We start from the raw sequence: 57,671 nt of genomic DNA, 5'->3' as shown, positions 1-57,671 counted from the left end.
ACAATCCATTTTATTCAGGACGCATAGCAATTGAAAACAGTGGTGTCTGGGAGCATAGACTTACTGGGATTTTTGCGCCGAAGATGGAAGTGGTTGTTACGCCGTTTCCGACCTTCGTAGAAGGTCGTCGCGTCGTAGCAGAGCGAAGACGGACCGGAGCAACTCTAGTAAACATCGACGCCCTTGCCATCCCTCTTAAAGCCAAACACCCCAAAGAAGCGCAAGAGTTTATCAAATGGCTACATAAACAAGAGAACCTAGAATATCTAGCTCTTGCTCAAGGCAAATTCACGCCGCTTAAAAATCATTCAGCTGAATTTTTTAGCCGACATGAAAATCCTTATATCAATATTTTTATTGAATTATCAAATAGTCCAAATGCAAGTTATTTTCCGCAAGTCGCTTTTGCAAATCGTTACAAAAGAGAAATCAATGCTGCTTACTTGAAGATGCTCAGGATGGAAGCTAGTGCTCAAGAGGTTTTGGATGAGTTGCAAGAGAAGTTCGTGCCCAATAATTAGCCAAAAGCGAACCAGCGATACAGTTCCAAGTAGCAGCAAAAATAGCTGGTACGACTGCCAGTGGACCAAAATGCACTAGGGCAAGTACCGAAGCGAGACCCGAGTTTTGCATAGAAACTTCAATTGCTATTGCTCTAAGTTGTTTGTTGTTTAAATTTGTGTCAACTAGTTTTGGTAAATAGTAACCAGCGAGCATACCAACAGCAGTCAGTAAAAATACCGCAAGCATAACCTGAAGCAAATGCGCTTGTATATTTTCAAGCATCATCACCCGCGGGCTGCCAACGGCAACCATGATCATAATAATGATGCAAACAAGTAAGACTGAACTAAGTGAGACGATGGGCTCTAGTCGCGCTTCTTGGTTTTTAATTAAAACTTTTGTACTCAAGCCTAAAACTAACGGAATCAAAACTATTTTGATTGCTGCCCAAAACAAAGCCCAAGTATCCACTTCTATCCATTGCGATGCATAAAGCCACATCATTAATGGCAACATCAATGGTGCAAGCAAGGTCGACGTGAAAGTCATTGAAACAGAAAGTGGTAAATCAGCCTTGGCGATATACACAAGTACATTAGAAACCGTACCGCCTGGGCAAGAACCTACCAAAACCAATCCTACAGCAAGTTCCGCTGATAGTCCGACTAGTCTTGCGATCAAAAAAGCTGCAAGAGGCATGATTAAATACTGAGCTGCAACTCCAAGTGCTAAACGATGAGGCTGCTTAAAAACTTTGGCAAAATCGCCAAAGCTCAAAGTCAAAGCCATTGCAAAAATCACCAAACCAAGCATATGCTCGATATATTGTTGAAGATCCTGTTGCCACTGGGCTTGAAATAAACCAAGAGTGGCAAAAATAATTATGAGGATGAAGAAATTGCGAGAAGCCAATTGACTAATTTGTTTCATTTGTCAACAAACTCCTAGTAATGTCTTTAACAATATACAACTGCAAAAATAAAACCAAAACAGCAAAAGCTGCCAGTAAATAATTGGCGTCGTGCCAGAAATCCATCACTCCCATCGTGTTTGCAATGACCGTAAGTATCGTAAGAATAATCCCTGGAATAAGTACATAGAGATTATTTGAGCCAAGCTCCATTAAAAACAGCGCCAGTATCATCAAAGCAAGTGAAGCAAGTAATTGATTAGTAGTTCCAAAGAGCGGCCACAAAGTAAAAGCGCCCTCGACTTTGGTAATGCCATCAGAGTAGACCATCATCGAGACTGTCAGCACTGCAACTAAAGAAGCAATATAACGATTGCCCAATGGTTTGAAATTAATCAGCACTGAAATCTCTTCAAGCATATATCTTTGGATACGAAATAAAGTATCAAGACTTGTAGCAGCAAATGAAATTATAATCACCGCAATAAAAGCTGCTGCAATTTCTGGACCCAAATTAAAATGAGACATAAAACTCACAGAGCCTTGCACAAAAGCGTCAAGCCCGTGACGAGAAGCATGTGCCCAAGAACCGTAATGCTCGCACCAACCCTCATTGTTTGCAAAACCAGCACTAGCTGCAATCACCGCAAGCAAAGCAAGGAAGCCCTCTAAGAGCATGCCGCCATAAGCAATTGGACGGATGTCAGATTCTTTGTTGATTTGCTTAGCGGTAGTACCACTTGCAACCAAACCATGTGCGCCGCTTATCGCGCCGCAAGCAACAGTAATAAACAAAAACGGAAACCAAGAACGCTCGGCTTCAAAATTAATCATCGGCGCAACCATCTCTGGCTTAGTTACAAAAATTCCAACAACAAGAATTCCGAGTCCCACAATAATCTGGTGAGAGTTGATATAATCGCGCGGCTGCAATAAAACCCAAACTGGCAAAACTGAAGCAATAAATGCATAGACAAGCAAAACCAAAACCCAAAGGGCAGTGGCAATACCCGGTTCAAACCAAAGAGTCAAATCTATTGGATACTTCACTCCAAGCGGGATACTTGCATACAATAAAGCAAGCGCAATCAAACTTGGCACTAGTGCGTGCAGCTTGGACCGGTACAAGATCTGTCCCATAATAAGTGCAAGAATCGAAGCGATGATAGTAGGCAAAACCGAACTTGGATAAGTCACAAAAAGTCTGGCTATCACCACCGAGAAAGCTGCCGTCACAATCCATAACAGAAAAACAATAATAAACAATAAAGCGATTTTGGATTTCTTTGGTAAAAACTGCCCGGCAACTTCAGCAAGTGACTGAGCCTTATTGCGCACCGAGAGAAACAAAATCCCCATGTCATGAACTGCACCCATAAATATATTACCTAGCACCACCCAGGTGAGCGCTGGTAGCCAGCCCCAATAGACAGCAATACAGGGACCAATGATTGGTGCGACACCAGCTATAGAGGCATAGTGATGCCCGAACAAAACCCATTTGCGAGTTGGCACGAAATCATCACCGTCTTCAAACTCATGAGCTGGGCTTTTACGACTGTCGTCTAGTTTGAATATTTTTTTAGCAAGAAAAGATGAGTAGAGGAAATAACCTAGTAGGTAGATCACCATTATTAAAGCTACAAGGAAGTCAGCACGCATAGGGGGTGAGCTTAGTATATTAGATTCTAAGTAATAACACAAGCATGGCTAAATCCCTCTACTTAAACGAAACAAGTCTAATGAATTCTGTGTCTACAACGGTCCTACTGTCTGGACAGGGCTTATTGGCGCTGTTGCCTTTGGAGATAATTCCGACTTTCAAAACAAGTCTATTAGACCTCTTTGGAAACCGAAGGTTTCGTGTAATGAGGTCTTACAAAAGACCCAAAATCGAAGATTTTGGTAGAGTTCTTTCGGACCCATTTATGGGTTTCGAAAGAACTCTATTAGTTCTTAAAAAACAAGTTGATACTTAGTATCAGAACCAGCTCCTAGTTTCTGTATAAATTCTTTGTCCGTTAAGGTCTTTAGGGATCTTTGTATCGTTCTGCGAGGCAAGTCTATGTCTAGTTCAAGATCTGAGATTTTTAATTTTGGCTTTGGATTGTTTTTAAAGCTAATGAGCACAGTCGTTGCTGACTCACTTAGTTTTTGGAGCTTTTGGTATTTAGCATGGTAGAAATGTACATCGGCAATAGCTGATTTAATAATTTTGATAAAAAACCAATGCAAAGAATCCAAGTTATAACGCTGAGGATCGGCATAAAACTTACCCAAGGAGCTTTGTTGCAATACTTTGTAGTATTGGGTCTTGTTTTTTTCAATTTGACGATCAATTGAGATATAGCTAACGACTGTTGCTAAATATTTATTGGGAGATTGCAAGAGACTAAGCAAAAACAAAGCACGCCCGAGCCTGCCATTACCATCTTGAAACGGATGAATCGCAAGAAAACGAAAAACAAACTCAGTACTAAAAAGAATTGTCCATGGATACTCTTTAATATGCAGGTTATACCATCTTACAAGTTCCACCATCGCTGTTTCAGTGATAATACCTGGGCTAGCAGGTTCCAGCACCGTCCTGTTCTCACCAGTATCATGATTGTGAGAAATAACTTTATTCTCTGAGCTTTTATACTGACCAGCGAAGTGCTGAGCTTTGGGATAATGTTGTAATAATTTATAGTGTAAGCCCCAGACAATAGTTTCAGTCAATGGATACAATTCGCGGAATTGTTGAAATACGACTTCTAATATTTCTTTACAACCAATTACCTCTTCAAGACTTCTCTCCCTGTCTTTGGAGAGCTTGTCTAAGATAAAGGATTTCTTTTCTTCAAAAGCAGTAGTCTTAGCATCTTCTTGTAATTGGGTGTCTATCCATTCAATTTGATTATCGGTGAGTACCGCATTTTCTATTCTTGTTGAGCTACCGATATTGCTAATCAGGGCTTGATGATTTAAGTAAAACTTTTCCGCTTCACTAGACTCCTCAATTAGATTGCAGGCCTTAATTAAATCAGCTTGCAAATTGTGCAATTCTACTAATAATTCTTGACTTGGTTCAGTGCTGAGTACCATCTATAGCTATTATGCCACATTGCGCCACTTGCGCAGCTAAATTGTGGCGCAATGTGGCGCGATTGTAGTTAATCAGGGTCCAATACGACCCTATACACGCTATACTTATCTGGTTCAAATGGGCAAAGACAAGCGATATCTTATAGTCGGCGCAGGCTTTTCTGGAGCAATTATTGCTCGTGAGTTAGCCGAACAGGGCTCTTTTGTCGAGGTGATTGATCAGCGTGATCATATTGCTGGCAATTGTCATAGTCAAAGAGACCAAGAGACTGGCGTGATGGTTCATAAATACGGACCGCATATTTTTCATACTGATAATCAAGAGGTTTGGGACTATGTTAATCGCTTTGATACCTTCATGCCTTATGTCAATAGAGTTAAAGCCGTAAGTCAAGGCAGGGTTTTTAGTTTGCCCATTAATTTGATGACGATTAATCAGTACTACAACAAAACCATGAGCCCAGATGAGGCGCGTGCTTGGATCGAAGAGATTGCGGATACTAGCATTGAAGACCCTGAGACTTTTGAAGAGCAAGCCATGCGTTTTATTGGTAAGGATCTTTATTATGCGTTTTTCTATGGTTATACCAAAAAACAATGGGGACTTGAGCCGCGTGAATTACCAGCAAGTATATTAAAGCGATTGCCGGTGAGATTTAATTATGATGATAATTATTTCAATCACAAAAATCAAGGCATGCCGCTTAATGGCTATAGTCACATCATCAAAGGAATTCTTGATCACCCAAATATCAGCGTCAAACTCAATACAGAGTTTGATCATGCCATGGAGAAAAACTATCAGCATGTTTTTTATAGTGGTCCGATCGATCAATACTTTGACTATAAGCTTGGTGAGCTTGATTATCGTACGCTTCGTTTTGAAGAATTGCGCGCTGATGGTGACTTCCAGGGTACTGCCGTGATCAACTATTGCGATGAAGAGGTTCCTTATACAAGAATCTCTGAACATAAGCATTTTGCTCCATGGGAAAACCATGAGAAGACAATTTACTTCAAGGAATACAGCAGTAAACACATACCAGGAGAGACTATTCCTTACTACCCAATCAGGCAAGCCAAAGAAAAAGCATTGCTTGATCAATACCTGGAACTTGCTGAAAAACAAGATGAGGTTAGTTTCATTGGCAGACTTGGTACTTACCAGTATATGGACATGGATGTCACTATTGCAGCAGCCTTAGAAGTCGCAAAAGAGTTTTTGAAAAGACCGGAGAAAGTCAATGGCTGATCAAAAAGTAGCAGCGGTCATTGTTACGTATAATAGGCTTGAGAAACTTAAACTAGCAATCTCGTCAGTCTTAGCTCAAAGCATTGACTATGTAGTTGTCGTCAATAACAAATCAACAGACAATACCAAGGACTGGCTCTCTAAGCAAACTGACTCACGCCTGATGATTCTCAATATGGAAGAGAATAGCGGCGGCGCGGGTGGTTTTTATCACGGGACTAAACATGCAACCGAAAACACTGACGCTGACTGGGTTTTGATCTATGATGATGATGCTTATCCAAGTGAAGGACTTATTGATAAATTCAGAAAGATCAAACCTGACCCGAAAGTGGGTGCAATTAGTTGTAAGGTTGTCACACCTGATGGCAAAGTGGCGGACTTTAACAGGCCAGGACTTAATCCATTTAAATCATTCAAGAGATTCATAAAGTATTTCTTTGTAAAAGACAGTCATTACTTGAGTTACCAAGAGCTTGAGAACTCAAATGACGTGACTGTAGATTACTCTAGCTTTGTTGGGTTTTTTGTTAAAACCAAAATAGTTAAAGAAGAGCTTGGCTTACCGCGCAAAGAATTATTTATCTATTGTGATGATTGGCTTTATACTCTAGAGCTTTCCAACCTTGGTTATAAAAATGCTTATCATTCTGACTTGGTTTTCTATCATGACTCAGCGACTTTTGTTGATAGTTACGATGATCAAATCTGGAAGAAGTACTATGCCTACCGCAATTCGCTGCATTTCTACAAAACCGCTGCTGGATTGTTGTTCCCGCTTGTTTTCCTTGCTAAATTAACCAGCTGGATTTTGCACTCAAGACACTACAAAAAGAAAAAAGAATATTTTGGAACTATAATCCGCGCTTGCAAAGATGGCTTCATGCTCAAGACCTTTAGTCCCGTCGTAGCAGAGCGAAGACCGGAAAAGGAGCTAGTCAGTTGAGCAACTCTGATCTCGCACTACTCTACAAAGAAAAAGACCAAGTAGCAATTCCTACTCACAATGATCCCGTGACCGTCGTCATGGTGACTTATAACAAACACAAATATATTAGAGAATTGATTCTCTCTTTTGAGCACTTGAATTACGACAGAAAACTCTTAAACATCATTGTCATAGACAACGCATCAGCAGACGGTTCTGAAGAAAAACTAAGAGCTGAGTTTGGAGATGCAATCACAGTAATTCAAACTGGCGCCAATCTTGGTGGGGCTGGTGGTTTTAATACCGGCATGCGTTACGCTATCGAGAAACTAGGTAATGATTATATTTGGCTACTGGACAATGATGTAGTAGTACACCCCAACTCTCTTAATTGGTTAATGGATACTATCAAAAAGAATCCAGATGCAGCGGCAGCTGGTTCAATGATACTCCAGCTTGATAAACCAGAACTTATTAGCGAGATTGGTGCGTTTATGGATTGGGGCAAGGCTCGAGTTGATATGCAAAATGCTGGCGAGAATTTCACAAAAATCACCGATGACTTACTGCAAGAGCGTAAGGTAGAATACTGCGCGGCAGCTTCCCTACTCAAAACCCGTAAGTCAATCACCAAGCTAGGTTACTGGGATGATTTGTTTATTCATTTTGATGATGTTGATTGGTGCTTGCGTGCTCCAAAACAGGGCATGGCAATTTACTGTAATCCAAGATCGATTGTTTTTCATGAGTCACTTCAATGCAAGCAAGCTACTTGGATTAAGTATTATAATATTCGCAATTTGCTTTATCTATACTTGAGACACAAACCTCTTGCTCTGCCTTTGGTTTTAGCTAAATTTGGTGCTTGGTCTGTATATTTATTTTTGCATGGCTACTACTCCAATGCTGGATTAGGTTTTAAAGCAATATGTGATTTCTTTCGTGGCAAAAAAGCCCAGCAGGAGTTTCCACTAGAGAAATATCAAAGCATGGATAAATTTGAAGCCAAGGACAGAATCTATATCTTCCTGAACCAAGAGAACTTAGATCAGTTTCTTGATTTAACAGGCTTAGAGATCAATGAAAATAGCAAGACTATTCTTTATAGTGATGGCTTAGTCAAAGCAATTACTCAACAATTGGATATTTTCTTTGATAAGCGAGAGCTGATTATGGATGGGGCTTTTGAGAGTAGCTTTTTCTTCCCTTGTTTTAAAAAGAAGCTCGTTGTTTATCCGGGTTACAATACTATGGTGGATAAATCATGAGACCTATTTTACTTACGACCATCCCTAAAGCCGGCACTTATTTCTTAGCTGAAATCCTCAGCGAAATTGGCGCAAAGAATAGACACCTTCACGTTGCCAAGAATCACGCAGAAAATCTTTTGCTTTTTGGAGAGGAGGTAAATAAATACACTCCCTCCAAAGCCAAAGTACCACTTAATATAGATCAAGCTCTTTATACAGTGCAAGCTGGCGAGTTTGTTTTTGGACATATCGCAAAACCGCTCTTGAATGACTTTGCTATGAAGCATTTCAAAATCATTTATTCTTTTCGCGATCACAAAGAAGCAATGCAGGCAGAGTTTTATTGGTTCCGCGAGGTGCGCCGTGATATGCAAGATGAGTTTACTCAATACAGTGACCTCAGTGCTCAAGATCATTTCATCAAGTATCTTGAAATTTTTGGACCAACAAGAGTGAAGTTGTTTAAGTTCTTAGATATGTGGAAAACGGAGCCTGGTGTAACCCAAATCGATTTTAATAAATTCAGATCTGATAGCAAATATGCTCAAGCCAAGATCATAGAGATAGCTAATGATATTGGTATCCCAGTGACTGAAGCAAGAGCAGCCGAGATACTAGATACTTGCCTAAACAAAGACACCAAGACCAAAGTCAAAAGAGATAAGTCAATAAATCTCTGGAACGCTGAAGCCAATAAGATCTACGACAAATTGCAGGGTAAACAGAAGTTTTATGATGTGGTTTATCCAATTTATTGGGCTGGCAAAAAGTTGTTACAACCGAATTAGCACCATCGTTCCAAAGAGACTTGTCGCATAATAAGGAATTATCCAGTGAGGCAACACGCAAATCGTTGCGGTTGCTATCTTTTTAAGCGACCTATTCCCTCTACTGCCGTAGAAACCTCTTGATGATTAGCATCCGGCAAATGCAACAAACTCACTGCCCTGTCATCTCGCTCTATGCCCTTAGATCTATTCACTAAAGCTCGAGCACGCTGGTAATTAGCTTCAGTATGCCATCTTGGAATAAGTTCATCGCTGGTGCCTTGCTCGCCTTCAATATTTGCTAAGAAGTCCATAGACTCAACATAGGGATAAACAAAATCCAAATTATCATGGTGACTGATTGGTTTGTCCCTGACAGCTGCCCAAACAGGATATTGCAATAAGCCACCGATCAAAGGTATAGTCTTCTTGACTCGCTCTCTAGCGATTGCACCAAGATCCTTGAAAGGACAGCGCAAATCTAATTTACCCCAATGCTCCTTGGCATCAACTACAGCAAGCCGCTTGACCCGCAAAGCAAGAGCGTTGATCAGAGCGTCAACTCCCAAAGAACAAGCAGTGAAATTAATATCTTCGGGTTTATATTTTTTCTCAAGAATCAAGACATTAATCGCCGCATCAATATCATCAGCCATAGAATCCTGACTAGGCTGATATCCCATCATATTGGTGTCATAACCACGATAGCTCAATAGCAAAATGTCATCTCCTTCAAGGTATGCTTGGTGCAAAGCAACCTCGCTCATATAACCAATGCCACCACTACGGCCAGGACAATAAACAAACACTTTCTTCTTTCCTGTCTCAATTGGTGATTGAATATAAATTGCTTTTATATGATTTTGCGGCTTCGCTGTGCTTAATTGAGTTCTATCTTTAAATTTGATCTTTACAGGCTTGATATTTTCTATCCCCTGCTCATAGAGATATTGCAAAACTGACTGCGGATCTTTGTCTTTCAGATCCAAATCTTCTCGCGCTCTGAGCTTGGCCATCTTTTCGGGCTGGAAAGTACCATTCTGCAAAAGCTTATCGACTGGTCTTGTGAGCCATTGCATGGTAGAAGCTGGTAACAAACCCAAGATTTTTTTGCGGGGTATTTTTTCTACCGGGCAGTAAGAATCCAGCCACCAATAGCGCTCGGTTGGTTTTAAAATATATTCTTCAGAATCAACAGAAAAAGACTGCGGTCTGTTTGCAATTTGCAGTGCCTGATCTCTTGGTAAACGGTTTATACGATCAGGACTCAAGTCTTGGATTCTCCGAGCGCTATTCTTTTGAGTTTGCGGACTTGATCCTAGTTGATCGCCTACTCTTTTAATCATTTCGTTATTATTGTAACATGATTAACTGAGTGCAACTTGTTGATTTGCCAACATTGGGGCAATACGCTCAAGCGCCTCTTGGTTCTTCTTCCACTTATCCTGCTTTGGTTTTTCAAACATTGAAGTGCTGACTACAGGCGGCTTCTCAGCGTATTGCTGGAGCTTGCCTTCATAAGGAACTTCAATAAAATCAGTAATTGATTTAACAGTAGTTGCTGGATCAGAGACCAAATCTTCATACTTCACTTTAATTACTCTAGAAGAGTCCAACTGATCAAGATCACGAAGAGCATATTGATTTGATTGAATCCATTGATGCGCGCATGTTTCTTCAAGAGATTTACCGTTAAATTCTCTCCAGCCAGGTGGCAAAACATACTCCCACTTAACATAGTCAAAATTGCTCATCTTAAAATCACTGTCATCAAGCTGAGGGAAACGTTGATGATTAATCCAGGAAGCGTTCTTGCGCCAGCCTTCCATGAGTGAACTGATATTGGCGTTGGCTTCTCTTTGTATAAAAACAAATCGTGCATCAGGAAATAATTGATTCATAAAAGCTACTCGAAAACAATTGCGCGGAGTTTTTTCAAGTAGCCGGTAATCTCCAACAAAAACATCTTTGACAAATGCATTCCATAATTTAAGTGGACCCACCAATGGGTTTGGAATCGGCAAGTGATGAGTTAAGCCTCTGATTTTGAGGTGATTAATAATCCAATAAGAAAGTGCTTCATTATTGACACTATATTTATTAAATTGATCCAAAAGATATTCTTTGAGCTCCGGAGTCATATCACCAGTTGTCAAACTATCATCAAGTGCAATTGGATTAAGCAAGCCCTTGTGATAAGCGCCTTTGATGACATTCCAGCTCTCTCGATAAAGCGTAAACAATTCCTTACTTTGATTAAGGATATTAAATAGCATCGTTGTCCCTGAACGGGGGCAGCCGATGATTATAACTGGGTCTTTGATCGCCATTCTGGCTATTTTAGCATGGGAAACAAACCATTATGACTGCCAATTCAACTTCTAGTACCGAAGCATCAGCTCAAACAAATTTTCAAAAAAGCAATCTCGCAAAGTCAGCAGCTTCTACGAAGCTGAGCTCTATTCACTTTGCTACAAAACCTTTTTTGAGGAATTGTTTTAGCGATGCTTCTATAATTAATACCTGGGACAATAGACTTGTTTCAGAATGTTCAAGAGCAAGGCTTGCGAGAACCCGAAGGGTTTACCCGAAGTTTGCTCTAGCAAATAAGGGTGAGCATAACACAGCTATTGGACATTCTGGGACAAGTCTACTGTACTTCAAGAGTTATAAATTCACTAAGCACTTGATACTTCACTTCACCAATCCCTGACACCCTCTTCAATTCCTCAATGGCATTAAAGCGCCCATTAGCAGCGCGATCATCAACAATGCGCTGAGCTAAAGTAGGACCGATACCTGGTAGATTTTCGTACTCACGCCAATCAGCAAGGTTGAGATTAATTTTATAAGCCTTAACAAGATCAGACTTGGGTTCAATCATGTAGTGTTCAAATTTGTAATCACGACTAAAATAAATGCCAATACTAAAAGTAATGCCAAACAACAAAATCCACAAAGCTAGCTTTTTCATGCTGGACTCAGAGTCCCAACGCACATCATTTTTTGGCATCGTTCTAAAGTTCTAACAATTTGAGAGCCGTTATTACCATCGCTGGTTGGCACCGCTTTGTTTTCAATACAGTCAAGAAAATGCTTACACTCAAGTCTCAGTGGTTCATCATTAGAATAAACTGGTTTCTCTACAGTCAAGGAACCATCAGCGTTACGACTATAAATTTCTAGTTTGTTTTCTTTAAAGACATCATTGAGCACGGCTGTTTTTTTGCTGCCGTTAACAGTTAAGAGAGCTTGTTTTTGAGGATCTAGCCAACTGTTATGGATATGAGCACCGATATTGTTGGGAAAGAGCATATCCAGATGAACAACATCAATCACTCCATCATCATCACTAGCCCAAGCGCGAGCAGCAAGAACATCTGTGGGTTCAGCAGAAAGTATATAAGACATCATTGAAAGATCATGCGGCGCAAGATCCCACATCACGTCAGAATCATTTCTATGATTAGGATTAAAATTACGTCTATCAGAATTGAGATAATTAATTTGTCCAAGCTCACCGGATTCAATTAGGCTTTTGAGTTTATTTACAGCTGGATGGTACAAAAGCAAATGTCCAACCATCAAAACAATATCCCTTTCTTGAGCGATACTATGTAGCTCTTCAGCTTCACTAAAGTTTTGTGCCAATGGTTTTTCTACATAAACATTCTTGCCAGCAAGTAAAGCCTTACGAGCTAATTGATAATGAGTACTTGCCGGTGTTGCAATAACCAAACCATCGATATCATCTCTTGCAAGCAGCTCATCGATAGAATCAGTGACTTCTACGCCACGGTAATTATTCTTAATGTATTCAACAGTGCTAGGATTTTGATCACAAACATATGACAGAACCCCAAGCTCGCTAAAATTGCGAACTAAGTTCTTACCCCAATGACCACAACCTACGACAGCAATCTTCATTTGAATCTCCTGAAACTCCTTTCTGACGCTCAACGCTGCTAATCATAGCATTATGCGCGAATCCGTAATACTATATAATATTGAAACTAATGGTATTACTCTTGTATTCCGTACCCCTTTCAAAATAAAGAGTATAAGTACCTTTCTTCATTTTTTTGTCAGTTGCAAAAAATAATTGGACGCCTTCTTTACCTCGTTCCAATTTCAGAATTTCCATTGTTTCTAATTCTTTAGTTTCTGCAGATTTGTAAAAAACCTTAATTGCCTCTTGATCTTCACCTATCTTGTCAACATTAATGGAGAACTCATCACCCGCTTTAACTTCAAGAGCATCCTTGCCAGGAATAATCGACGGTGGAAAGACTTGCGAGCCTTCAATAAAATAATCACGAATCACAGAACTGTTATTGATATGCAATCTACCTTCAAGAATATTCTGAATCTCAGTTGTCCTGATTAAACCATCAAACTCAAAGCTCTCTTCCAGACTAGTATAGAGGTTCTGGTCCTTGTGAAATAAAACATTCCAAGAGTCTTTATTGTTACCATCAGTACGCCAAAAAAATCTTTGGCTGTTGTTATGCATTTGCAAAACACCGATGCCATCTTTTAGATCCATTGACTTTGGTAGAAAAGTGACTTTGATAGCTTCTGATATTTCAGCAGCTTCTCCGTTAGTGATCAATTTAGCTGTACCCGGATAATCACCAGGCGGGAAATCGACAACAGAAGTATCAAACCCAAGCATTTTCTTAATATCAATACAAGAACTTAAGCTGCATTGAATTATAAGTAATATCGCAATTAATTTCAGAACAGAATTCATTCTTTATCATTATATACGCATAAAGCTTCATGTGAAAGTGTACTGTCTTTCATAAGGATGCACTAAAAATGCAAAGTCTCAACCCTTATCTGTCACGTGCTCTGCACGGACAGAACCTTTTTTCATGGACCCGACAAGAAAAACTTCGTTTTTCAGCGTGTCCATACGCAACAAATTCTAGTTCTAAGTCTTGGCTGCTGTTAAACTATTTGAGTGAAACGAAGTCACATCATTTTAATTCTTCTTGGCTGCATTATGTTATTAACTGCTAGTTATTTCCTTTATTGGGAAGAAAATAAGATTACACCAGATCAACCAATCCAGCAAATTGATAAACCAGACGCTATCAAACTTGAAAAGCAGCTTAACATCATGATATTAGGAGCCGATTCTCTAATTCCAGGCAAACTAGAAGGTTGGAACGGCAGGTCTGATGTCATTGTAGTTGCCAATTTTAATCCTTTTACCAAACAAGTCTCCATCATTAGTATTCCGCGAGACACTTACATAGAGCTCAAAAAACACAAAGATATTCATAGAATCAATTCCGCCAATCAACTTGGCGGTTACAAACTCAGTAAGCGAGTGGTTCAAAAACTTTTGGGGTTAAAAATCGATCACGTAATTGTCTTTAGTATGAAATCAGCTATCGAATTATTAGAAACCATTGGACCTGTTAAAATTTTTGTGCCCGTTGATATGCAGTATCACGACTCCAAAGCTGGCTTACATATCAACATTAAAGCAGGCTTACAAAAATTAAAAGGTGCACAAATTATGAACTTCTTGAGATATAGGAATATCGACAAGGGGGATATTGGGCGTATAGAAAGACAACATATTTTCTTTAGAGCAGCACTCAAACGCCTCTCCGAACCAGCAATGATCTTTAAAATGCCTAGTGTCTTACTCAAAGCAGGTCAAACCTTTACTACTGACTTAAGCTTCAGGGAGTTATTTGAACTAGGAACTTTGCTAAGATCTTTATTACCAAGCTCAGACAATAAAGAAGATGCCTGGGATTTCAAAAGCTACATAGTACCAGGCAACTTCAGCAGTGACGGCTCTTGGTTACCAAAATATCCAGAACTCAAAGCTATGGTGAAAGAAATCAAACAACAATGAAAATACTCAAAAAAAACAAATCACGCAAATTAAGAATCTTCAATTTTTGGCGAGGAAACAATAAAGATCGTTTTGCACTATTTGGAATTATTGCTGGCATCTGGCTTCTCATTAAAGCGCTTGAGGAATTACTACCAAATAAATATCTCGACAAGTTACCTTCTGATGTGTCTTTGACTCTACTGGGCATGATGATAATGCTAATGATCTTCCATGCAATTTTTATTTTTGTTGCACAGTATCATAGACGTCGTAATCCGCGTGAATTAAGTGGGTCTTATAAGCCAAGTATTGATATTTTCATTTCTGCGCACAATGAAGAAACTGTAATTGCTGCAACCCTCGATAGATTACTGCAACTTAGTTATACAAACTTGCAAATTTATATAATCAACGATAGGAGCCAAGACAAAACTCAAGAAATCATTGACTCTAAAGCGAAAAGCTCCAATGGTAAGATCATTGCCATTAATAGACCGCAAGATGCTTTCCCGGGCAAGGCTGCAGCACTCAACGATGCGCTCAAGGTCTCTCAGGGAGAGGTAATCCTTGTGCTGGATGCTGATGCCGTAATCAAAGAAGGCTTCATCGAGAATATTGTTGCCTATCTAGATGATCCACTAGTTGCAGCCGTCCAAGCACAAAAAGTAATTTCTAATCCGGAAGCAAATTTGCTAGCACGCCAGCAACTCCATGAATATGCAATGGATACTTATTTACAAATGGGCAGAGATAGTATTCGCGGCTCTGTCGAATTACGCGGCAATGGACAATTGATTAAACGAGAAGCGCTTGAAGATGTTGGTGGTTGGAACGAAGAAACTATTACCGACGATCTTGATCTTTCTACTTGCCTGCACGTCAATGGTTGGGACATTCGTTTTAGTCCGGAGAACCAAGTCTACGAGGAAGCCGTAACCACACTTGATGGTTTTATCAAACAGCGTCGTCGCTGGGCTGAAGGTAGCATGAGAAGATATCTCAATTATTTTTTACAACTGCTCAAACCAGGTAATTTAACTTTGAATCAAATCTTTGATACTTTATTTTTCTTAGGAGAATTCAGTATTCCTCTTTGGTTATCATTAGATGTGATTTATGAAGTGATTCGTTTTGCCAATGGACGTGAGACCTATCTGACTTCATTAATGTATTTAAGTATCTGCTTAACGATCATTATTGGTGTTTCGATGTTTAATGGTTTGCGTATATATAAAGAACAAAAAGTCTTGGAAGCTCTTGGTAATACCATAGTGGGAATCACTTACATTCTACTGAGCTGGAATCTCATAATCATGATGACTTATCGCAAGATACTCTTTAGCAGGAGTGTTGGGACTTGGGCAAGGAGTCCCAAACTAGGTTAGAGAGTTGTCGGGTAATGCCCAATAGCTGCGTTACGCTCGTCCTCATTTATAGTAATAAACTTCGGATAAACCCTTCGGGCTCGCAAGCCTTGCTATTGAACATTACACAACAACTCTACCCTATATCAACGCCAGGGTTTATGTCGTTGATATACCCCCCTGGGGTATATCAACAATAGCGGAGGACTTTTTTGCTAATATTAGATTGCGTACATACGCATAGACACAATAAGTGGAAACAACAAATACAAGAAGCCTTGAACCGGTTTCTAATACGATTATTGGCCCTGCAACAGAGCCAAATAATAGTATTGGGCAAACCGTGGCAGAGGCTAATATTCCTCCAGAGACTCACTCAGCAGAGCAAAGTCAGGCGCAAGCTATGTTCAAATTGGCTGCAATAAATCAACAGCCATTACAAGAAACTACTAAGGACGTCAAACAAGACAATGGAACCCTTGCTTACATACGCAAAAATTATCCTTCATGGTTCAATTGGTCAACAATGATCCTTCATACTCTCGGTGCGATGCTACCTTTTGTTTCTGTAGTACCACAAAATGTCAGTAAAGCAGTTAAAGATTTTGCTATTAAATTCTCTCGCTATGGAATATCTGCAGTAAAAATTCACACTGGTCTTGAAGCCCTCAGTGGCAAAAGAATGTATGAAGCAATTGCAAGAGTCCTGCCAGCATTTATTATTCCAGGACTCAAGCTACCATTTTTTAATTTCCACTTAGCTTACGGTTTATCCTCAGGAATCAACGTAGTGCTTGAACATATGAACGATAGAATTGGTGAACTCAGTAAAGATGATAGTGTCAAAACCAACAATAAAAAAGTAATTGATGGTTTCAAATCAATGCTTCATGATCTTATCAACGGTGTGCATATCAAAGAGAGAACCAAACTAGGACTAGCTTTAGGGGGCGGCGCGGCAATGATTGCCGGTACAGTTCCGGCATTACTCTTTGCTCGAGATAGCCTGAATTCATGGGCATCCAAGCTCTTTGGTTCAGTCAGAGCCATAGGTGGCCTGATGGGCGATCTGAGTATCATTTTATTCTCATCAAAAACCGATCCAGAAGAGAAGCGTAAAGAACAACTAGTTGGATCTTTCTATCTAATCCCAAGCATGATGGACTTCATGCAGAGATGGATTACTCAAAGCTCAGACGCTAATGAAATCTTTAATCATGCCAAGACAGCACTCAATACAATTGCTGAAGTGCTATGGTCTAGTCTTTCTACTGATAGAAACATAAAACAAGCTAGCGCGGGAGATGGGAATGGGGAGAAGGGCATAGGGAAGAGGGTAACTAATCGAAACAATATTCATATGGCACAGGCAATTTAATTAACTACACATCCCTATTCCCTTCCTTACTTCTTCTCTATCATCAAAATGAATTGTCTCAGTTCTAAGTATTTGATAGTCCTCATGTCCCTTACCAGCAACCACCAATACATCTCCCTGCCTAGCTTCTGCAACGGCAGCTTGAATTGCCTGTCGCCTATCAGCAATGACTTTGACTTTATTCAAATCAGGAATCCCCGTTAATATATCCGCAATGATTTGATCTGGATCCTCACTACGCGGGTTGTCCGAAGTCACATAAATATAGTCAGCCAAGTCATAAGCAATCGTGCCCATCTTAGGACGCTTGGTGATGTCTCTATCACCGCCACAACCAAATAAACAAATCAATCGTGAGTCGTTAGCATGATCCACCAAGCCTCTTGCTCCTTGAAGTACATTCAATAATCCATCAGGGCTATGAGCATAGTCAACGACACAGGTAGGACTAGTTTCAGTTTGAATTACTTCAAAACGTCCAGCCACAGGTGGAATCTTTGCAAGTTGTTTTTGAATATCTTCAAACTTGATTCCTTCCTCAAGTGCAACTGCAATTGCAGCCAGTGAATTATAAACATTAAACTGACCGTTAAGTTGCAAAGCCACTTCGCCGAGCCTATTGCCCTTGGCAACTACGGTATAGCTCATACCAGCTGCGTTATATTCGATAGACTTGTTTTGAAAGTCGGAATTATCTCCAAAGGCAACACGCGCATTCCGCGCGGTTGCTACCTTTTTTTGAGCGACCTGTACATCGAAACTGTGTTTCGAAACAGGTCTAATATCAATCGCCTGATAATCAGCATCTGCATTCAGCGCGAAACTAAAACTTGTTAAAGAACCTAGTTTATTTTTGAAACGCTCGTAATATTCATCATCGGCATTGAGCAGCACATACTCGCTGACTTGCTTGAACAGTTTGGCTTTCGCTTCAAAATAGTTATCCATGGTCACGTGATAATCCAAATGATCTTGAGTTAGATTAGTTATCACAGCCGCCTTGTATTGAAGTCCAGCGACACGTTTTTGTTCAAGTGCGTGAGAACTCACTTCCATTGCCAGATATTTAAAGTTGTGATTAACAAGATCAGCCAGTATTCGATAAATCTCTTTAGACTGAGGCGTAGTATTACCAAGATCGTCATAATCCGCTTTAGCAGAAGTTTTGAGGCCCATGGTTCCAAGCAAAGCGGTCTTTGGCAAAAGCTCTTGCAAAAGATGCGTCATAGTAGTTTTGCCATTAGTACCAGTAACTGCAATCAAGTCAATCGTTTGATCTGGCTTGCCGTAAAAGTCAGAACTAAGTCTAGCAAGCTCTTGACGAGAGTCTTCAACAACACAAAGCTCTATCCCCTCTGGCACAGTAATTTGTTTTTCAGCAATAATTAAAACTGCTCCTTTATTTATTGCAGCTTTAATATAATCATGACCATCAACATCATCACCAATAATTGCAACAAAGATAGAACCTGGACTCACTTGTCGTGAATCGTAGTGGATATCTGTGTATTGTCCAAGATCCTTCATTAGTATTCATTATAGCAAGACCAAAGAATAGCTGCCTCAACTTCAATTTGCGGCACCGTAGTATAGCCAAAACAAATTTCAAAACAAGCAAATGATATACTAGGGTGATGCTAAGCAAACGCATCATCCCATGCCTAGACGTAGATAAAGGAAGAGTAGTCAAAGGCACCAACTTTGTAGAGATTCGTGACGCCGGTGACCCAGTGGAACTTGCAGCTCACTACTACAAGGAAGGCGCTGACGAGCTTTGCTTTCTTGATATCACCGCAAGCCACGAAGAGCGCAAAGCAACTTATAAAATCATCGAAGCAACAGCCAATCAAGTATTTATTCCACTCACGGTTGGTGGTGGTGTCAATAGCTGCGACGATGTAGCCAAGCTCTTACAAGCCGGCGCCGACAAGGTAGGTATCAACTCTGGTGCAGTGCGCAATCCACAACTTATTAAAGAAGCCGCTGATCACTTTGGCTCACAGTGTGTGGTAATTGCAATCGATGTTAAACGTGTTGGTAAGTCCTGGAATGTTTTTGTTCGTGGTGGTCGTGAAGACACTGGACTTGATGCTCTTGAATGGATCAAACAAGTCACTGATCTTGGGGCTGGTGAGATCTTACTGACTAGTATGGATGCTGACGGCACCAAAGCTGGTTACGACCTTGATATTACTGCTAAAGCAGCTCGCTTAGTTAATATCCCAGTGATTGCAAGTGGTGGTGCTGGCAATTGCAAAGATATCATAGATGCATTTAACGTAGGTGCTGACGCCGCCTTGCTCGCCTCATTATTACATTACAAAGAATTGACTATTGCTGAGATTAAACAGAAGATGTTGGAAGCTAAAATATCGACTCGTTGCTGATATAACCATAACGCTGCATTTCATATTCTTCCGGACTAATACCTGCTGCTGCGGCATCTCTTCAAATAAGCCTTGCCCTAGTATTATGAAAAAAGGTTCTGCCCGTACAGAGCACGTGACAGATAAGGGTTGAGACTTTGTATTTTTCAGTGAATCCTTAAAGGAACTGAGTCCGATAATTGGGTGACGAAGTCACCTTGCATGGGAAACCCAAGTCTAAGTCAAAAAGCATGAGTTGCTTTTTGAACGTAACTACTACTGTATCGTCTTAATCACATTAAAGATTGGCAAGTACATCGCAACAAGAATAGTACCAACGATACCACCAAGCACAACAATAAAAATTGGTTCCATCAATGCAGTGAGTGACTCAACAGCGGTATCAACTTCATCATCATAAAAATCAGCAATCTTAGAAAGCATAGTTTCTAATTCACCAGACTCTTCACCAATTGCAACCATTTGAGTTACCATCGGCGGAAAAATATCAGACTTGGCAAGTTGAGTTGAAATTTCCCCACCCTCTTGCGTCTCTGCTTTTATTTCTTCTACAACACGCTCCAGCACAGCATTGCCGGCTGATTCTTTAACAACTTCAAGCGCTGTAATAATGGGCACTCCAGATTCAATTAAGGTTCCAAAGGTGCGAGTAAATCTAGCAACCGCAACTTTGCGAAAAATATCTCCAAACACCGGTAGCTTGAGAGTTAAATTATCCAGCGTGTATCTTCCGTTAGGAGTTTCATACCAAGATAGAATTGCGTTATAAATAAACCAAACGATCACTCCAACCAAGAGTATCCAAGGTGAGCGTATAAAATTACTTGCGTCAATAAGTAGTTGCGTGAAGGCAGGTAGATCACTACCAGTACTTTCAAAAATCGCAGAAAACTTCGGCAAGATGAAAGTCAACATCACCCAAACAACAATCGTAGAAATAATCAAAACCGAAATTGGATAAGTCATTGCTGTTTTAACTTTGTGAGTCAATTTACTTCTTGATTCAAGGAAACCAGCTAATCTATTAAGTACTTTGTCGAGTACACCACCAGCCTCACCAGCCTTAACCATCGAAACATAAAGTCGATCAAAAGCTTCTGGGAATTTACCCAAAGACTCCGAAAGTGGAATACCTTGTTCAATATCCATCTTAACTTCTTCAAGCATTTTTACTAATCGTGGATTTTCTGTTTGATCAATCAAAACTGTGATCACACGAAGCATCGCAATACCAGCTTCAATCATCGAAGCAAACTGTCGAGAAAAAATCACCATGTCTCTAAGTTCAATCTTTTTCTCAAAGAAGCCTGGCCCTTCTCGTTTCTTTGCACCCGAACCCGTTTTCTTCGAGCTCAATGAAGTGATATTTATCACCCAAAGTCCTTGCTTCTTCAGCGAGAACTTGGCAAGCTCAATATTATTGGCTTCTATCTGACCAGATTTAGTTGCTCCCTTGGCGGTTCTTGCTAAATATTTGTAATTATTCATGTATATACAAAGCAAGCTTACTGCTTGCCCTAGACTAGCTGACGAAAAATATTAGAAATTGATCCCAGTAAAAATGCGCTTAAGAAAAATACGCTAGTGGTATATTATAAACGTCCAAGCATACAAATCAAGGAATCACAGAGCCCAGCAAGTAAATGAAATACAAAAACGTAGCCGATTTATTTTTTAAAAAAGCAGAGAAGAACGAAAAAAAAGTTCTCATGCGTTTCAAAACGCATCCAAATCGTCCACTAGAACAATCCACCTGGAAAGAAGTGCGCGTCAAAATCGAAGAAATTGCGGCAGGACTAGATGAACTTGATATTGGCAAAGGATCCAAAGTTGGACTTCTTTCTGTTACCTGCCATCACTGGCTTCCATGCGACATGGCGATACTTAGTCTCGGAGCTTGCACTGTGCCGATGTATCACAATTCTACCAGTGACACCATTGAATATATAGTTAATCATGCCGAAATTGAAATTGTATTTGTACATAATAAAATCCAATTACAAAAATTAAGGGCTTCATGGGAAAATCTGCCTAATCTTCGTTACGTAATTGTAATGGAAGACCGTGGAGACATTCCACAAAATGACCCCAAGATCCTTACACTCACTGAGTTTCAAAAGATCGGCAAAGAAGCATTAAAGAAAAACCCAGGATTAATAATCAACAAAGTAAGCTATGTAGAGCTCGATGATCTTTGTAGTATCATCTATACATCTGGAACAACTGGCATTCCCAAGGGAGTAGTCTTAACTCATCGTAACTTCTTAGTTGCTGCACTATCTTTCTATCAATACGTACCACTAGAAGAGGGTATGCACATGCTTTCCTTCTTGCCGCTTGCGCATATTTTTGAACGTATCGCTGGTCAAATCTACGGTATTGATCAAGGCGTCATCTTCTCTTACTGTGAAAAAGTCGAGCTATTACCAAAGCTCTTACTTGAATCAGATTGTCACATTATCAACGTAGTGCCAAGAATGCTTGAAAAGATACATGCCAAAATCATTCTCAACGTCAGTAAGCAAGGTGCATTACAACAAAAAGCATTTAATAAAGCATTAGAACTTGCTTTACTTTATCAACAAAAAAAACTAGCAAAGGAAACGATAGGCTGGGAGCTAGAACTTCAACATAGTCTCGCTTACAAAATGGTCTTGTCTAAAGTCAAAGCCAAAATTGCTCCCAATCTCAAAATCTTTGTAGTTGGCGGAGCTGCTTTTTCTAAAGAACTTGCTTTCTTTTTCTTAGCTCTTGGTTTTGCCGTTGTAGAAGGTTATGGATTAACAGAAACCTCTGCACCAATCACCGTTAATCCTCCATGGGCAAACAAACCCGGCACAGTAGGAATTCCATTCTCTCATTTTGAAATCAAATTTGGTGATGATGGCGAAATAATTTGTCGTGGCGAATCTGTATTTAAAGAATATTATAAAGAACCAGAAACCACTAGAGAAGTGATAGACGAGGATGGTTGGTTCCATACCGGCGATCTTGGAAGCTTTGACAGCGATGGTTACCTCAGTATCACGGGACGCAAAAAAGACATCATAATTACTGCTGGTGGCAAAAACATAGCACCTCAAAAAGTCGAAGCCGTCTTGCTTGCAAGTAAATATATCAACCAAGCTGTGATACTCGGCGAAGCAGAAAAATATCTTGCAGCACTCTTGGTCCCAGACCGGGCAGCAATCAAGCTTTATCTCGAGGAGACAAGACTAAATTATGATCCAGCACAAAAATTCTGTGACAATAAAGATGTTAATGAATTAATAGAGAGTGAAGTTAATAGATTTAATCGTGAGCTTGATCAACATGAACAAATCAAAGCTTTTCATCTCCTGGATAATGAACTTACTATTGAAAGTGGGGAACTTACTCCAACGCTCAAAGTCAAACGTAATGTCATAAGAGCCAACTACAAAGAAATTATTCCGTCTTTATTTAATCGTTCGAAGAACAATAGTCAATAGACCTGTTTCGAAACAGGTCTAATAAAGTTATTGGATTTTCTAGCTCGCTTTGAGGAACTCTTCGGGCCAAATGAACGACTAATACTCTATGGCCCGAGCTCAATTAAAGAATAAAACTACCGAAAAACCAAAACTTAAAACAGGGCTCGCAGAACTAGTTGCTGAAGCGGATGTTACAGAACATAAAGGGCGAATGATAACCAGCAGTTATCAAATTAAAGATTCTTGGAAAGGCAAAAAGCGTAACTGGGGTCATAGCCTTCATGGCATGGCATCACGCTCTGGATCTTTCCCACCTGCGCTTGCAGATTATTTTATCAGTAATTTTAGTCTTGAAGGTGATACGGTACTTGATCCGTTTTCTGGTAAGGGCACAACGGCACTACAAGCTTGCTTGACAGATAGATTGGGTATTGGTCTTGATGTTGCTCCAGAAGCCTATGCACTGACTGCAGCGAAGACAATCAAAATCAAACAAGAAGAAGCAATTGAATATTTGCGTAATCTAAAATTTCCGCCAGTCAGCCAAGCTGCCCTGGATGAAGTTCCTAATGAAGTCAAGATTTTTTATCATGAAGATGTGCTGAAACAAATCCTTGGATTTAGAGAAGCACTGTCTGGAGCCTATTCTTTTAGACATCTAAGTTATATTGATGCGCCTCAATACGAGCAAGCCAAAAGCAAATGCAAAGACTCGTTGCACGCTCAATACTGGGCAGGAGTGATGATTGGTATCTTGCACGGATCTTCTGAGATTAGTCTCTCTGTGCCTTGCTCACATAGTTACAGCATGTCTCCAAACTATGTACAAAACTACGCTGCAAAACATGGCTTAGAAAAGCCAGTGCGTGATCTTAAAGAATGTCTCATCAAACGCTCACAGAAACTCATGCGCGATGGTGAAACGACCAAAGCAGGCAGAGCAATACTCGGCTCAGCCATGGACATGCCAGCAAGCCTAGAAGCGCAGGTAGACTTGATTGTCACTAGCCCACCTTATTTCACAGCTCAGAGTTATGCTTGGGATAATTGGTTACGTGAGTGGTTTTTAGGATTTGATTTTAAAGAAGTGCGCAAACAAACCTTGCATACTGCCGTTGAGGACAAATACTCAGCAGCTCTTGGTATTCACTTGCAAGAAGCTTACAAAGTCCTCAAACCTGGTCGCTGGGCTTTTTACGTAGTGGGTGACGTAATCAAAAAGACCAAAGCCGGCGCCTACAAAATCATCACCGCAGAAATCATTGCTCAAGAAGCAGAAGCTGCTGGTTTTAGCGTCGAACTAATTATCAATGATGACATTCCAAGAACAAGTTGTTACAATTCTGCTTTCTTGAAAGAAGATCAGGGATTGAAATTGGATAGAGTTGTTTGTTTGTATAAGGGTTAAGCCGCCATCGCCACCAAAACAGAACGAGCCTCATCACTAGTACTAATCTCTTCTTTAAACTCAAAACGCAACTTCGTTTTATTGAGTAATAAATCAAAACCCTCTGCATCAATACCTGTCATTGCGAGTTGATCCTCTTCGGTAATAGACAGTTCTTTGTACTTTGTGCAGTACTTGACCAAAGCATCAGCGTGATCAGCGTTCATGTGATCAACAACACGCTTTTCAGCTTCACCCCAAAAGGGATTCGTCTGCAGAAACTCATCTGGCTCAACCCAAAAGATTTTGCCAAAGCCAGCGATATAACGAGCGCGCTTCAATTCCAATCGATAAAAACCAAAACTATGTGCTTGTCCATACTGACGAGCAGCTGGGTAATTACGGAAATAACCATCAGCAACTAAGTCATCCTCAACTCTAATAGCGTCAGCGACATAAGTTAGCCTGCCACTATTTTGATCACCGTCTTCAACAACAGTAAGAGATATTCGTGAATCAGCTTTAATGTTTTTGGTATGCTGAGCAATATCACTAACAAGAATTATTGGATTACATCGCTCGTCTAAGCTATAAGGAGTCAAAGAGCCAAAAGGATAGCCAGGCAAATCCAAAGAAATAGTCGCTAAAACTCCATGAGCTTCTTGCCGTAGTAAAGATCTGGCTTCATTCATCCTCTTACTATACCCTTGTCTATAAATTTAGGAGATTCACCGTTATAAACTCCAAAATCCGGGCATATATTATCTATACACAATCGGGGGGATCGGGATGTCATATACGGGATTAACGCAGGGAACTGCAAAAGACAAGTTATTAGAAGCAAATTTATTACAATATCCAGCTGTTTTCAAACAGGCTTTGTATAAATTGAGCTGGACCAAAGCACCAGAGAGCTTGTTGTCTTTAGTAGCCACAATGAAGACGGCTATTCAAGTAAGCAAAAGAATCAGCGCTTCAAGCTTGGAAGAACAAAGCTGGGCAATTTGGGCTAAATTACAGAGGGAGCATGCTCTTGAATAAGGGCAAAATATAATTATGGCGTTAAAACCCAAATTTAGAGGCGGCAATATGGCCGTCAGAAGCTCAGTAGTAATTCTACAGAGACCAGATATTGACTACTCAGATTTGTTTGTTGCAAACAAAGGTGTCGGTGATAAGTTATCATCAGCCTTGACTAAAAGTAAGCTGCAACAAGCCTCCTTCGTTGCAAGCAATCAACAGATCTATAGAAAGCTGTGATTTTGAATTAGTCGATGAGTTTGATTAATACTGAGTTGCTTGAACGTCCTTAAGTGACAAACTAATACGTCTCTCATAAGGAGAGAACTTCTTAATCAGTACTTCAACTTCATCATCAGGCTTGAGGTAGTTGTCTGGACTTGGGTCTTCTTCGTCATTTGTAATTTCAGAAACAGGAAGCAATGCTTCAACTCCTGGATAGATCTCAACGAATACACCAAAGACAGCTAACTTAACTACTTTACCTTTGACGACCATTCCTTCTGCAAACTTGCCTTCGATTTCAGTCCAAGGATCTGGCTGAAGTCTCTTGTAGCTTAATGAGATTTTTTTAGTAGCTTTGTCTATCTTCAAAATCTTAACTGAGATCTTGTCGCCAGTACTAAGAAGCTCACGAGGATGCGCGATACGCTGCCAAGAAATTTCTGAAACTGGAAGCAAACCATCAATACCACCGATATCGATGAAAGCACCAAACTCAGCAACTCGAACAACTTCACCAGAAAGTACTTGTCCAATTTCTAGTTCGTTGATTGCCTTGTCTCTAAGACCAGCTTTCTCTTCTTCCATTGCAATTTTTTGTGAGCAAATTAATTTACCCTTGCGTTTATCAAGTTCAAGAATCTTGAATTCAATCTCTGTACCTTTGGCGTTATTAGCTTCACCACGTAATCTAAGTTGTGACGCAGGAATGAAACCACGTACACCGTATGATTCAATAACAACTCCACCCTTCACAAGTGCAACCACTTGACCGGTGATGGCGTCATCCTTAGTCTTAAGTTCTTCGAGCTTAACCCAACCGCGCGCTTGAGCTACACGTTTGTATGAAAGAATCATTGGACCCTTTGCATTTGGTTCTCTTAAAATATAAAATTCATATTCTTCACCAGCTGAAAGTACATCAGTTGGTTTTTCGATATCTTCTTTATTGTTAATTTCTTTAAACGGAAGTACCGCTTCTGCTTTTGAACCAATGTCAATTAAAGCTGTGTCTTTTTCATAATGAAGTAATTTCCCAGTAATTATCTGGCCAAGTTGAAAATCTTGGTTTTTTGTTGGTTTGTTCAAGAGTTTTGTGAACTCTGCTTCTAAGTCTAATATTTGTTCTATTGCCATTTTTGTATCCTTATATTTAGTCAGCCCCCAGATCATCTACGCACTTGCATAGAAGGACCAAATACCAGGCTAATTCTAGCATTTGCATTGGCTGAGGGCTCGGTCTTTATTGTTGATTAAGGTTTTGAGGTCTGGATGTCTTCCTAGCGACCCGTAGGGTAAAAAGAAAAAATCCCTTGATAGGGATTTTTTCTTTTTCTATAATGGAGCGGAAGAAGAGATTCGAACTCTCGACCCTTTCCTTGGCAAGGAAATGCTCTACCACTGAGCCACTTCCGCATCCTTATTTAATTGAATCCCGCATTTCTGAAAATGTCTCTTATTAACTAACAACATTTCAAACTTAATATTAGCAAAAAACATCTTAATATGGTACATGATATAAATTTTTAAGTTTCTCACCCTTATCTGTTAATTCTAGTTCAAGAGCTTCAGAGGCAAGACATTTGAAGCCCGCAAGGGTGTGCTTGAAGTGTGTTATAACACATGAAAGCTCAAATAACGCAGTTCTGGGGCTCCCTACAAGCTTCTAGTTGTTCATAGCCGCTCGTGGCGTCATTATATCCTTCTCGCGGTGATTAGCAAAATATTTACGGCAGTTTTTGCTGACAGTACTGATTTGAGAGAGAGTACCTTCAATTTGAGTTAGAACTTCATCAGCATATTGCTCAGTTTCAAGTCTTAATTCACGGGCTCTGTGTTGCGAAGCATCTTCAAGTTCTCTGGCTCTCTCAAGAGATTCGCGTCTCATTTGTTCAAGCTCAACTAAGGTCTCTGCGCGTATGCGTTCAACCTCTTCAATAGTTTCAGATTGAATATATTTTGCTTGCTGCTCCGCTTGTAATCTAAGTTCATGTCCATCAATCAACTTGTGTGACTCGATTCTAGCGATCTCCATTAAACGAGTACATTCGGATTTTGTTTTTTCCATCAACTCATTAGCTGAGGCTTTAGAATCAGCTTCACGTTGTTGCAATTGATTAAGCATCGCCTTAGCTTCCTTAATCTCAGAGGGGATCATAGAATAAAGTTCTTCAAGAGATCTCATTAAATAATCAACGTCCAACAATTTTTGGTTTAATACCGGAACAACTTTAGCTTGTTCAATGTATTCGCCGATCTCATCAATTTTTTGATATATGTCCAATTGCCACGCCTCCTACAACGATCCGTATCCCCAACAACTATAGTTTATCTGTATTTGGTGTTTATGTAAAGTGCAACATTCTCAGGCACCAAAAGCGATAAATCATCGCTATATTTGAGTAATTCCCAAACCCGGCTCGCTCTCATAAACGAATATCCTGGATTAGTCATCAAAAAGATAGTCTCTAAACCATCAGAAAGCGCATGATTAATCTGGGACAACTCAAGCTCACCTTCGAAATCCGAAGCTGCACGCATCCCTCTCAGCAAGCAATCATATGAATTAGCTTTGGCATATTCCACAACCAAACCGCTATGTACACCGACTTTGATATTAGGCAAATCCTTGGTTGCTTCATCAATCAATGCAACCCTGTCCTCAACGGGGATATGCCCAGACTTGTCATTGTTCTCTGAAATTAAAACCAATACCTCAGCAAAAATCTTGGAAGCTCTTTGGATGATATCCAAATGTCCCAAGGTAAGTGGATCAAAACTTCCTGCATAGATTGCTTTCATGGGGTCATTATAACTCCTAATTAAGTTTCTTAGACCTGTTTCGAAACAGCGTTTCGAAGATACAGGTCGCTTAAAAAAGGTAGCAACCATGCGAAACGCATGCCTTACAATTAAGAGCAATGGAACAACAATTAATCCAAACGATTCAATCCATGGTCCAAGACCCAAGCCTCATCGGTGACGACTGTGCCGTCATTGAACTTGGCAACCAGCAATATCTTTTTGCATTGGACAATTTTGTAGAGGATGTTCATTATAGTAATGATTATTTTAGTGTAGAAGATATTGGCTGGAAAGCACTAGCCGTCAACATTTCAGACATTGCAGCAATGGCAGGTGAACCCTTGTTTATTTTGGTTGGGCTTAGTCTTAGCGATTCTATTCATGACAAAACAACATGGGTTAAGGATTTTTATACCGGGCTCAATCAATGCGCTGCAGCCTTTGGCAATCCCAAAGTCATTGGTGGAGATATTTGTGGCTCAAGTGCCAAAACCAGTATCTCAATTGCCATAGTCGGCAAAGCAACTAAAGCTCTAATGCGCAAATCCTCTCAGCCAGGTAGTTTGGTTTGTGTCACAGGTAGTTTTGGCGAGACGGGAGATTTCTTGCAAAATACTACTAAGCCCTGCCCGGCAAAACACCTAAGACCAGAACCGCGACTTCAAGAGGCTCAAGCACTGCTAGAGACTGATTCTCAAGCTGCCTTAATGGATAGCAGTGATGGTTTAGCGCAAGCATTGTTTGAACTAGCTGAGCAAAACCAGCTTGACCTAGAGATTGACTCTACTGCAATCCCCTATAGTCAAGGAATTAGCCTTGAACAAGCGCTCTACGGCGGTGAGGACTACGAACTAGTGGCAATATGCATGAAAGCACCTAATGGCTTCAAGGTCATCGGTAAAGCCCAAGCAGGCAGCGGTCAAATTAGCCTCAATGGCGAATTATTAACTAAAGCTAAAATCTATAAACATTTTAAAGGCTAGCAAATTATGGCTCTATTCCTATATAATTAAACATGTCAACACGTAAGTATTGACGAATAGTTCAATTGAATACATACGTATTTGGCCAGCACTAGCGTAGTGGCCAAGTATTTCAAAAGAACATAATCAACGGAGAAAAGAGATTTCACAAGAAGTCTTATGATTCCAAAATTACAATCTGCAAACCTAGCAAAGAGCTCTGGGTCTTCTGGCACTAGCACGGCTAAATCTAGTCCAACTAAAACAAGCAAAGCAGAGACTCCAAGTCTTGATGAAAAATATTTTGCTGTTGGTATTGGTTACGACATTCTCAAAACTATTCCCAAAATTTTGTCGGGTTCATTTCTTGCAACTGTCTTGAGTAATTTACTCAAAGACTCTAAGCAAACGATGGATGAAATCATTTACAAGACCTGTATGAATGATCTGCCATCAAGGTTTCTTTGTGACATTGTTAACACTCTTGCAGTTAGAGTTTTCAATGGCAAAACCTCATTTCTGGGGATCAAGATACCATACTTAATGCCAGAACTTTCCAATCAACTCTTCTCAATACCTTCTGTATTATTGGCTAGGACTGTTACACAGAAATTTAACGTCGACAAAAAATCAGCCAAGCATAACTTAAGTCCAGAAGAAGAAGCACTTAGGGATGAGGTGATGAAACAACCATTTATTAAATGGGTTGATAAATTCAGTGAATTCTTCCACAAGAACCTCAAAACCAAAATGGACAAAATCTTTTCTATTTGTCTTGGTGTAACTAGTGGTACTCCAATCATTGATTCAGAGGGTAATCAAATTCTCAAAAAAGATGGCAAGGCTTTATTGTCCGCGCCGCATGTTAATTACAAATGGCTAGGAGGAGTTACAGGTAGTACCTTCCTTGGCTCAATGTTGTTGCTTCCAAAGAACACTCAAGCCTATGGTTTTGACGCTGTAAAAAGTCCATTACGTGGTCTTAGTGCTATTCTCTTCACTACCTTTTGTCGTTTAAATTCAACTATTATTACCAGTGCAACAGGCATTCACACTGAAGGCAAAAACTTCGACGCCTGCTTGGAGACAGCTGTTCAGAACAGAACCTTTGTACCAATGGTGCAATACTTTTGTGACGCAGCTGCTGCTATTCTCTCTTACCGAGTTCCTTTTATGAATGGTGCCACCTTAGCGATGATATTTAGAGTATTTGCTGAAATCCCTGCTAGCTTTTTAACATCCGGCTTAATGCGCATTGCCAAAGAAAGTCGCATGACTGATGAATGGAGTTTCCTAAGTCATAAATTGCTCAAACCATTTACTCAGGGTATGGAAGATGTAACTAAACCATTGTTGAAATTCCTTACCAAAAATATTTACAGCAAAATGCCAATTCCATTTGCGATGGAAAGTGGTATCTTCAATCCCAATATCAAAAACATGTACGATGTTGATATCCAGAAACATGAACATGAAGCAAGATCAGAACAAGACGGAGGCTACCTGAAAGCTCTTGGCTTATTTGTCAAAAAATGTTTCACACTTCCTGCAGAATTATATAGCCTAGCAGAACAGGGCAAAGCCAGTTCAGCAGCCAAACGTGCCAAGCTCGATCAAATCGTCGCAGCGCACGAAGATAAATTAGAAGCCAAACGTAATGAAAAAATGCTTGAAGCCAAACTCAAAGAAGCTGGATTAGATCCTCAAGTTGTACTTCATAAATCAGAAAAACTAAATGGTCAAAAAATAATGGATTCTAAAGCAGTTGCTGTTTAGGCAGCTTATTTCTTAGCTAAAGATACTCCCATATCTCTTGAACTAAAATTTCCTCTAGTAGCACGTCCAACAACAGAAGAAGAAGTATCTTCACAACGTCCAGGCATTTGCGCTGCTGTCGCAAGACCACTTAATAATGTTGCTGATGTTAATAATAATGTTGCCATGCCCATATCTCTTCTTTCCTTCCTTATCCCCTCAGATAAATATTAGACTTGTTTTGGAAGCCTAAACTATCTCCAAAGGCAACACGCACGTTCCTTGCGGTTGCTACCTTTTTTTGATCGACCTGTACATCGAAACTTTGTTTCGAAACAGGTCTATTACTGATTATTCATGATTCAATCTCGTAGAAATCAAGCCTCTGCGCCAGAATAAATCTGACGCAAGACTTGCTAGCGTATCAACGGGTTGAATTGTCGAATAAAATTTTTACTCTAGGAAACGTAATTGCTTCCAGAAACCAAGTTTGATACAGAAACTTGGAAAGATGCGGACTTGAATGTCGGTTCTATCCATACTAACAGAGTCTAAACCTAGTGTCTAGTCTTTACTTGATAAAGAAATTATAAAGAAAAGCACACCCCGGGTATCACAAATTTGTGATACCCGGGGTGTGCTTGGGGTGATACTAGGCGTGCTAATATTGCAAGATGGTAAAAACCGTTGTATTAGCAGCAGGAACAGGCACCCGTCTCAAATCAGACAAAGTTAAGGTATTGCACCGAATCTTTGATAAACCTATACTTTCTTGGGTTTTGGAAAGCCTAGCAGAAGTAGATAGTGAAGAAATAATTGTGGTTTGCGGGCACCAAGCAGAAGAAGTCAAGAGCTTTCTTCATGCCTACCCAGTCTCAACCGTGATCCAAGAAGAACAACTCGGTACCGGACACGCCTTAATGTGTGTCAGAGAACAACTTCAAGGCTATGACGGCACTGTACTGGTCATCAATGGCGACTCGCCGCTCATTAGGTCAGAAACCCTCAATGACATGATCAAATTTCACCAAGACAATATTGTTGATATAAGTTTTCTGAGCTGCCACCTAAACCACCCAGATGGATACGGCAGAGTCATTCGCAAAGACAAACGCATCCTTGCCATCAAAGAAGATAAGGATTGCAGCGAAGCTGAAAGGCAAATCAAAGAAGTTAATGCTGGAGTTTACTGTTTTGAATGGAGCACCGTTGAAGAAGGTTTGAACAAACTCAAAAACGATAATGCTCAAGAAGAATACTACCTCACTGATATCATCAGCTGGGCTGACTCGCAAGGTCACGAGATTAGCTCATGCAATCTCAAAAATCCATACGAAGTGCTCGGAGTAAATACGAGGGAAGATTTATCGCTTGTTTGGAAACTCAAAAACGAAGCAACTCTCCACGATTTAATGCAAAACGGCATCACCATCGTTGATCCAGCTTCGACTTTTATTAGTTCCGATGCTGATATCGGTGAAGATACGGTAATACTTCCCAACACTTTTATACAAAGACGAGTAGTAATCGGCAAAGGCTGCACAATAGGTCCCAACACAAGTATTTATGGACCAGCAGAAATTGGTGACAACTCACAAGTAATGCAATCGCACATTTCAAGAAGTACAATTGGTGCAAACGCAATGGTAGGACCATTTGCACATATACGTGACGGCTCTGATATCTGTGACAATGTAAGAGTGGGCAACTTCGTTGAAATCAAAAATTCAGCAATCGGCGACAACTGCGCAGCTGCTCACTTAAGCTATGTCGGTGACGCCAAACTCAAAAACGACGTCAACGTAGGCGCAGGGACTATCATTGCAAACTACGACCACCGTACTGGTGAAAAATACGAAACCGTTATCAACGCTGGTGTGTCGACAGGTGCCAACTCAGTATTAATTGCACCGATCAAAATTGGCGAAAGAAGTTTAATTGCAGCTGGTTCAGTTGTAACTAAAGATGTGCCTGAAGACACGCTTGCAATTGCAAGACCGAAACAAGAGCATAAAAGAAATAAAATACTTACGAAGTAAGTTGTTATGCAAGCAGATTACTTAAACCCAAACATCAACTTCCTGCCCGCAAAACGCAGACTCAAGAAGATCAACGAGAGTACCCCAGCCCAAAGACTCGAGTGCTAATTTAAATTTGCCGCGCTTTTTGTTCATGCGCCTTAAAGCAGTTTGTTTGAGTTGCTTTAATCTAAAATGCCCAGTGATATCCACGCGTCCCATCAGGTCAGGCAATTTATTTGCAATCTCCTGGATGCTAGCGCGGATATCCTGTACTAAGGTGTTCTTTAATAGGTTCTCCTTAGCTTGTTTATGTAGGTTAGTAATTGTGTTGTTTGTCATGACTTACAGTTATATATAGTAGTAGCTTCATGATTGTTGATAGAAATGTCGATAATCTAGCCATAATCATATACCCCCCGGGGGTATATGATTATGGCTAGCCGCCTCGTAGGCCCAGCGAAGACGGGCTCAACTAAGCATCTTTAGAAATAGTCTCGTTTTGATACTTATGCAAAATTGAAGTGACTACATTATTAATCTTGTTTGCACCAAACGCAAGTATCCACTTGCGGTCAGGGTCTGACTTCCAGAGGTGAGGACTTCTATTTGCTTGATACTCGTCTCTGATATAAGTAACTCTAGAACGGTCTGGTGCAGGTGGTTTGACCTTTTCTTTTTTGAACCATTTGTTCCAATTATCAAATTCTTCTGCAACATCTTCAACTAATTCCGTGAGTCGTTGCCATAATTGATCTAAAAATCCAAGGAAGCCATGCACATCCTCTTCGTCGTAATCCTCGTCGTCAAGAGCGTTTGCGCCCTTGGCCTTTCCGATACGGCGTTGTCTACGTTTGTGCTGACCTTGATTTTTGTCTTTGTCTTTATCGCGCTTAGCGTCATAAGGAGCAAACTCATCGGTGTTGCGTAAGTCAAGCTCAAGCTCAATTTCACCCTCACCTTCGATAGCTGGTTCAAGCAAAGTCTGTTGCGATTCTTCTGCAATACTGGCTTTTTGCCCGGCACGAACAGATTCGACACCAGCACGTGGGTCTAGTCTTGCTTTACCAAAACTACCAACTGCAGAACTTGTTGTAAGCTCATCGATAGCTGAATTGCTGCTTATAGGGGTGCTCACTCGGTACTCCATGACTGATTTACATCATCTTAGCATATAAATGCTGAGTAACGTATATCTATATTACAACGACCTGGGTAAAAACACCTAATTTCTTAGCAAAATTTAGATGTATTTACAAGATAGAATCTTAGCATTATGTATAGACAGAAGTCAAGCTTTTGTTTTAATAAAAAAGCAATATTAAAAATGGAGACCCCGGGTATCTCCATTTTTCAAGAATCAATTCGTTCTTTGGTGATTATAGGCTGTATTAAAAAGTTTTTTGAAATCAAAGATTAAAAATGACGATACCCGGGGTCTCCATTTAGTTAGAAATAATTATGCTAAATTTTGTTCACGAATAGACATTAAGTTGAATAAGCCTTGTTTCATGTCTTCGGTTCTTTGAATATAACTCTCGCCCTTGCCGCCTTTGTCCCATGAATCAAAGTCTTTCTTACCATTGCCAAAAAAAATAGGCTTGGTTACGGCATCTTGTATTAATCTAATTTGTACTGCTTCCCGAGATGACATACTATCAAATCTAGTATGAGATACCGTCTCAGAGTTGGTTTGAAGCTTGCCATATCTAGCTAAATAGTCATCGACTTTGGATTTCAAATTAGGGATTTCATCTACTGAAGCTAGTGTGATCTCTGCATCAATGAAATATCTCAAGTCGCCAAGATGCTCTCGATGTGTCTCGATTAAAGCTGCGATATTCTCAACAGAGATACCGTTGACAGGGCCTGTTTTGCGTACCATTTCAAGCTGCTGTTTAAGCGGTTCTAACTGCTTATGTAGTTGATTTTCACGGCACAGTTTATCCTCTAAACTGAGTTGCTTTAGTTGTGAATTTTGGTTTACTTGGCTCACGTAGCTATTAGAGCAGAGCGAGGTTAGCTTTTGGTTAAGAAGCAATGAAAATCAACTAAATACCTAGCTCAAACCCAAATTTGTTTCCAGAGCTTGAAGAACAACGCTGTTATTGGAGCTGCAAGGAGCGTGTAACCCAGCCCATATTAATAAAATCAATTACCATGCGGAGCACAGCGGAGTTGGCAATTGATTTTATGAGCTTGGCGTTCAGCCCCACTTAAATGAGTTCTTAATATTTTGGAGTATTTTTAGTTGAAAAGTGGGGCTGGATGACAAGCTCCGAGGAGCAAGTTTTAATACTTCCTAGCAGCGTTAAATATATTCTCACCAAAAATATTAGTTATAAAATCCATAACCCATTCAGCAGTTTCGCCTTTCTTGTCCCAAGCCTCGCGACTAGGACAATGCTCGACAATATCAATTGAACTTAGTTTACCTTTGCGGCGCAAATTGAGATCAAGCTCACGAGCAATGGTCATAGCCTCACGGTAACTCAATTGTCCCAAAGAATAATTACTCACCGCGCTCAAATCTAATGCGTTGACATCAAGGATCACATGTACTTTATCAAAATCTTTGAAATGATCAATTGCAAAGTTGATTGCTTTGCGCACTCCAATCTCTTCAATATCTTCCATGGTATAAAACTCGTGAACAGCTTCTTCCTGAGCAGATTTGTGATTGATACCAAAATGCACAATTTGATTTGGCATCATCATTGATTTGGTTTTGGTGCCAAGCCCGCGGAATGTCATCAGAGAAATAAAATCATTGTGCTTCGGATCACCATCAAATGTTAGAGCAGTAAAAACCATACGATTGGCATTCCAACTCTTGGTTACACGAGGGGAGCTGTTGCACAAGTGATTACTAATCCAAATTATCCCGAAGCAAGCTCCAATAGTCTCATCTGCCGCGTTAGACTCCATGCAATATTCCAATAGACCAGCAACAGTACCAAGACAAAGTGAACCATCACCGCCAAAAGTAATCGGCACATGTCCCGCTTTAAGAGATGACTTAACTTGGTCAGCTAGCCAGTTATTAACTGTGTGAATCGCCTTGAGATTGCGCACTCTATTAGCTTCTTCTTGAATTTCAAAAGGACCGAGTGATGGTGGATGAATTTCAACAGCGTTGGCACCAATTGCAGCAAGTTGTTTGACGAGGTCTTGCTCAGCCAAAAGTGCATGCGCTCCCTCTTGCGCCAAATTATCAGTACCACCAAAACCCCAAGGCGCCGCAATTAGATCAATATCCAAATTCTCATAAGGCTGGTAACGCTGCTGGGCAGTAGTCTTATCTAACTTTGCTCTTGCGTTAGTAGTAGCTTCTTGAATCACGAAATCAATAGTATCATAGTATCTAGCTATGGCGATACTCGATCAAGATACTAGTACAGGATTAAAAACCGAAGAGCTCATTATAAATATGGGGCCTCAACACCCTTCAACACATGGTGTTTTGAGATTGGTAATTACCACAACTGGTGAGCTTGTTACCAAATGCGTGCCAGTGATCGGTTACTTGCATCGTGGTATGGAATGGCTGGCACAGAACCGCAACTTTGTTCAATACCAAGCGCTGGTAGACAGAGTTGACTATCTTGCTGGAATGTCTGACTCACACGCCTATGTACTGGCTGTAGAAAAACTTGCTGATCTTAAAGTCCCGGATCGTGCTGAATACTTACGTATCCTAATGAGTGAGCTTAACCGTATTTGCTCTCACCAACTGTCTTTGGGGATTTTCATGCTTGACCTTGGTGCGATGATGGGCTTCCCGTTTTATGCTTTTCGCGATCGAGAGTCAATTCTTTCTCTGTTAGAAGAAGTCTCTGGACAAAGAATGATGTTTAACTATATGCGTATTGGCGGAGTACATATGGATGTGCCAACTGGTTGGTACGCCAAACTTGAAGAATTGATCAACACTAAGTTACTTCACTATACTGATGAATACGAAGATCTTGTGACTAACAATCCTATTGTAGCTGTAAGAACCAAAGGTATTGGCGTCATCGAGCCGCAGAAAGGAATTGAATGGGGACTTACGGGTCCTAATATTCGTGCTTCTGGTGTTAACTACGACGTGCGCCGCAATAAACCATATTCTAAATACGAAGAGTTTGATTTTGATGTTGTCACTCATGACCGCGGTGATGTTTTTGCTCGCTATAAATGTAGAGTGCAAGAAATTAGAGAGAGTTGCAAAATCATTCTTCAGGCAATCAAAAAGATCCGTGCACTTCCTGGCGGAGAACACGCACAAGCTGAAACAGAACTCAAAGCTAAAAAAATCCTTCCTGGATTTAAAGCACCAGCAGGAGAGGCTTATGAGGCTGTTGAATCACCTCGCGGCGAGATGGGCGTCCATCTAATTGCTGACGGTACTCAAGTACCTTACAGACTCAAATGGCGCTCTCCAAGCTGGTTTCCAACAGCTTACTTGCCTGAGCTTGCTGAAGGCACGCCGATCTCAGATGTCGTGGCTGTATTTTCATCACTAGATGTGATTTTGCCAGATGTCGATAGATAAAAAAACAAAACTCATAATAGGACTGGGCAACCCAGGAAAGAACTACGACAAGACTAGGCACAATATTGGTTTTGCAATTCTTGATGAGCTAGCTTTTAAGCGAGGGCTTAGTTTTAGTAAAGAAAAAAAGTTTGAAGCCGATGTGGCGATGGCTGATGTGATTGTTGAATATAGACTCAAAAAACCTAAAACTAAAAGCCTAGCTGAAAAGCTTCCAGATCCTGGGGCTAATGCAGAAGATGAAGCTAGGCTGCTAGGCTGCAAAATCATCATAGCGAAACCGACTACCTTCATGAACAACTCCGGCAAAGCCGTCTCCAAACTAGCTAAGTTTTACAAAATCGCAGCTGAAGACATTCTAGTAATTCATGATGATGTCAGCCTCGACACCGGCAAGCTGCGTATGGCTTTCAATAGAGGTGCTGGCGGGCAACACGGGGTGGAAGATATTATGGCTAGTATTGGTAAAAACTTTCACCGCCTTAAAGCTGGTGTAGGACCAGACCCAGGTGGTGAAAGTAGAGCTGACTATGTACTTAGTATCTTTCCAAAAAAAGAACACGAGACTATAGCTACAATGCTCAGTGGTAGCATCGAACTAATTTATCAATGGCTTACTGAATTAGAAGATCCTCAATTAATTGAGAGTCTTCAAGTGAGTTAATCATCTTTAAAAATCATTTCTTGTATTTTCAACTGGCGCTCGATTATATATCTCTCTCGATTGAGTTCTTGCAGCTCAGCACTAAATGAACTTGTTTTAGTTTCTTTTTTCTCAGAGCTGACGACAGCCTCTGCATCACTCTGAAATCCCGAATCGATGTGCATAAATACTTTGTACCAATATTAAGTTAAGACTCAAATAACAAAACAATATTATTAGACATCCTGCAAAACCCCGTTTTGCTAGTGATGTCGCTTTAAAAAAGGTAGCAACCGCAACGAATGTTGCGTTTGCTTTAAGTATAATTCCGACTTTTGCAGTAAGTCTATTATGAAAATGCCATTTGTGGACTAGGTAATAACGCTAAAGTCTTAAACTAATTTCAATATATTAGTAGCATCAGCAGCTTTTTCAAATTCATTTTGTTTTTTGTAAATAGCAACAATATTGCGAATACAACGAGAAATGATAAACGCATCATCTATTGGATGTAGGTATTCTTCCCTCCAATAAACACTAAGCTCTTGGGCTCTAAGGACACATTCATTTTTGGTAATTTCTTTTCCTTGAAAAAATGGATCAATTAATTTATCTTCAAAAGTCACAATAAAATGTCCTGGCGTGCCAATACCTTTGATATCAAGTCCTAGCCTGCGCCCCACTAAAATATAAATTGACGAGAGCATAATTGGATTACCAGCTTTGTTGTCAATGACAGTATGCAAAAAATTGTTGTCAAGATCATAGTAATCAGATTGATTACCCACATAAACCTCTTCTCTAAAAAGTACTTCGTTAAGTGCCTCAATTGCGTGAGTCGTTGAACTAGAAGGACTGAGCTTAGCAGCGACTCTGGCAGCGTAACCATCTAAAATCGATTGATATTTTTTGAGATCTAAACCAGGATTACGCAAACGTGAAATCAAAAACAAACCACGTTCTAAATCGCCATCGCTCTTCCAATCTTGAATTTGTGCAAGCAAAGCAACTTTGCTAGCGTGGTACCAATTCCCTTCAAGTTGATCATTATCAAGCTTGCCGACAATCTCTTCAATGCCACGAAGACTGACATCATCGAGTTTGCTTATCTGCTGCCCCATTAAATTCAAAGTAGAAGCTGATGAATCTTGTAAAAGATTCACAAAACCTTGTAAGTTCTTTTCAGATAAAGATATTTTTTCTTCAACAGCCATTGATTAGATTTTACTATAGTCAGTCAGCTATGGCCATAGGGGCAATCACGTAGGTGCCCTCCGGTGCCCCGGGGCCGCGTCTCCCCTGTTCACTTTTCACGATAATATGCAAGGTAGATAAGTTGATTATGTTGAAAAGCGAACAGGGGAGACGCGGCCCCGGGGCACCGGAGGGCAACCAGGTAGAATAAGGATGTATGAAAAAAGAATTTATAGAGAAGTTAACTGTTGCCGGCAAAGAGTTTAATTACTACTCACTTGCAAAAGCCGAAACGAAATACGGCGACTTAAGTAAATTACCAGTGAGTCTCAAAATTGTCCTTGAAGGAATGCTGCGTAATCTTGATGGCAAAAAAATTCAAGAGGAGAGCATTAAGCAATTAGTTGCTTATAATCCTAAAAACCCTGAACAAGGTGAAGTACCTTTCTCGCCAGCAAGAGTAGTTTTGCAAGACTTCACGGGAGTACCTTTATTTGTAGACCTCGCTGCAATGCGTGACGCAGCCAAAGAAGTCGGACTTGATCCACAACAAATTAATCCATTAGTGCCAATTGATTTAGTAATTGATCACTCAATACAAGTGGATTCTTTTGGTGAATCACGTTCTAAAGAAATTAATGAGAAGCTTGAGTTTGAAAGAAATAACGAGCGTTTCAAATTCCTCAAGTGGTCACAGCAAGCTTTTGACAACACCAGAATCGTACCTCCTGGGTTTGGGATTATTCATCAAGTTAATATGGAGTACTTGGCAAGCGTAGTCATAGAAAGAGATGGCGAGCTTTTATTTGATAGTTGCGTTGGCACAGATTCACACACCACGATGATTGATGGTCTTGGTGTATTTGGTTTTGGAGTTGGTGGGCTTGAAGCTGAAGCTGCGATGCTCGGACAACCAGTTGCAATTCCAACGCCTGAAGTTATTGGCGTAAGACTCAAAGGTCAACTGGACCCAAGTATCACTGCTACTGACCTGGCACTTTACGTAACAGAATTCTTGAGGAGACTCGATGTAGTCGGTAAACTAGTTGAATTTTTTGGAGAGGGCTGTAAATCACTTACTCTTGAAGAAAGAGCTACTGTTTCAAATATGTGCCCAGAGTATGGCGCCACAGTAGGAATGTTTCCTATCGACAAGGAAGTGCTAGCTTACCTCAAGCGCACCGGTAGAAGCGCTGAAATAATTGAATCGGTTGAAGCTTACAACAAAGCACAAGGCACTTGGGGACTGGATCGTAATCCAGAGTCATTTACTAAACTGCATGAGATTGATCTAGCTGATATCAAGCCTTCTATCTCTGGACCAAGAAGACCGCAAGATAGAATTGATTTTTATGATCTCAAAAACAAATTTGCTGAAGCTATCAAAAGACCAAGCGCAGAACATGGCTTAGGACTCAATGACAATCCACAAGATCATGGTGATGTAGTTATTGCAGCTATCACTAGTTGCACGAACACCTCTAACCCAGCTGTAATTATTGGCGCTGGCTTACTTGCCAAAAAAGCTGTCGAGAAAGGACTCACAGTAGGACCCAAAGTCAAAACCTCACTAGGACCCGGCTCGCAAGCAGTGACAGAATATTTACGCAAAGCTAATCTACTTGAGCCATTAGAGAAACTTGGTTTTAGTATAGTTGGTTATGGTTGCACTACTTGTATAGGTAACACTGGACCACTTTCTGATGCTGCAATGGACGAATTAAAAGCTCATCCAAATAAGGTACTTGCAAGTGTGCTTTCTGGCAACCGTAACTTCGATGGTAGAATTAGCCCACATGTCAAAGCGAATTTCTTGATGTCACCACCATTAGTAGTGGCAATGGCAATCAAAGGCAATATGAACTGGGACCCAAACACAGAGCCGGTTCAAGGCGATGTGATGTTAGCAGACATTTGGCCTAACAAAGAAGAAATCAAACAAGTAATTGACGAAGTTATGGATCCACTGATGTATGAGAATATCTATGCTAAAGTCTCTGCCGGTACTGAATTGTGGGACGCAATTGAAGCTGGCACTGGTGATCTTTATGAATGGGACACAAACAATAGTTACATTCAAAAGCCACCTTACTTTGATAGCTTTAAATTAGCGACTGAACGTATTGAATCAATTAAAAATGCTCGCACTTTACTTAGCCTGGGTGATTCAATTACGACTGACCATATTTCACCGGCTGGCAATATAGCCAAGGACTCTGATGCTGCAAACTATCTCAGAGAGCAGGGTATCGACGACACTGACTTTAATAGCTATGGCTCACGCCGCGGCAATGATAGAGTCATGACTCGTGGTACTTTTGCAAATATCAGATTGAGTAATTTATTAGTACCTGGATCAAGTGGTCCAAGAACTAAATATTTTAATGGCACTGACAAAACAACAGCAGAAGCTCCTGAGATGTCTGTCTTTGAAGCATCACTCAGATATCATCAAGATGGTGTGAGCAATGTTGTTTTTGCCGGGAAATTATTTGGTAATGGAAGCTCAAGAGATTGGGCTGCCAAAGGACAAAAACTCCTGGGCGTTAAAGCCGTAATTGCAGAATCTTTTGAAAGAATCCACAGGTCCAACTTAATCGGCATGGGAATTATGCCAATTGGAGTTAAAGGCAAAGTAGTTGCTGATTATGGGTTAGATGGTTCTGAATTATTTAGTATTGATGCGCTAGACGATAATATCAAGCCATATCAAGAGATCCATATATCAGTGACAAAGCATGATGGCTCAATTATTGAAATCCCAGCAAGAGTGCTCTTGCAAACACCAATTGAAGTAGAGTACTATCGTAACGGTGGCATTCTTCAATATACCTTACGAGAACTATCCGCCGCGTGTGAGCCTGTCCCAAAATAGCCAACTCAAGCCTTGCATTTGACAATTTTTAAACAGGCTCTTAGCTGAGACTCATAATGAAAATAAAACTACTTCTACTAACTTTGATTCTTCTACAGAACTCTGTATTGGCTATTAATGTTGAACAAATTGAAACCAAGGTTCAACATCAGACCCAAGACATCAATGCCCTCAGAAAAGAACTCAACGACCTAGAAAAGACACGCGCCAAAGAAGAAAAACAACGCAAAAAAGCCGAGCACAAAGCAATCAAAGAAGCTGAGAAGCTCGCCAAGAAAGTTGCAAAGCAAGCAAAAAAAGATCGCAAGAAACAAGCTAAAGCAAAAAAGCAAGAGCTAGAAGCAATAGAAACTATCAAACTTGAAGAAAAAGAAGCTCTCGAAAAAGATGATAGACCAGAAATAGACAAGCTCAGAGAAGAGCTCAAAGCCAATGAGGCAAAGGCTCTAGAGTTTATTTTTCCGAGTATCGATACAGAAGAAGAAAAGCTCAACAAGGAGAACTTCTTCAATCAAAGTGAAAAAGAACAACTACTAGAACTCTGGCGCTCAACACTAGCTCGCAATAGAACCATTCAATTCATTATCAAATCACTTTCTAATAACCCAAACGAAATCGAGCAAAACAATGCGATAACCCAAGTACTGTCCAAGGCTCTGTTTGTACCTTTCTATGCAGTATCAGCGGTTGCTAATAATTCACTGATTAGTGGTGGATCGATGGTTGGAGCTAGAGTAATTGGCGACGTGGTTGATTCAACTCATGATGGAAGAGACCGCAGTAGACAAGTAACCAAAACAGACCTGATAGTTTTGTTTATGATGGTAGATGAAGTCGCTGAGCGCCTGCGCAATTCTTACCACGCATATAAAGATGCCAAAGTAGAGCAAGAGCTGCTCAAGTTTGACTTGCAACCCGCAAGACTAGATTCAGCAGAAGCCCTAGCTAACGATCACAGCGACTCTATATTTTTTACCCGGATGGTAGTGCGCGATCTTGAACGCCGCCTGCGCCAAACTGAGCTTAAATACCAATCTAATCGACGTGTGCTTGTTGAACTAGCTGGTGAAGAAGCCGTGCAATCCGTTGATCTGTTAATAGATCTAGAGGTGGAAGAGATGATTAGTGATTTGGTGGCGGTTTAAATAAGGGTGCTGTCGTAATACGTATATCAAACAGGCACTGTCCGCAAAAACCACAATCACAAGCAAGTCACTATCTTTGAACCATTCACAATAATAGAGCTGTTAGCAAGGAATTAGGTAATAGACATCCTGCAAAACCCCGTTTTGCTAGTGATGTCGCTTTAAAAAAGGTAGCAACCGCAACGAATGTTGCGTTTGCTTTAAGGAGAATTCCGACTTTTGCAGTAAGTCTAATAGAGTACTGTTATGCTATAATAATCAGTCATGACCAAAAAGCACGACGAACATCACCTAACTCATGCACTCTTGAGTGACTTAACAGACCAAGAGCCAAATATTTATGAGTTAACTAAAGACTTAGCTAGAATTGCTAAACAAATTAAAGAGGATACCAAGGAAGATCCAGATCCTCCAAAACCGATACTTGAAGCAATTAACAAGATTTATGATTCTTCGGATCACTAGACATCCTGCAAAACTTTGTTTTGCTAGTGATGTCGATACAGAGAAGGTCGGAACGGTGCGAAGCACTAGTTCCGTTAGTAAAGATAAAGAGGACTTTCGCGGGAAGTATATTAGAAGCAACTTTCACAGAAAATCTAATGAGCGAACATAGTAATATCCAAACTTGCTGTGTAACAGGGGCGCCGATTTGCCGTCGCATTTTTAATATGAATCTAGCCTTAGGCTACACCGAAGAGTTTTATTCATTAAAAGCTCTAGCTGACATGCATTCAAAAAGCATGGAAGAAATTTTTGATTTTGCTTATGACTATGTTGAAGCAAGAGAATGCTTTCGCAAAGAATGGGCTAAAATGAAATCAATAGAGGAATGTCCTCTACCAAATGATTGCCAAGCGACAAAGTGTTTCACTAATGACTAATTCAGAAATAATCAAAATTATCGAAGCTGCCAAAGCTCAAGGCAAAATAGTAGTAGCGACCAATGGTTGTTTTGATATTTTACATCTCGGACACCTTAAATATCTGGAAAGATCCAAGGCTCTTGGAGATATCTTAGTAGTTGGTTTGAATTCAGATACTAGTGTCAAACAACTCAAAGGCGAATCAAGACCAATCAACCCTGAAGCTGATAGAGCGGCTCTCTTACTCGGTTTGAAACCGGTGGATCATGTGCTGATTTTTGATGAGCTTGATGCTAGTGAATTCTTGCGCTTGGTCAAACCCAATATTTATACCAAAGGAGCCGATTATCAAGCAGAAAGCTTGCCTGAATTTCCTGCAAGTCAAGAAATTGGCGCTAAAATAGAATTAATTGAACTTGTGGATGGCAAATCAACTAGTTCAGTTATCGACAAACTTAATGACTAAAATCAGATCATCTTTGATTGCACTTGCTTTGTTGTGTTTTGGCACAGCTAGCTTTGCTGTGACTTCTAAAATCGAAGCACTAGTCGACACCAAAACCATCAAACTCAATGAGCTAGTCACCTTGACCGTTGCTATTTACAATCTTGATCCCGAGTTTGTTCATTTTGCACAGGATACTGACGACTACACTGTAACAGCAACTTCAAGCTCCAAAAGTTTTCGCTTAATTAACGGTCAGTCTGATAAATCAATTACATATAAGTATGTGATTAAACCAAAACATCCAGGAATAATCAGCATTCCTTCAGTCAAAGTCAAAGCAGGTCCGCTAACCTATGACACTGATCCTGTGGCGATCACCGTCAACACAGCAAGTCCTGCTAACTCAGTGCCAGTCAAAACAGCAACGAACTTGCCAAAAAATTCAGCAGGCACAAGCAAAGCTGCAACAGCCCAAGCAAGAGAGCAAGATATCTTTGCCAGGTTTGAATTAAACAATAGCAAACCTTATACTAATGAACAAATCAATCTCAAACTGAAGATCTATCACAATGGCAATTTAAGAACTCTGAATTTACAGCCGCTACAACTCGATAATTTCATAGTTGAACGAGACAATAAAGCAAAGGAATACCAAGAGGTATTTAATAGAAATGAGTACTATGTCTACGAGATAGATTTCATCCTCTATCCCGTAAAAGCCGGCACTGCAATCATTCCAGCAACTGCCATTGACACTGTAATACTTGAGGATCGCAATATGAGACAAGTTGATCCATTTAGATTCATGAATCCATTTTTGGTTGAGAAAAAACGCCAGCTCTTAACTCAAGCTATCACAGTAGCAGTGCAAAGCTTCCCGCCAGGTGCACCCAAAGACTTTACTGGCTATGTTGGTGAACTTGCTGTAGTTCATAACCTCAAAGAAACTACAGTGAAATCTGGTGATGCAATTAGTCTAGAAACTCAAATCAATGGAGATGGTAATTCAGCGGCACTTAGCCCAGAGATGGTTTATAACTCTAAACAATATAGTATTTTTGGCGATAAAGAAAACTTGGTTGCGGAAATAGCAAACAACCGCAAATACTTTGAAGCAACAAGAACAACGGCAATTATTGCAAACAAAGATAAAGGCAAACTATCAATCAAAACCAAACCTATCATTAGCTTTAACCCCAAGACTCAGAAATACGAGACTCATGGCAACAACAATTTTGAAGTGGATGTAATAACTAATCCCAACGCTATCAAAGCTACTGATACTGTGATCGAGAACAAAGATCTTATTAAACCAAAAGCAATCAAAGAAAGCAAAACTCTCTTTACTGTTCCAGTGTCAGAGATCCTCAGCTACAAAGAACAACCAATCAAAAACAGAGAGCTTGTCTTATTAATCATCTTAATTAACCTCATTGCTTTTTGCTTCAATGCATACAAACATCTCAAAGGCTTAACTGATCCAATCAAAAATCTTGTGAGCAACGGACAAAGTATCAGTAGTTATATCAAGAAAACCAAAAATGCAGATAAGGTCTCAGAAATTTCTATCATACTCAAAGAACTTGCAGCAAAAATCAAAGCTAACAATCAAGCTGATCTTAGCACCAAGCTCAATGACTTCTTTGAAGAAAGTGACAAAGCTAATTACTCAGTACACAGCCACAATGGCTCTGGTGAACAACTGGAGTATTTTAAAACCAAAGCAATTGACTTAATAAAGGAGCTTGCAAATGCTAGATGAAAGCAATCTAAAAGACGCTAACCAAGCTTATTTGGACACTGATTACCAATTAGCACAAACTATCTATCAAGAGCTAGTGCAAGAACATCCGCATAACCCAATGCTCCTAATCAACCTTGCCAATAGTGAATATAAGATAGAAAACAATGGCAAAGCAATTAAGCATTATTACCAAGCCAAAAAAATCAGCCCACGCAGTAAAGAAGTAAATAACAATTTGGCAATCGTGCTTGAAGAAATCAAGCTCAGTCAAGATCCGATGCTCGCCTATAGTGGTTTGAGTGTTTTTGAATCATTGATATTCTTCTTGGTTTTCAATATTCTTTATTTAATGCGCAATAAACTCAAGTTCAATAGCAGCTTAAATTTCATTGTGGTTTTATGCCTTGTCATTTCTAGTGCCAACCTTGCTTGGCTTGGCTATGAGCAGAAAAATATTAAACGAGTTGTCGTCACAGATATTTCGACCAAGGCATATTCTGGAGACAGCGAAGCCTATAGCGAACTCTTTGAATTATTAGATGGACAAATTCTTCAGCTAGTAAAACCTGGTCCAGACTGGTCACAAATTAAGTATGGCGAATCACTCGGTTGGGTTAAAAACTCTAGCTATGAGTTGATCTAATTGCATGGTATATTGACATAAGTGAGTAGCCAAACCAGAACAAATAGCTTGAAATTCCCCAACAAATTCTATTGGGGTACGGCTACAGCTGCATTTCAGATTGAGGGTCACCCAGAGGAAGCTCTTGGCAAATTATCTGATTGGTCTGAATGGATAGAACGAGAAGACAAAGTCAAAAAGCCGACTAATGACGGTAGAGCGGTGAATCACTACGAGCAAATGATAGAAGATGTTGATTTGATTCGAGGCATGAACAATAATGCTTATCGTTTTTCTTTTAACTGGGCAAGATTGCATCGTGGACCTGGTGAGTTTGATGAAAACGCCGCTAAGTTCTACGACACTCTTTTGGATCAGTTATTGCAAGACAAGGCTGGACTTGCTCATAAAGCTCGGATCGAAGCTTTTGCAACAATTGTGCATTTTGCAATTCCAACTTGGCTGGCCAAAGCAGGTGGTTGGGAGAATTCCAACACTGCCAATGAGTTTCAAAAGTTCACTGAGTTTTTGGTGAAGCGCTATGGTGACAGAATCAAAAACTGGGTCACCCATAATGAGCCAAATATATTTCTTGGCTTTGGTTATGAGTCTGGCATCTGGCCGCCTGGTTACAGCAATGACTGGAATAGATACTTCAAAGCCTATCAGGGTCTGCTTCTTGGGCATCAACTCGCTTACAAAACCATCAAAGAACATAACCCCCAGGCGCAAGTTGGCTTTGCACAAAACCTATATGCCTATGAAAGCAAGGACGAAAGTCTTCACGAAAAAAAATGGCAATCAGCTAATGCAATGCCAAATGCGCTGCGCAAACAATTGCACAACTATGCTTTTATAGAGTCTTGTATCGAAATGGACACACTTGATTTCCTTGGAGTAAATTACTATACTCGCTTCAGTTACAAACTCAACCCGAAAGCCAAGGACAATGCTGATCCCAATGTAGATTCAAGTTTCTGGGGAGAACTAGATCCTTATCCAGAGTCAGAAGCTAATAGTCTTGGCTGGGAGATTTATCCAGAAGGCTTGTACAAAGTGCTCACTGACAAGAAACTAACAAGAATGCTTGAAGGCAGACCAATTTATATTACCGAAAATGGTTATAGCAAGGTTGAAGCAGATCAACTTGATATTGAAGATAATTATAGAATCAAATTTATTCGTGATCACTTGATAGCTGTTCACCGCGCAATTAATGAGGGTGCCAATGTCCAAGGTTATTTCCATTGGAGCTTGTTAGACAATTTTGAATGGGCACTGGGTATGAAACCAAGGTTTGGATTAGTGCATGTAGATCACAATAGTTTTGTGAGAACGAAGAAGAAGAGTTATGATTATTATGGTGCGATAGCTTTAAATAACGGCATTGCTTTAACTGAAAAGCCAATGGTCGATCCCTACATGGCTTCAGATCCTTCACCGACGAACATAGGTTCTCCATTCTCCCTGAACCCTGCAAACGCTCCTTTGGAGCTGCAAACGGAGTCTTCGACTCCTGGTTCTATAATAGAGTTCTTTCGAAACCCATAAATGGGACTGAAAGAACTCTACCAAAATCTTCGATTTTGGGTCTTTTGTAAGACCTCATTACACGAAACCTTCGGTTTCGAAAGAGGTCTAATAGACTTGTTTTGAAAGTCGGAATTATCTCCAAAGGCAGCGAAGCAGAGAACTCAGACTAGCCTGCGTATTGCCATGGACAATCATGACAGCCCGTCATACAACAACCAGACCCCTTACTCGGGTCATCTAGTTCTTCACCTTCAGTCCTTTCAGTAGCAGCTTGATTTTTAGCTTTATCAGAAAATTGTACCGCTCTATATTCAGCACGATCTTTAAAAAATTCGTCTAGTTCAGATTCGAATTTCTCAGCTTCTGTGGATTTAGGCTGATCTGCTACCATAGCTATATTATACCCTGTCAAGCCCAAAGCTTCTTTCTGGAAATCTCAAGCTAGCTGATGGATTCAGCTAGCTCCTGCAACTTCATCTGCTGATCATGAGCAATCAAAGCATTAAACACACCATCAAGCTCACCTTCTAAAATCTTGCGCAGAGGGAAATTCTGGTTGATACGATGCTCACTGACTCTATCGTCCTTATAGTTATAAGTTCTTATTTTCTCTTCTCGCCCGCCTGTGCCAACTTGGATTTTGCGGGTACTGCGCTCTGCTTCAGCCTTGCGTTGAATTTCTGCTTCATATAATTTAGCTTTGATCATCTTGTAAGCTTTCTCACGGTTTTGTAATTGTGATCTTTCTTCACGACATTGAACAACTATACCTGTCGGTTTATGTTCAAGCCTCACAGCTGTCTCAACTTTGTTTACGTTTTGTCCACCAGCCCCGCCAGCCCGGCAAGTAGTGAGAAGAAGATCTTCAGGTCTAATTTCAATTTCAACATCATCTGCCTCTGGCATAATTGCAACAGTTGCAGTACTCGTGTGTACTCGTCCTTGTGACTCAGTAGCTGGAACCCTTTGAACACGATGTACACCAGACTCATACTTGAATCTACTGTAGACTTCTTCACCGTGAATTTCAAAAACTATCTCTTTATAACCGCCATGTTCAGCAACATTGGCATCTATTAAGCTGTACTTAAAACCTAGATTATCACAGGCTCTACAATACATACGATAAAGATCACCCACAAAGATAGATGCTTCATCTCCACCAGCACCTGATCTAATTTCAATAATAATATCTTTTTCATCATTAACGTCCTTTGGCAATAAAAGTATTTTGAGCTCTTCAGAGAGCTTGGGAATGGCAAGCTCTGCTTCAGTAATTTCCATTTGTGCCATTTCTTTGAGTTCTGGATCTTTTTCCTCTTTGATAATCGTCTTAGCTTCTTCAATTTGTATGATCAGTCTTTTGTAATCAATGAATTGATCAACTGTTTTTGCGAGTTTTTTAAGAGTACGTGTCAATTTTTGATATTCTGGCTGATTTTGAAAAATCTCAGGATCTGCAAGTTTTTTTTGCAGCTCTTTGTACCGATCTTCGGTCTCTTGTAATTTGGCATATAGTGAGGGGTGAATCATAAATTAGTTAACACCAGACTAATATACCACTTGCGGGCTAGTAACTTGGTAAAGACATGTTTAAAACTTGTTCAAAGAGCAACTAGTTAAGCGGCTATAATTAAAAACCAATGAGCACCAGCTTTGCAAACAAAAAGAACCATAACGAACTACTGCCGAGCAGTATCGAAGCTGAACAAGCAGTATTGGGAGCCATCCTAGTAGATGGTGAAGCCCTACACAAAGTCGTTGAACATATTGACAGTGCCAACTTCTTTTATAAGCGAGCACATCAACTTATATATGAAGCGTTTTTGAGATTAAATGAAAAAAGCGAAAATATCGATATTCTTACTGCTTCGCAATATCTCAAGGATCAAAATCAACTTGAAGAGATTGGTGGTCGCAGTTATTTATCTGCGCTTACTGACCACGCACCAATTGCAGCCAACGCTCCTCATTACGCCAAAATAATCAAAGCCAAATCTCTACTACGCAATATGATTCTTGCTGGTAATCAAATTGTTGAACTAGGGCATCAAAGCGAAGAAGACCTTGATACACTTGTCGACAAAGCAGAACAACTTATTTTCAATCTTTCGCAATCCAAATCCAAAGATCAATTGATTCATATTGGAGACCTAGTTCACAAGAGTTGGAAAATTCTTGAAGAAAGAGAAGCAAATAAAAACCAGCTATCAGGCTTGGACACTGGTTATCACGACTTTAATGTCCTAACATCTGGTTTACAAAAAAGTGATTTATTGATTCTTGCTGCAAGGCCGGCTATGGGGAAATGCCTGCATAAAGACTCTGAGATTATTCTTGAAGATGGTAGCTTAAAAACAATTGAAGATATTTATAAATCTCAGAATGCCAAGATTTTAACACTCGATACTAATTGGAATTTCAAGTTTACAAAACCATCTGCTTTCATAGATGATGGTATCAAGCCTATCTTTGAAGTCAAAACCAAAACAGGTCGCTCCATCAAAACAACTCTCAGTCATCCTTATCTAACAATCGAAGGTTGGAAAAAACTTGCTGAGCTTCAAGTTGGTGATAAAGTGGCTGTACCAAGAATCATTAATGTCTTTGGTCAGGAGAGGCTTAGGGATTGTGAAGCTAAATTATTGGGATTAACAATTGGCAACAACTCATTAGAGGGGCTTGAATTTACAGTAGAACAAGAGATTACAACACAAGACATTCAACTAGTCGCAAATACTCTCAACACCTCTTGTCAAATGATTCAGAAGAATCCAAGCAAACCTCCAATTTCTATAGAAAAGATCCCTGAAGATGTTTTCCAATTACCAAAAGAACAGTTGGCTCTATTTATAAACCGCCTATTCTCAGCAAATAATTGGACTGGATCGTTAAACATAAATCAAACTCAAATTTCTCTTATCTCTCAATCACAAACAGTAGTTAAACAAATTCAACATTTACTATTACGCTTTGGGATCATCTCCTCAATCCATCAAGCAACAACCTGGCAACTTGATATTACAGAACATAGCTCTATTAAGACATTCATAGAAGAAATTGGGATCTTCACTCAAGAAGAAGCACTCAACACTATCAACCAACAACTCAAGCTAAATGAACCGAACAAAAATACTCAAGGTGACATTTACTGGGACCAGATTGTATCAATCGAGCACCATGGCTCAGAACAAGTCTATGACTTGACCATAGCGGAGACTCACAATTTTGTAGCAAATGATATTTGTGTGCATAATACCTCACTTGCTTTGAACATCGCAGAAAACGTAGCCATCAACACCAAAAAACCAGTTGCACTATTTAGTTTAGAGATGTCGAAAGAACAACTAGTTCAAAGACTTCTCTGTTCAAGAGCAGAAGTAGATAGTTCAAGAGTAAGATCTGGACAACTTCATGCTGATGACTGGGCGAGATTAGGAACGGCAATGAGTGAGCTTGGTGAAGCTCCTCTCTACCTTGATGATTCAGGTGGAGTATCAGTCATGGAACTTCGCGGCAAATGTCGAAGATTGCAAGCAATGACCAATGGTGAACTTGGCTTAGTTGTAATCGATTATTTGCAGCTCCTTGAAGGAAGATCAAACGACACGCGTATTAATCAAATCTCTGAAATTTCTAGGGGTTTAAAAATGATGGCACGTGAACTCAATGTACCAGTAATGGCTCTATCGCAGTTGTCAAGGGCGGTTGAATCAAGGCAAGACAAGCGACCGATGCTTTCTGATTTACGTGACAGCGGATCTATCGAACAAGACGCGGATATCGTGGTCTTCATTTACAGAGATGATTACTATAATCCTGAATCAGAGAAAGCAGGAATTGCTGATGTAATAATCGCAAAACATAGATCAGGACCAGTGGGCGTGGTTGAATTGTTATTCCAAAGTAATATAACCAAATTCAAAAACCCAGCACCAGGATATTAAATATGAACAAGTTCGGAGATTTTGAAGTAGTAGCGGATCATAAGTTTGAGATTATTCCTTGCCCTTATGAACAGACCACCACCTATGGTCAAGGCACCAGTCTTGGACCGGCAGCTATCTTAGCAGCCAGCCAAGAACTAGAGTTCTATGATGATGAGTTTCGCCTAGACCCCTCAGAGCTTGGCATCAAAACACTTGACGCTATTGAAATCGGCTTGCAAGACTCAGACACAGAAAAGCCATTTGCAGCTCTTGAACAAGCATGCGCTGATTCCTACAACAGAAACAAATTCCCGATAGTGCTAGGGGGCGAACATTCTCTTAGTCTGGGTGCTGTCAAGGCAGCCTACCAAGCGGCAGAAGGCAAACTCACGCTCTTACATTTTGATGCCCATGCTGATTTGCGTAAAGAATACAACGGCAACCCATACAATCATGCCTGTGCAATTTATTCGATCTACAAAGCCTGTCCCAAAATCAAAATAGTTTCTGTCGGCATTCGCAATATCTCAAAAGGAGAGTGTGATTGGCTTAGAGAGCTTGAAAAACAGGTGGAAGACAATTTGATAGATGAAATGCCTATCACTATTTTTTATGCAAGAGACGAGTTTCAAAAAACCTTTGCGTTCCGGTCGGTGGTCAAAGAATTTAAAACAGATATTGCTGCGCAAGAAACTAACAAACGACTCTCACCTGGATCAAAACACAAACACTGGAACTCTAAAGACGTCATAAGCACGATCAAAAACTACGGTAATCACAACTTCTATATCACTTTTGATGTCGATGGGCTTGATTCAACCTTGATGCCAAGTACCGGCACTCCAGAACCTGGTGGCTTAGATTGGTATACTCCTACTAATATAATTCGCGAGGCTTGCAAGGATTCTAATTTAATTGGTGCTGATATTGTAGAGTTGGCTCCCATTAAGGGTTTTCATGCGGCTGACTTTTTGGTAGCTAAATTGGTTTATAAAATAATAGCCTCGAAGTTAGCCCTAGTCCTATAGGTTATAACCTATAAAACAACAGATTTGGCCCATTTTATATGATCTATCTCATAAAATGATATTAAAGTGGTATAATATTGGAGATATCCAATGATTTTACGACAAGAATACCTTGAAAAAATCAAAGCCTTCATTGATGGTCCAATGATCAAAGTCATCACTGGAATTCGACGTTCTGGCAAAAGCTATTTATTAAAACAAATTATTGATGAAATTAAAAGCACAAAAAAAATACCTGAATCACAAATCTGTTTCACCAATAAAGAGTTATTAGAATTCGACTCTATTCAAAATTACCAAGATCTAAATGCTTATGTCCAAGATTTTTTTGCCGAAAATCAAAGCTGTAAAAAATATTTATTCATAGATGAAATTCAGGATATCGAACAATGGGAGAAGGCTATCAGGTCATTTTTTGCAGAAGGTGATTTTGATATTTATATCACTGGATCTAATGCTAATTTACTTTCTTCTGAACTAGCAACTTACCTCTCTGGTCGCTATATAGAATTTACTGTTTATCCGTTAAGCTTCAAAGAATTTCTGGAGTTTAGGGGAGAGTATCAGTCATTAGAAGAAGAGTTTAAACTCTATTTGCGTTATGGTGGTTTTCCTGCTTTACATCTATTACCAATGAATGATGAGGCTATATTCCCGTCACTGAGGGCAATTTATAATACTGTAGTACTGAAAGATATTGTCTCAAGAAACAAAATTAGAGATGTTACTCTGCTTGAAAAAATCATTGTCTTCATCATGGATAATCAAGGAAGTATTTTCTCTGCCAATTCTATTGCTAAATATCTCAAGTCTCAAAAAATCAAAGTTGGCGTAGACACGATCCAAAACTATTTGAAATATATTGAAGCCTCTTTCTTGTTACATAAAGTACTGCGCTATGACATTAAAGGTAAGCGACACTTTGAAATGAAAGAAAAATACTTTCTTGCTGACCATGGTATTCGTAATGCAATTTTGGGTTTCCGTGAAACTGATATTTCAGGTAGTCTGGAAAATATCGTGTATCTAGAACTTTTGCGTAGAGGCTACAAAGTAGACGTCGGTGAACTAGATGAAGGCGAAGTAGATTTTGTCGCAACGCGAGCAGAAGAAAGAATCTATGTCCAAGTCTGTTATCAACTGAATTCTCAAGAAACCATAGATCGAGAGTATAAGCCTCTACTCAAAATTAGAGATCACTATCGCAAACTCATTATAAGTAGCGATCAATTCTTTACAGCAAAAGATAGTCATGGTGTAGATAGAGTGAATATAATCAACTTTTTGCTCGATAGAAACATCGTCAGCTGTGCAACGCAGATTCCTGAATCTGCTTAGTCTTGATCTGGCAAAACCAACGTCAATACAGGGCTTTCACTCAGATATTTTTTTACTGCTGAAGCTAGTTTATTTGCTAAACTTGGTCTATGATAATAATGCAAACTCTCGCTCATACTAAGTTTGTAAACTTGGTCAAGGACTGTAAGTCCAATTGGGTCTGGGCGCAAAGGCGCAGTGAAGATATAGCTGGTGGAGTTCAAGTTGCCGCAATCGTAGACACCAATGATTTGCACCGAACCGCTTCAGTTCCGCAAACAGTCCTGGACTTAGACAAAGTATCACAAGAACCAATCAAGCTCAGTGGCAAATCAATTCTATTTCTTCTAACCAAACGCAAATCACTAGAAGTTGATCATGGTGCACAATTTAGTATCGAACTAGCTGCTGGTGCCATGGAGCAAGGCGAAAGCAAAGAACATGCAGCTGGCAGAGAAGCGCTTGAAGAACTTGGTAGAGAAATCAAAAAAGTAAATCTAGTTGGCTGGAACCACGCTAGTAGTGCTGGTATCACATCAGAGATTCAACATTTTACTATTGCTGAGCTTGGTGGTCTCTTGCCCAATGCCGATGAAGTAATTGATAAACGCGAAAGAAACGAAGTCTTTGAAAAGATTCTTGCTGTGCCAGTGGAGCAAGCGATGCAATGGCTCGACAAACAACAAGCCTTAGAAAACCCTAAGATCTATGTCTCCGCTCTCACTAGAGCTGGTTTGAGTTTTGTGCTTGAAAAACTCAAACAAGAACAGCAGCAGAGTCTCGTTGGTCAGTTAGCTGAACTCAAAGATGATCTGCGTGAAGAATATGATAGCCAAACTATTATGGGCAAAATATCTGGAATGATACAAGGAATTAGTTCTTGGTTTAAGCCAGAAGGGGAGCTACAGGTTCAGGTAGTGCGATAGGCTTTTGACCTCTAAAAAACTCAAGTGCTTTATCGAAAAACTTGTTATCATCCAATACAGTTACAATGAAATTCCATGTCTTGTTAATAATAGCTGTCCCATCACTAGCCTGCGCGAATTTGGCTGCACAAGGTGCACTAGTGCTTTTGGGCACAGGCAAACCTCTCTCTCTGAAATCAGCAAACCTGGCTTGAGCGTCACTTGCTTTTTGCTCCATAGCACTTATATAATCTTGATTCACCGTAAAATTGTAAGCATCACCATGATGAATCAATTCAAAATATTCTGGCGTCATCTGATCTGGTGAACTGTGCCATATATTAGTTAATAGATTCGAGTCTGTAAAAACTGACTGTTCATATTTTGCTATTTCACCTACTAGTTTTAATCCATTCAGGATTGATGTTTTAAAAGTCTCTTTAGAGATATTGCTAATTTCAACTCCCTGCCTTTTAAGAAGTTGAGGGGAAATTGCAATTAAACCAAATAAAAACTTGATATTAGAAGTTAAACCACGACGCACATAACCTTCTTCTCCCAAAATATCATCAAAAAAGTTTACAACTTTGTAATAAGCATTACGAACGAAGGATTGAAATTCTTCCCCTGCTTGTAAACTAATTAACTGCTCTTTCATTGCTGTAAATGACTTCTCAAAACGCGAATGTGTCTCATCAAAAATGGGATTCAGTTCGCATTCAATCATATAAGCAATCATTGCTGCTCTCTTTGCAACCATTGTTTTATATTGGTCACTTTGTGGATCTATATGGTTTAGATCTATTGAAGATCTTGAAGTGTCAGGTATCAATGGTATCAACACTGATTGTCTATATTCTCTCAAAAGTTGTTTGATCTCTGAAACAGAAGCACGATTGTTAACGCCATAAGCAGCGTTGATTTTATCTGCAAAAACAGTGATGGGCTTTAATTGAATTGCTGAAGTATCCGCCATTGGAGTCAGTGATAAATAATATCACAAATGGATGCTTACTTAAAACCGTCTTTGAGCTCTTCAGCTCTAGCAGCACTAATCCCTAGCTTATGATCACAGATCGGAGTAGAGAGAGTATCTTTCTCGCCCTCTTCGTAGCAAGGACGTGGGTTTTGATAAAAAATACCAGTAGCGATTCTGCCACTAGCATAAGTATCTCTAGTCGCCACAGTGAAAGCTGCTTCCAGATTAGTTTTGTCATGTCCTTCAGCAGCTAGATCATAAGTATTGTCTCTATAAAACTGTGCTGTGTTTACTTTATTGAAAGTAACGCAAGGAGAGAAGGTATCAACTAAAGCAAATCCTTTGTGCTGGATAGCTGCTTTGTAAATCTCAACTGCTTGTTTTGGGTTACCAGAAAAAGCTCTAGCAACAAAACTTGCACCCGATCCAAGCGCCATAGCAATTGGGTTTAACGGAGCTTCAGGGTTACCGAATGGAGTAGATTTGGTTTTCATTCCTTCGTTACTCGTTGGAGAAGTCTGACCTGTAGTCAATCCATAAATAGAGTTGTTCATTACAATATCAGTCATGTCGATATTGCGGCGCATTGCGTGAATCA

The 57,671-nt window shown here is 40.0% G+C and carries 56 protein-coding genes and 1 tRNA gene (1 of these 57 running past the window's edge); 31 read left to right on the top strand and 26 right to left on the bottom strand.

What is annotated here, in order from left to right; all coding sequences use genetic code 11:
- A protein-coding gene (locus O3C63_00615) for an extracellular solute-binding protein (protein MDA0771424.1) crosses the window boundary here: on the top strand, positions 1–521 show its final stretch. 730 nt of this gene lie to the left of the window's left edge; 521 of the gene's 1,251 nt are visible here — the last part of the coding sequence; its start codon lies off the left edge, out of view; its stop codon occupies positions 519–521.
- On the opposite strand, the gene O3C63_00610 is transcribed toward O3C63_00615, so the two are convergent.
- The 3 genes from O3C63_00610 to O3C63_00600 form a co-directional block, all read right to left on the bottom strand.
- Positions 466–1,434: a bile acid:sodium symporter family protein gene (locus O3C63_00610; protein ID MDA0771423.1), complete on the bottom strand. Its 969-nt coding sequence runs from the start codon at positions 1,432–1,434 to the stop codon at positions 466–468. The two genes, O3C63_00615 and O3C63_00610, sit on opposite strands and share 56 nt — an antisense overlap.
- On the bottom strand, positions 1,421–3,076 hold the full coding sequence (locus O3C63_00605) for a carbon starvation protein A (GenBank protein ID MDA0771422.1): 1,656 nt from the start codon (positions 3,074–3,076) through the stop codon (positions 1,421–1,423). The genes O3C63_00610 and O3C63_00605 overlap by 14 nt, the downstream gene beginning before the upstream one ends.
- A gap of 294 nt (positions 3,077–3,370) precedes the next feature.
- Positions 3,371–4,501, bottom strand: a complete 1,131-nt coding sequence (locus tag O3C63_00600; GenBank protein MDA0771421.1) for a Fic family protein — start codon at positions 4,499–4,501, stop codon at positions 3,371–3,373.
- A gap of 118 nt (positions 4,502–4,619) precedes the next feature.
- Here O3C63_00600 and glf point away from each other — a divergent pair, with 118 nt between their 5' ends.
- Genes glf through O3C63_00580 form a run of 4 tightly spaced genes read left to right on the top strand, consistent with a single transcriptional unit; the run spans position 4,620 to position 8,719 of the window.
- Positions 4,620–5,753, top strand: a complete 1,134-nt coding sequence (gene glf, locus O3C63_00595; GenBank protein MDA0771420.1) for a UDP-galactopyranose mutase — start codon at positions 4,620–4,622, stop codon at positions 5,751–5,753.
- Positions 5,746–6,699, top strand: a complete 954-nt coding sequence (locus tag O3C63_00590) for a glycosyltransferase (protein MDA0771419.1) — start codon at positions 5,746–5,748, stop codon at positions 6,697–6,699. The genes glf and O3C63_00590 overlap by 8 nt, the downstream gene beginning before the upstream one ends.
- Positions 6,696–7,949: a glycosyltransferase family 2 protein gene (locus O3C63_00585; GenBank protein ID MDA0771418.1), complete on the top strand. Its 1,254-nt coding sequence runs from the start codon at positions 6,696–6,698 to the stop codon at positions 7,947–7,949. Before O3C63_00590 ends, O3C63_00585 begins: the two co-directional genes overlap by 4 nt.
- On the top strand, positions 7,946–8,719 hold the full coding sequence (locus O3C63_00580) for a sulfotransferase domain-containing protein (protein ID MDA0771417.1): 774 nt from the start codon (positions 7,946–7,948) through the stop codon (positions 8,717–8,719). Before O3C63_00585 ends, O3C63_00580 begins: the two co-directional genes overlap by 4 nt.
- 74 nt (positions 8,720–8,793) lie before the next feature.
- On the opposite strand, the gene O3C63_00575 is transcribed toward O3C63_00580, so the two are convergent.
- From O3C63_00575 to O3C63_00555, 5 genes are all read right to left on the bottom strand, one after another.
- On the bottom strand, positions 8,794–10,044 hold the full coding sequence (locus tag O3C63_00575) for an alpha/beta hydrolase (protein ID MDA0771416.1): 1,251 nt from the start codon (positions 10,042–10,044) through the stop codon (positions 8,794–8,796).
- Between the two features lie 21 nt (positions 10,045–10,065).
- On the bottom strand, positions 10,066–11,028 hold the full coding sequence (locus O3C63_00570) for a sulfotransferase (GenBank protein MDA0771415.1): 963 nt from the start codon (positions 11,026–11,028) through the stop codon (positions 10,066–10,068).
- Between the two features lie 320 nt (positions 11,029–11,348).
- The gene (locus tag O3C63_00565) at positions 11,349–11,711 is read right to left on the bottom strand and encodes a helix-hairpin-helix domain-containing protein (GenBank protein ID MDA0771414.1); all 363 of its coding nucleotides are present in this window, start codon (positions 11,709–11,711) and stop codon (positions 11,349–11,351) included.
- The gene (locus tag O3C63_00560) at positions 11,669–12,658 is read right to left on the bottom strand and encodes a Gfo/Idh/MocA family oxidoreductase (protein MDA0771413.1); all 990 of its coding nucleotides are present in this window, start codon (positions 12,656–12,658) and stop codon (positions 11,669–11,671) included. Before O3C63_00560 ends, O3C63_00565 begins: the two co-directional genes overlap by 43 nt.
- Before the next feature lie 37 nt (positions 12,659–12,695).
- A complete protein-coding gene (locus tag O3C63_00555; protein MDA0771412.1) occupies positions 12,696–13,451 on the bottom strand; it encodes a hypothetical protein in 756 nt (251 codons plus the stop codon).
- A 213-nt stretch (positions 13,452–13,664) separates the two neighbouring features.
- Between O3C63_00555 and O3C63_00550 the strand changes: the two genes are divergently transcribed.
- The 3 genes from O3C63_00550 (at position 13,665) to O3C63_00540 (ending at position 17,300) form a co-directional block, all read left to right on the top strand.
- Positions 13,665–14,576 (top strand): LCP family protein, encoded by a 912-nt coding sequence (locus tag O3C63_00550; protein MDA0771411.1) that lies wholly within the window; start codon positions 13,665–13,667, stop codon positions 14,574–14,576.
- Positions 14,573–15,943: a glycosyltransferase family 2 protein gene (locus O3C63_00545; GenBank protein MDA0771410.1), complete on the top strand. Its 1,371-nt coding sequence runs from the start codon at positions 14,573–14,575 to the stop codon at positions 15,941–15,943. Before O3C63_00550 ends, O3C63_00545 begins: the two co-directional genes overlap by 4 nt.
- Positions 15,944–16,175: 232 nt before the next feature.
- Positions 16,176–17,300, top strand: a complete 1,125-nt coding sequence (locus tag O3C63_00540) for a hypothetical protein (GenBank protein ID MDA0771409.1) — start codon at positions 16,176–16,178, stop codon at positions 17,298–17,300.
- Here O3C63_00540 and O3C63_00535 read toward each other — a convergent pair whose 3' ends face one another.
- Positions 17,301–18,827: a UDP-N-acetylmuramoyl-L-alanyl-D-glutamate--2,6-diaminopimelate ligase gene (locus O3C63_00535; GenBank protein MDA0771408.1), complete on the bottom strand. Its 1,527-nt coding sequence runs from the start codon at positions 18,825–18,827 to the stop codon at positions 17,301–17,303.
- A 107-nt stretch (positions 18,828–18,934) separates the two neighbouring features.
- Here O3C63_00535 and hisF point away from each other — a divergent pair, with 107 nt between their 5' ends.
- A complete protein-coding gene (gene hisF, locus O3C63_00530; protein ID MDA0771407.1) occupies positions 18,935–19,687 on the top strand; it encodes an imidazole glycerol phosphate synthase subunit HisF in 753 nt (250 codons plus the stop codon).
- Between the two features lie 255 nt (positions 19,688–19,942).
- Here hisF and O3C63_00525 read toward each other — a convergent pair whose 3' ends face one another.
- Positions 19,943–21,175: a type II secretion system F family protein gene (locus O3C63_00525; protein MDA0771406.1), complete on the bottom strand. Its 1,233-nt coding sequence runs from the start codon at positions 21,173–21,175 to the stop codon at positions 19,943–19,945.
- A 155-nt stretch (positions 21,176–21,330) separates the two neighbouring features.
- On the opposite strand from O3C63_00525, the gene O3C63_00520 reads away from it, so the two are divergent.
- Both O3C63_00520 and O3C63_00515 read left to right on the top strand, forming a co-directional pair.
- Positions 21,331–23,157 carry a long-chain fatty acid--CoA ligase gene (locus O3C63_00520; protein MDA0771405.1) on the top strand — a complete coding sequence of 609 codons (1,827 nt, stop codon included), beginning with the start codon at positions 21,331–21,333 and terminating at the stop codon, positions 23,155–23,157.
- Between the two features lie 88 nt (positions 23,158–23,245).
- Entirely contained in the window at positions 23,246–24,547 is a 1,302-nt protein-coding gene (locus O3C63_00515; protein MDA0771404.1) for a DNA methyltransferase, read from the top strand.
- Here O3C63_00515 and O3C63_00510 read toward each other — a convergent pair.
- On the bottom strand, positions 24,544–25,218 hold the full coding sequence (locus O3C63_00510; protein ID MDA0771403.1) for a DUF2470 domain-containing protein: 675 nt from the start codon (positions 25,216–25,218) through the stop codon (positions 24,544–24,546). The genes O3C63_00515 and O3C63_00510 overlap by 4 nt on opposite strands.
- A gap of 97 nt (positions 25,219–25,315) precedes the next feature.
- Between O3C63_00510 and O3C63_00505 the strand changes: the two genes are divergently transcribed.
- Together O3C63_00505 and O3C63_00500 are read left to right on the top strand one after the other, a co-directional pair.
- The gene (locus O3C63_00505) at positions 25,316–25,567 is read left to right on the top strand and encodes a hypothetical protein (protein MDA0771402.1); all 252 of its coding nucleotides are present in this window, start codon (positions 25,316–25,318) and stop codon (positions 25,565–25,567) included.
- 15 nt (positions 25,568–25,582) lie between these two features.
- Complete coding sequence (locus tag O3C63_00500) at positions 25,583–25,786, top strand: hypothetical protein (protein MDA0771401.1); 204 nt, start codon at positions 25,583–25,585, stop codon at positions 25,784–25,786.
- A 24-nt stretch (positions 25,787–25,810) separates the two neighbouring features.
- Here the strand turns inward: O3C63_00500 and O3C63_00495 are convergent, their stop codons facing one another.
- The 4 genes from O3C63_00495 to coaD all read right to left on the bottom strand — a co-directional run bounded on the left by O3C63_00495 (position 25,811) and on the right by coaD (position 28,570).
- Complete coding sequence (locus O3C63_00495; protein MDA0771400.1) at positions 25,811–26,905, bottom strand: S1 RNA-binding domain-containing protein; 1,095 nt, start codon at positions 26,903–26,905, stop codon at positions 25,811–25,813.
- A 204-nt stretch (positions 26,906–27,109) separates the two neighbouring features.
- Positions 27,110–27,184, bottom strand: a tRNA-Gly gene (locus tag O3C63_00490).
- A 250-nt stretch (positions 27,185–27,434) separates the two neighbouring features.
- Positions 27,435–28,052 (bottom strand): hypothetical protein, encoded by a 618-nt coding sequence (locus O3C63_00485; protein ID MDA0771399.1) that lies wholly within the window; start codon positions 28,050–28,052, stop codon positions 27,435–27,437.
- A gap of 44 nt (positions 28,053–28,096) precedes the next feature.
- Positions 28,097–28,570 (bottom strand): pantetheine-phosphate adenylyltransferase, encoded by a 474-nt coding sequence (gene coaD, locus O3C63_00480; GenBank protein MDA0771398.1) that lies wholly within the window; start codon positions 28,568–28,570, stop codon positions 28,097–28,099.
- 119 nt (positions 28,571–28,689) lie between these two features.
- Here coaD and thiL point away from each other — a divergent pair, with 119 nt between their 5' ends.
- Positions 28,690–29,556 carry a thiamine-phosphate kinase gene (thiL, locus tag O3C63_00475; GenBank protein MDA0771397.1) on the top strand — a complete coding sequence of 289 codons (867 nt, stop codon included), beginning with the start codon at positions 28,690–28,692 and terminating at the stop codon, positions 29,554–29,556.
- Positions 29,557–29,715: 159 nt separating this feature from the next.
- Complete coding sequence (locus tag O3C63_00470) at positions 29,716–31,311, top strand: hypothetical protein (GenBank protein MDA0771396.1); 1,596 nt, start codon at positions 29,716–29,718, stop codon at positions 31,309–31,311.
- 5 nt (positions 31,312–31,316) lie between these two features.
- On the opposite strand, the gene O3C63_00465 is transcribed toward O3C63_00470, so the two are convergent.
- Positions 31,317–31,478 (bottom strand): hypothetical protein, encoded by a 162-nt coding sequence (locus tag O3C63_00465; GenBank protein ID MDA0771395.1) that lies wholly within the window; start codon positions 31,476–31,478, stop codon positions 31,317–31,319.
- 486 nt (positions 31,479–31,964) lie between these two features.
- Between O3C63_00465 and glmU the strand changes: the two genes are divergently transcribed.
- Positions 31,965–33,329: a bifunctional UDP-N-acetylglucosamine diphosphorylase/glucosamine-1-phosphate N-acetyltransferase GlmU gene (gene glmU / locus O3C63_00460; protein ID MDA0771394.1), complete on the top strand. Its 1,365-nt coding sequence runs from the start codon at positions 31,965–31,967 to the stop codon at positions 33,327–33,329.
- 21 nt (positions 33,330–33,350) lie between these two features.
- Here the strand turns inward: glmU and O3C63_00455 are convergent, their stop codons facing one another.
- The 4 genes from O3C63_00455 to O3C63_00440 all read right to left on the bottom strand — a co-directional run bounded on the left by O3C63_00455 (position 33,351) and on the right by O3C63_00440 (position 36,650).
- On the bottom strand, positions 33,351–33,650 hold the full coding sequence (locus O3C63_00455; protein MDA0771393.1) for a hypothetical protein: 300 nt from the start codon (positions 33,648–33,650) through the stop codon (positions 33,351–33,353).
- Positions 33,651–33,783: 133 nt separating this feature from the next.
- The gene (locus O3C63_00450) at positions 33,784–34,446 is read right to left on the bottom strand and encodes a hypothetical protein (GenBank protein MDA0771392.1); all 663 of its coding nucleotides are present in this window, start codon (positions 34,444–34,446) and stop codon (positions 33,784–33,786) included.
- A gap of 321 nt (positions 34,447–34,767) precedes the next feature.
- Positions 34,768–35,304, bottom strand: coding sequence for a hypothetical protein (locus tag O3C63_00445; protein MDA0771391.1), 537 nt, complete (start codon positions 35,302–35,304; stop codon positions 34,768–34,770).
- Positions 35,305–35,600: 296 nt separating this feature from the next.
- Positions 35,601–36,650, bottom strand: a complete 1,050-nt coding sequence (locus O3C63_00440; protein ID MDA0771390.1) for an arginase family protein — start codon at positions 36,648–36,650, stop codon at positions 35,601–35,603.
- Positions 36,651–36,678: 28 nt separating this feature from the next.
- On the opposite strand from O3C63_00440, the gene O3C63_00435 reads away from it, so the two are divergent.
- Positions 36,679–37,845: an NADH-quinone oxidoreductase subunit D gene (locus tag O3C63_00435; protein MDA0771389.1), complete on the top strand. Its 1,167-nt coding sequence runs from the start codon at positions 36,679–36,681 to the stop codon at positions 37,843–37,845.
- On the top strand, positions 37,832–38,509 hold the full coding sequence (gene pth / locus O3C63_00430; GenBank protein ID MDA0771388.1) for an aminoacyl-tRNA hydrolase: 678 nt from the start codon (positions 37,832–37,834) through the stop codon (positions 38,507–38,509). The genes O3C63_00435 and pth overlap by 14 nt, the downstream gene beginning before the upstream one ends.
- Here pth and O3C63_00425 read toward each other — a convergent pair.
- Together O3C63_00425 and O3C63_00420 are read right to left on the bottom strand one after the other, a co-directional pair.
- Positions 38,506–38,673 (bottom strand): hypothetical protein, encoded by a 168-nt coding sequence (locus O3C63_00425; protein ID MDA0771387.1) that lies wholly within the window; start codon positions 38,671–38,673, stop codon positions 38,506–38,508. The two genes, pth and O3C63_00425, sit on opposite strands and share 4 nt — an antisense overlap.
- Positions 38,674–38,880: 207 nt before the next feature.
- The gene (locus O3C63_00420; protein MDA0771386.1) at positions 38,881–39,702 is read right to left on the bottom strand and encodes a transglutaminase-like domain-containing protein; all 822 of its coding nucleotides are present in this window, start codon (positions 39,700–39,702) and stop codon (positions 38,881–38,883) included.
- A gap of 197 nt (positions 39,703–39,899) precedes the next feature.
- Here O3C63_00420 and acnA point away from each other — a divergent pair, with 197 nt between their 5' ends.
- From acnA to O3C63_00375, 9 genes are all read left to right on the top strand, one after another.
- Positions 39,900–42,557, top strand: a complete 2,658-nt coding sequence (acnA, locus tag O3C63_00415; protein ID MDA0771385.1) for an aconitate hydratase AcnA — start codon at positions 39,900–39,902, stop codon at positions 42,555–42,557.
- A gap of 56 nt (positions 42,558–42,613) precedes the next feature.
- Positions 42,614–43,702 carry a hypothetical protein gene (locus O3C63_00410; GenBank protein ID MDA0771384.1) on the top strand — a complete coding sequence of 363 codons (1,089 nt, stop codon included), beginning with the start codon at positions 42,614–42,616 and terminating at the stop codon, positions 43,700–43,702.
- A 264-nt stretch (positions 43,703–43,966) separates the two neighbouring features.
- On the top strand, positions 43,967–44,167 hold the full coding sequence (locus tag O3C63_00405; protein MDA0771383.1) for a DNA-directed RNA polymerase subunit omega: 201 nt from the start codon (positions 43,967–43,969) through the stop codon (positions 44,165–44,167).
- Complete coding sequence (locus tag O3C63_00400) at positions 44,148–44,318, top strand: hypothetical protein (GenBank protein ID MDA0771382.1); 171 nt, start codon at positions 44,148–44,150, stop codon at positions 44,316–44,318. Before O3C63_00405 ends, O3C63_00400 begins: the two co-directional genes overlap by 20 nt.
- 55 nt (positions 44,319–44,373) lie before the next feature.
- Entirely contained in the window at positions 44,374–44,586 is a 213-nt protein-coding gene (locus O3C63_00395; GenBank protein ID MDA0771381.1) for a hypothetical protein, read from the top strand.
- A complete protein-coding gene (locus tag O3C63_00390) occupies positions 44,579–45,034 on the top strand; it encodes an adenylyltransferase/cytidyltransferase family protein (GenBank protein MDA0771380.1) in 456 nt (151 codons plus the stop codon). Before O3C63_00395 ends, O3C63_00390 begins: the two co-directional genes overlap by 8 nt.
- The gene (locus O3C63_00385; GenBank protein ID MDA0771379.1) at positions 45,027–46,778 is read left to right on the top strand and encodes a BatD family protein; all 1,752 of its coding nucleotides are present in this window, start codon (positions 45,027–45,029) and stop codon (positions 46,776–46,778) included. Before O3C63_00390 ends, O3C63_00385 begins: the two co-directional genes overlap by 8 nt.
- Positions 46,768–47,403: a hypothetical protein gene (locus tag O3C63_00380; protein MDA0771378.1), complete on the top strand. Its 636-nt coding sequence runs from the start codon at positions 46,768–46,770 to the stop codon at positions 47,401–47,403. Before O3C63_00385 ends, O3C63_00380 begins: the two co-directional genes overlap by 11 nt.
- Before the next feature lie 21 nt (positions 47,404–47,424).
- Positions 47,425–48,933 (top strand): glycoside hydrolase family 1 protein, encoded by a 1,509-nt coding sequence (locus O3C63_00375; protein ID MDA0771377.1) that lies wholly within the window; start codon positions 47,425–47,427, stop codon positions 48,931–48,933.
- Positions 48,934–49,081: 148 nt separating this feature from the next.
- Here the strand turns inward: O3C63_00375 and O3C63_00370 are convergent, their stop codons facing one another.
- On the bottom strand, positions 49,082–49,306 hold the full coding sequence (locus O3C63_00370) for a hypothetical protein (GenBank protein ID MDA0771376.1): 225 nt from the start codon (positions 49,304–49,306) through the stop codon (positions 49,082–49,084).
- Between the two features lie 50 nt (positions 49,307–49,356).
- The gene (prfA, locus tag O3C63_00365; protein MDA0771375.1) at positions 49,357–50,448 is read right to left on the bottom strand and encodes a peptide chain release factor 1; all 1,092 of its coding nucleotides are present in this window, start codon (positions 50,446–50,448) and stop codon (positions 49,357–49,359) included.
- 110 nt (positions 50,449–50,558) lie between these two features.
- Between prfA and dnaB the strand changes: the two genes are divergently transcribed.
- From dnaB to O3C63_00345, 4 genes are all read left to right on the top strand, one after another.
- The gene (gene dnaB / locus O3C63_00360; protein ID MDA0771374.1) at positions 50,559–52,862 is read left to right on the top strand and encodes a replicative DNA helicase; all 2,304 of its coding nucleotides are present in this window, start codon (positions 50,559–50,561) and stop codon (positions 52,860–52,862) included.
- A gap of 2 nt (positions 52,863–52,864) precedes the next feature.
- Positions 52,865–53,872: an agmatinase family protein gene (locus O3C63_00355; GenBank protein ID MDA0771373.1), complete on the top strand. Its 1,008-nt coding sequence runs from the start codon at positions 52,865–52,867 to the stop codon at positions 53,870–53,872.
- A 90-nt stretch (positions 53,873–53,962) separates the two neighbouring features.
- Positions 53,963–55,210 (top strand): ATP-binding protein, encoded by a 1,248-nt coding sequence (locus O3C63_00350; protein MDA0771372.1) that lies wholly within the window; start codon positions 53,963–53,965, stop codon positions 55,208–55,210.
- An 89-nt stretch (positions 55,211–55,299) separates the two neighbouring features.
- On the top strand, positions 55,300–56,115 hold the full coding sequence (locus O3C63_00345; GenBank protein MDA0771371.1) for an NUDIX domain-containing protein: 816 nt from the start codon (positions 55,300–55,302) through the stop codon (positions 56,113–56,115).
- On the opposite strand, the gene O3C63_00340 is transcribed toward O3C63_00345, so the two are convergent.
- Together O3C63_00340 and O3C63_00335 are read right to left on the bottom strand one after the other, a co-directional pair.
- Complete coding sequence (locus tag O3C63_00340; GenBank protein MDA0771370.1) at positions 56,075–57,070, bottom strand: hypothetical protein; 996 nt, start codon at positions 57,068–57,070, stop codon at positions 56,075–56,077. The genes O3C63_00345 and O3C63_00340 overlap by 41 nt on opposite strands.
- A 35-nt stretch (positions 57,071–57,105) precedes the next feature.
- A partial coding sequence (locus O3C63_00335) for a thiamine pyrophosphate-dependent enzyme (protein MDA0771369.1) occupies positions 57,106–57,671 on the bottom strand: 566 nt, incomplete at its 5' end.

This window comes from Cyanobacteriota bacterium, assembly GCA_027618255.1.
Taxonomy (GTDB): Bacteria; Cyanobacteriota; Vampirovibrionia; order LMEP-6097; family LMEP-6097; genus JABHOV01.
Note: the sequence above shows the minus strand (reverse complement) of the source record. Positions and strands in the feature narration are given on the sequence as shown.

Excerpts from the sequence above, each read along its gene's own strand:
- O3C63_00610 (MDA0771423.1), bottom strand. The coding sequence starts at position 1,434 with ATGAAACAAATTAGTCAATTGGCTTCTCGCAATTTCTTCATCCTCATA.
- O3C63_00605 (MDA0771422.1), bottom strand. The coding sequence starts at position 3,076 with ATGCGTGCTGACTTCCTTGTAGCTTTAATAATGGTGATCTACCTACTA.
- O3C63_00600 (MDA0771421.1), bottom strand. The coding sequence starts at position 4,501 with ATGGTACTCAGCACTGAACCAAGTCAAGAATTATTAGTAGAATTGCAC.
- glf (MDA0771420.1), top strand. The coding sequence starts at position 4,620 with ATGGGCAAAGACAAGCGATATCTTATAGTCGGCGCAGGCTTTTCTGGA.
- O3C63_00590 (MDA0771419.1), top strand. The coding sequence starts at position 5,746 with ATGGCTGATCAAAAAGTAGCAGCGGTCATTGTTACGTATAATAGGCTT.
- O3C63_00580 (MDA0771417.1), top strand. The coding sequence starts at position 7,946 with ATGAGACCTATTTTACTTACGACCATCCCTAAAGCCGGCACTTATTTC.
- O3C63_00575 (MDA0771416.1), bottom strand. The coding sequence starts at position 10,044 with ATGATTAAAAGAGTAGGCGATCAACTAGGATCAAGTCCGCAAACTCAA.
- O3C63_00570 (MDA0771415.1), bottom strand. The coding sequence starts at position 11,028 with ATGGCGATCAAAGACCCAGTTATAATCATCGGCTGCCCCCGTTCAGGG.
- O3C63_00565 (MDA0771414.1), bottom strand. The coding sequence starts at position 11,711 with ATGCCAAAAAATGATGTGCGTTGGGACTCTGAGTCCAGCATGAAAAAG.
- O3C63_00555 (MDA0771412.1), bottom strand. The coding sequence starts at position 13,451 with ATGAATTCTGTTCTGAAATTAATTGCGATATTACTTATAATTCAATGC.
- O3C63_00545 (MDA0771410.1), top strand. The coding sequence starts at position 14,573 with ATGAAAATACTCAAAAAAAACAAATCACGCAAATTAAGAATCTTCAAT.
- O3C63_00535 (MDA0771408.1), bottom strand. The coding sequence starts at position 18,827 with ATGAAGGATCTTGGACAATACACAGATATCCACTACGATTCACGACAA.
- hisF (MDA0771407.1), top strand. The coding sequence starts at position 18,935 with ATGCTAAGCAAACGCATCATCCCATGCCTAGACGTAGATAAAGGAAGA.
- O3C63_00525 (MDA0771406.1), bottom strand. The coding sequence starts at position 21,175 with ATGAATAATTACAAATATTTAGCAAGAACCGCCAAGGGAGCAACTAAA.
- O3C63_00520 (MDA0771405.1), top strand. The coding sequence starts at position 21,331 with ATGAAATACAAAAACGTAGCCGATTTATTTTTTAAAAAAGCAGAGAAG.
- O3C63_00515 (MDA0771404.1), top strand. The coding sequence starts at position 23,246 with ATGGCCCGAGCTCAATTAAAGAATAAAACTACCGAAAAACCAAAACTT.
- O3C63_00510 (MDA0771403.1), bottom strand. The coding sequence starts at position 25,218 with ATGAATGAAGCCAGATCTTTACTACGGCAAGAAGCTCATGGAGTTTTA.
- O3C63_00505 (MDA0771402.1), top strand. The coding sequence starts at position 25,316 with ATGTCATATACGGGATTAACGCAGGGAACTGCAAAAGACAAGTTATTA.
- O3C63_00500 (MDA0771401.1), top strand. The coding sequence starts at position 25,583 with ATGGCGTTAAAACCCAAATTTAGAGGCGGCAATATGGCCGTCAGAAGC.
- O3C63_00495 (MDA0771400.1), bottom strand. The coding sequence starts at position 26,905 with ATGGCAATAGAACAAATATTAGACTTAGAAGCAGAGTTCACAAAACTC.
- coaD (MDA0771398.1), bottom strand. The coding sequence starts at position 28,570 with ATGAAAGCAATCTATGCAGGAAGTTTTGATCCACTTACCTTGGGACAT.
- thiL (MDA0771397.1), top strand. The coding sequence starts at position 28,690 with ATGGAACAACAATTAATCCAAACGATTCAATCCATGGTCCAAGACCCA.
- O3C63_00470 (MDA0771396.1), top strand. The coding sequence starts at position 29,716 with ATGATTCCAAAATTACAATCTGCAAACCTAGCAAAGAGCTCTGGGTCT.
- O3C63_00465 (MDA0771395.1), bottom strand. The coding sequence starts at position 31,478 with ATGGCAACATTATTATTAACATCAGCAACATTATTAAGTGGTCTTGCG.
- glmU (MDA0771394.1), top strand. The coding sequence starts at position 31,965 with ATGGTAAAAACCGTTGTATTAGCAGCAGGAACAGGCACCCGTCTCAAA.
- O3C63_00455 (MDA0771393.1), bottom strand. The coding sequence starts at position 33,650 with ATGACAAACAACACAATTACTAACCTACATAAACAAGCTAAGGAGAAC.
- O3C63_00435 (MDA0771389.1), top strand. The coding sequence starts at position 36,679 with ATGGCGATACTCGATCAAGATACTAGTACAGGATTAAAAACCGAAGAG.
- pth (MDA0771388.1), top strand. The coding sequence starts at position 37,832 with ATGTCGATAGATAAAAAAACAAAACTCATAATAGGACTGGGCAACCCA.
- O3C63_00425 (MDA0771387.1), bottom strand. The coding sequence starts at position 38,673 with ATGCACATCGATTCGGGATTTCAGAGTGATGCAGAGGCTGTCGTCAGC.
- O3C63_00420 (MDA0771386.1), bottom strand. The coding sequence starts at position 39,702 with ATGGCTGTTGAAGAAAAAATATCTTTATCTGAAAAGAACTTACAAGGT.
- acnA (MDA0771385.1), top strand. The coding sequence starts at position 39,900 with ATGAAAAAAGAATTTATAGAGAAGTTAACTGTTGCCGGCAAAGAGTTT.
- O3C63_00410 (MDA0771384.1), top strand. The coding sequence starts at position 42,614 with ATGAAAATAAAACTACTTCTACTAACTTTGATTCTTCTACAGAACTCT.
- O3C63_00405 (MDA0771383.1), top strand. The coding sequence starts at position 43,967 with ATGACCAAAAAGCACGACGAACATCACCTAACTCATGCACTCTTGAGT.
- O3C63_00400 (MDA0771382.1), top strand. The coding sequence starts at position 44,148 with ATGATTCTTCGGATCACTAGACATCCTGCAAAACTTTGTTTTGCTAGT.
- O3C63_00395 (MDA0771381.1), top strand. The coding sequence starts at position 44,374 with ATGAATCTAGCCTTAGGCTACACCGAAGAGTTTTATTCATTAAAAGCT.
- O3C63_00390 (MDA0771380.1), top strand. The coding sequence starts at position 44,579 with ATGACTAATTCAGAAATAATCAAAATTATCGAAGCTGCCAAAGCTCAA.
- O3C63_00385 (MDA0771379.1), top strand. The coding sequence starts at position 45,027 with ATGACTAAAATCAGATCATCTTTGATTGCACTTGCTTTGTTGTGTTTT.
- O3C63_00380 (MDA0771378.1), top strand. The coding sequence starts at position 46,768 with ATGCTAGATGAAAGCAATCTAAAAGACGCTAACCAAGCTTATTTGGAC.
- O3C63_00370 (MDA0771376.1), bottom strand. The coding sequence starts at position 49,306 with ATGGTAGCAGATCAGCCTAAATCCACAGAAGCTGAGAAATTCGAATCT.
- prfA (MDA0771375.1), bottom strand. The coding sequence starts at position 50,448 with ATGATTCACCCCTCACTATATGCCAAATTACAAGAGACCGAAGATCGG.
- dnaB (MDA0771374.1), top strand. The coding sequence starts at position 50,559 with ATGAGCACCAGCTTTGCAAACAAAAAGAACCATAACGAACTACTGCCG.
- O3C63_00355 (MDA0771373.1), top strand. The coding sequence starts at position 52,865 with ATGAACAAGTTCGGAGATTTTGAAGTAGTAGCGGATCATAAGTTTGAG.
- O3C63_00350 (MDA0771372.1), top strand. The coding sequence starts at position 53,963 with ATGATTTTACGACAAGAATACCTTGAAAAAATCAAAGCCTTCATTGAT.
- O3C63_00345 (MDA0771371.1), top strand. The coding sequence starts at position 55,300 with ATGATAATAATGCAAACTCTCGCTCATACTAAGTTTGTAAACTTGGTC.
- O3C63_00340 (MDA0771370.1), bottom strand. The coding sequence starts at position 57,070 with ATGGCGGATACTTCAGCAATTCAATTAAAGCCCATCACTGTTTTTGCA.